We start from the raw sequence: 55,161 nt of genomic DNA on the forward strand, positions 1-55,161 counted from the left end.
GGCGGGCCGGGGCCACCCGGGACCCGCGGCCGCCACCCCCGCCCCACCGCCCGCGGCCCGGACAGGGCCGGGCCGGACGGGTCAGGAGCGACGGCATCGGCGGGTCAGTGGGATTCGCGGGTCTCGACCAGCGCCCAGTTCGGGTCGGTGGCGCGAGTGTTGCGGGCGAAGGTCCAGATGTCGGTGACATCGACCGTCTGGTCCGGGCTACCCTCGATCACCTTGCCGTCGGCGTCGCGCAGCACGGTCTTCTGGCGCGAGGCCAGGCGCACGGTGACGAAGGCGGTGCGGCCGTCCATCCGGGCATCGACGATCTCGGCGCGGTCGACCGACTCCACCGTCTCCTCCAGCGTGTGGCCGGCGGCCAGGCGGTCGCGGATCGCGGCGCTGAACTCGTCATACAGCTCGTCGGACAAGAGCGGGCGCAGCGTCGCGGTGTCGCCGCGGGCGAAGGCCTCGACGATCATCTTGAAGGCGGCGCGGGCGCCGCCGACGAACGTGTTTTCGCTGAAGCTGCGGTCGGCGATCTTGATCTGGGTCAGCCCGCTGGCCGGGCCGGCCTCGCCATTGCCGGCGGCACGCGGCCGCTCCGGCATGGTCACGACATTGTCGGGGGTGCGGGCCTCGGGCCGCGTCGGCTGCTGGGCGATCGGGTTCGGGCGCCGCTGCTCCGTCCCCGTCCGCCGGCCGAGCACGCTGCGCAGCCGCAGAATCAGGAACCCGGCGATCACCGCCAGAACCAGGATATCGAGGAAAGAGCCTTCGCCCATCGCTCCCTTCACTTGTCGCGCGCCCGCGCCGGCGCCGAATGCATCGCTCTGGACCCGGGCGCCGCGCGACACTACCTCTTGGTCGGCCCGTCCGGATGAAGCAAACACTCGGCGGACAGCCGTCCAGGCCAGGATGCGCGGTCAGGAACGACGCCTGCCCCCGACAGATAGGCTGCCGACCCCCAAACGGCAAGGGAAACCGATGCCCCTCCTCGCCCTGCTGCTTCTTGTCCCGCTCCTGGCCGAGATCACGGTGTTCATCGTGGTCGGCCGCTGGATCGGCGTGCTCGCCACCCTGGTGCTGTTCGTCGCCATCGGCGTGATCGGCTCGCTGCTGCTGAAGCGGCAGGGGATGCGGGCGCTGCGCGAGATGCAGGCGGCGCTGGCCCGCGGCGAGCCGCCGGCCGAACCCGTCGCGCATGCCGCCCTGCTGGTGCTGGCGGCGCTGCTGCTGATCTTCCCCGGCTTCCTCAGCGACCTGATGGCGCTGCCGCTGCTGCTGCCGCCGGTGCGGCGCATGCTGATCCGCTGGCTCGGCGTGCAGGCCAAGCGGCGCGGCGGCTTCACCGTCTGGCCCGGCGGGCGCGGCCCCGGTGGACAGGGCCCGGTGATCGACGCCGACTACACCGAGGTGAAGCCCGAAGGCGGCCGCGACCCGTCGCTGCCGCGGATCGAGGAGTCGCGCTGGGGCGGGCCGCGCGACAAGGACGCCGATCGGCCGTCCTAGCCGGGTACCCTCCCCGGTTGTGGCCGCCACGGGTTCCGTGCTAGCGAGACCCCCGTCATTCGCCGGCCAGCCGAGCCAGAGTTTCAGGGAGAGTTTTCATGTCGGACGACAACCAGCAGCCCGACGCGGCGCAGCAGTTGCAGCCCTCGCTGCAGATCTCGGCGCAGTACGTCAAGGACCTGTCCTTCGAGAACCCGAACGCGCCGCGCAGCCTGACCCAGCAGGCGACGCCGCCGCAGGTCACGGTCAATGTCGACGTCCGCACCCAGCAGCTGGCCGAGAACGCCTTCGAGGTGGTGCTTCACATCAAGGCCGAGGCCAAGACCGGCGACACCGCCACCTTCCTGTGCGAGCTGAGCTATGGCGGCGTGGTCGCCCTGGCCAATGTGACCAAGGAGCAGACGGCGCCGCTGCTGCTGATCGAGGCGCCGCGCCTGCTGTTCCCCTTCGCCCGGTCGGTGATCGCCGAGGCGACGCGCAACGGCGGCTTCCCGCCGCTGCTGATCCAGCCGATCGACTTCACCGAGTTGTTCCGCCGCCAGCTGGCCGCCCTGCGCGCCCGCTCGGAGGCCGAGGGCCAGCCCAGCGTCAACTGACGCCGGCCCTTCACGGTAGAGACCAAGCCCCGCTTCGGCGGGGCTTCTTCTTGTTGTCCGCCCTCAGCCTTCCTTCAGCCACAGCGGGTCGGTCAGGCCCTGGATGAAGGCGAGATGGGCGGCCAGCTCCTCCGCCGTCGGCGCGTGCGGACGCGGCGGCCGGGCGACGCGCTCGACCACCACGGTGGTCTCGGTGATCTCGACCGTCGTGGTGATGGCCAGGCCCGGCTCGCGGCCGCCGCACATCTCCAGCCAGACCTCGGCCAGCAGCTGGGCATCGAGCAGCGCGCCGTGCAGCGTGCGGCCGGAATTGTCGATGCCGAAGCGGCGGCACAGCGCGTCGAGCGAGGCCTGGGCGCCGGGCCAGCGCCGCCGGGCCAGCGCCACGGTGTCGATCGACCGCGCCATCGGGATCGGCGGCAGGCCGAGCCGGCCGAGCTCCATGTTCAGGAAGCCCATGTCGAACTCGGCGTTGTGGATCACCAGCTTGGCGTCGCCGATGAAGTCCAGGAAGCCGCCGGCGACCTCGGCGAAGACCGGCTTGTCGGCCAGGAACGCGTCGGTCAGCCCGTGCACCCGCTGGGCCTCCATCGGCACGGTGCGTTCCGGGTTGATGTAGACGTGGTAATGCGCCCCGGTCGGGACGTGGTTGATCATCTCGACCCCGCCGATCTCTACCAGGCGGTCGCCGCCCAGCGCATGCAGGCCGGTGGTCTCGGTGTCCAGGACGATCTCGCGCATCACACCACCTTCAATGAGGGCCGCCAGCGCCGCCCCGGCCGGGCCAGCGCCCGCCGCCGCAGTGCCCGCAGGGCCAGCCGCGTCGGCCGGCGGCCGAGGCCGGTCGGCACCACCCAATCCGCCCGGCGCCGCTTCTCGCGGTCGGGCATCTGCGCCGCCAGGATGGCGGCGAATTTCTCCGGCGTCATCCCCGGCCGGGCCAGCACCCGCTGGCGCTGGATCAGCCGCGGCGCGCTGACCACGGCGACGGCGTCGCAGAAGCGCTCGCCGCCGGTCTCGAACAGCAGCGGGATGTCCAGCACCACCAGCGCGTCGCCGCGCCGCCCGGCCTGCTGCAGGAAGCGGCGCATGCGGCGGCGCACCAGCGGGTGCAGGATCGCCTCCAGCCGCCGCAGCGCCTCCGGCTTGCCGAACACCAGCGCGCCCAGTGCCTTGCGGTCGACCGCGCCGTCGCGCACCGCCTCCGGGAAGGCCTTCGCCACCGCCGGCACTGCGGCACCGCCGCGGCGCAGCAGGCCGTGCACCGCGGCATCGGCGTCGTGCACGGCGATGCCGTCGTGCCGGAACATCGCCGCCGCCGTCGACTTGCCCATGCCGATCGAGCCGGTGAGGCCCAGGATCCTCACGCTCAGGCCCCCAGCACCGCCGCCCGCAGCGCGGCATCGACCATCGGCGCCACCCCGAACCAGGCCTCGAAGCCCGGCCGCGCCTGGTGCAGCAGCATGCCGACGCCGTCGACCACCGGGTTGCCCCGGGCCCGGGCGGCGGCCAGCAGGGGCGTCTCCAGCGGCACATAGACGATGTCGTTGACCAGCGCCTCCGCCGGCAGCGCGTCGAGCGCCAGGTCCAGCGCCGGCCGGCCGACCATGCCCTCGGTCGTGGTGTTGACCAGCAGGGCGGCGCCGTCCAGCGCAGCGCCTCGATCGGCCCAGTCGACCACGGTGATGGGGCCGCCCAGCTCCGCCGCCAGGGTCTCGGCCCGTGCCCGGGTGCGGTTGGCCAGGCGGATCTCCGGCACGCCGGCATCGGCCAGGGCGACGATCACGGCCCGGGCTGCGCCGCCGGCGCCGACCACCACCGCCGGGCCGCGGCCGGCCGACCATCCGGGCGCGCCGGCCTGGAGATTGGCCAGGAAGCCGAAGGCGTCGGTGTTGGTGCCGAACAGGCTGCCATCCTCGCGCACGACGATGGTGTTGACCGCGGCGATGCGCCGGGCCAGCGGGTCGAGCTCGTCGACCAGCGCCATCGCCGCCTCCTTGTGCGGCACGGTGACGTTGCAGCCCCGGAAGCCCAGCGCCGCCACGCCGCGCAGCGCCGCCTCCAGCCGCTCGGGCGGCACCGCCATCGGCACATAGGCGCCGTCGATGTTGTAGCGGGCCAGCCAGTGGCCGTGCAGCTGCGGCGAGCGGGAATGCCCGACCGGCCAGCCGATCACCCCGGCCAGGCGGCCCTTCGCGGTCAAGGTCACGACGGCAGCACCCCGTGGTCGCGCAGGAAGCCGAGCAGCGGCAGCAGCGGCAGGCCGAGCACGGTGAAATGGTCGCCCTCAACCTTGGCGAAGAGCTGCGCCCCGCGGCCCTCCAGCTGATAGCCGCCGACCGATGACAGCACCGCGTCGCCGGCGGCGTCGAGATACCCCTCGAGGAAGACGTGGCTGAACGGCCGCATGGTCAGCTTCGCCCGGTCGGTCGCATGCCACAGCCTTGCGCCGTCACGCACCGCCACCGCGGTCGAGGTCAGGGTGTGGCTGCGGCCGCGCAGCGCCAGCAGCTGGTCGCGGGCCGCGTCCCGGTCGGCCGGCTTGTCGTACCAGACGCCGTCGCAATCCAGCATCTGGTCGGCGCCGATGACGAGCGCGCCGGGATGTCGCCGCGACGCCCGCTGCGCCTTCAGCACCGCCAACGCCTCGGCCACGTCGGCCGGGGACGCACCCTCGGCCCGCATCGACGCCTTGACCTCGCCTTCGTCGATCGCCGCCGGGCTGACGGTGACGGCGACGCCGGCGGCCTCGAGCATCGCCCGCCGCGTGGCGCTCCCGGAGGCCAGGACCACCATGCTCATTCTCCGGGAATCCCCGCGCTGCGCCCCCGCCGGGCCAGCAGCGACAGGATCTCCGCCGCCGTCTCCTCGATGGCACGGCGGGTGACGTCCAGCACCGGCCAGCGATGCTTGGCGAAATAGCGCCGCGCCTCCGCCACCTCCGACCGCACCTGCTCGGGGTCGACATAGTCGGTGGTCTGGGCCTGGTTCAGCATCTGCATGCGGTTGCGGCGCAGCTGGATCAGCCGCTCCGGGTCCTTGGTCAGCCCGACGATCAGCGGCCGGCTGACCCGGTGCAGGTCGTCCGGCAGCGGCAGGCCGGGAACGAAGGGCACGTTCGCCGCCTTCACCCCGCGATTGGCCAGATAGAGGCAGGTCGGCGTCTTCGAGGTGCGCGACACGCCGATCAGGATGACGTCGGCCTGGTGCAGCTCACCCGTCAGGTGCCCGTCGTCATGCGCCAGGGCGTAGTCCATCGCCTCGATGCGGTGGAAATAGGCGGCGTCCATCGCGTGCTGCCGGCCGGGCCGGCCATGCCCCGCCATGCCGAGCTGCTGGGCCAGCGCGGCCATGATCGGGTCGAGCACCGAGATGCAGGGCACGCCGATCGTGCCGCAGACATCCATCAGCCGGTGGCGCAGCCCGTCATCGACCAAAGTGAAGACGACGACGCCGGGATGGTCGCGGATCTCCTCGACCACCATGTCGAGCTGGCGGTTGGTCCGCACCAGGTTCCAGAAGTGCTCGATCGGCTCAGCACCCTCGAACTGCGCGAGACAAGCACGCGCGACACTATGAATGGTGTCGCCGGTCGAGTCTGAAACGAGATGTAGATGGAACGTCTTCGTCTGCGCCATGCCTCCCTTGTATCCCGGAGGCATGGGGATTGTCTGTGGGCAAATTCGGGATGAAAGCCTGATTCACGAGGCTTGACGGGATCTGTGCCCGCTTGCCGGTGAGTCGTCGACTCTTCCGTCCGGCTGGGGACGAGACTCCCGGCCTCCGCGTATCAGCGGCCAGGCCGGGTGATGCGACCCCGAGTCCTCCCGCCCGTTATGGACAGGGGCGATGGCAAGGGTGTAGCGAGTCGGGCGCGTCTTCCCCGCTTTCCACAGGGAGGTGCGGGCCGGCCGGTAAAACCTGTGGATGGATTGTGGAAGAGTCACAATCCCCGTTATCCACAGGGATTCACTACATCCTCTAAACAAGGATTCTCTTTTATGGATAAGGATGGGCAGGGCCGGGAAGGACCGTCCGCGACACCGGCGAAGCCGTTCCTGCGCGCCTTGGCCGGCGAGACCCTGGCCCGGCCGCCGGTCTGGCTGATGCGCCAGGCCGGGCGCTACCTGCCCGAGTACCGTGCCCTCCGGGCCCAGGCCGGCAGCTTCCTGGACCTCTGCTACAACTCGGCGCTGGCCGCGGAGGTGACGCTGCAGCCGATCCGGCGGTACGGGCTGGATGCGGCGATCCTGTTCTCGGACATCCTGGTGGTGCCGCACGCGCTGGGCCAGGCGCTGGACTATGTCGAGGGTGAGGGCCCGAAGCTGGAGCCGGTGACCGACGCGGCCGGCATCGCCCGCCTGTCCGCCGGCCGGCTGCACGAGGTGCTGGGACCGGTCTACGAGACCGTCGGGCGGGTGGCGGCAGCCCTGCCGCCCGAGACCGCGCTGATCGGCTTCGCGGGCGCGCCCTGGACCGTCGCGACCTATATGGTCGAGGGCGGCGGCAGCAAGGAGTACGGCGTGGTCAAGCGGCTGGCCTATGGCGAGTCCGAGACCTTCGGCCGGCTGATCGACCTGCTGGTCGAGGCCACCGCCGCCTATCTGCTGCGCCAGATCGCCGCCGGGGCCGAGGCGGTGCAGCTGTTCGACAGCTGGGCCGGGGTGCTGCCGGAGGCGGAGTTCGAGCGCTGGGTGATCGCGCCGACCAGGCGCATCGTCGCGGCGGTGCGGGCCGGGGCGCCCGGGGTGCCGATCATCGGCTTCCCGCGCGGTGCCGGGCTGCTGTATGAGCGCTACCTCGCCGGCACCGGGGTGGATGCGGTCGGGCTCGACACCACCGTGCCGCCGGGCTGGGCGGCGCGGGTGCTGCAGCCCAAGGCCGCGGTGCAGGGCAATCTCGACCCGGTCCTGTTGCTGACCGGCGGCGAACCGATGATCCGGGCGGCCGATGCGATCACGGAGGCCCTTGGCCACGGCCCCTTCGTGTTCAATCTCGGCCACGGCGTGCTGCAGAAGACGCCGCCGGAGCATGTCGCCGCCCTGGTCCGCCACCTGCGCGGGGACCGGGAATGAGCCGCCGGATCGCCGTCGTCCTGTTCAACCTGGGCGGCCCCGACAATCCGGACGCGATCCGGCCCTTTCTGTTCAACCTGTTCGCCGACCCGGCGATCATCCGCATCCCGAACCCGGCCCGGATCATCCTGGCCTGGGCCATCGCCAGGAAGCGGACCCGCCTGGCCAAGGACATCTATGCCGAGATCGGCGGCGGCTCGCCCCTCCTGCCCAACACCGAGGCGCAGGCCCGGGCGCTGGAGGCGGCGCTGGCGGATCTCGGCGAGGTGAAGACCTTCATCGCCATGCGCTACTGGCACCCGATGAGCCAGGAGACGGCGATGCTGGTGAAGGATTTTTCGCCGGACGAGGTGATCCTGCTGCCGCTGTACCCGCAGTTCTCGACGACCACGACGGCGTCGTCGCTGCGAGTGTGGCGGGACGCCTGCAGGATCGCCCGGCTGGACGCGCCGACCCGCGTGGTGTGCTGCTACCCGACCGAGGACCGCTTCATCGCCGCCATGGCCGCCGGGCTGCGGGCGGCGCATGAGGAGGCGGCGCGTTACGGCCGGCCGCGGGTGCTGTTCTCCGCCCACGGCCTGCCGGAGAAGATCGTCAAGGCCGGCGACCCCTATCAGTGGCAGTGCGAGCGCACCGCTGCGGCGCTGGCCGAAGCCTCCGGCATCCCCGATCTCGACTGGATCTCGACCTATCAGAGCCGGGTCGGCCGGCTGAAATGGATCGAACCGTCGACCGAGGCGGTGATCCACGAGGCCGCGCATGCCAAGCGGCCGATCGTGGTGGTGCCGATCGCCTTCGTCTCCGAGCATTCCGAGACGCTGGTCGAGCTCGACATCGAATACCGCAAGCTGGCTGACGAATCGGGCGCGCCATGCTACCTGCGGGTGGCCACCGTCGGCGCCGAGGAGGGCTTCATCGCCGGCCTGGCGGATCTGGTGCGGGGCGGCCACCGCCGCGGCACGGCCAGCGGGACCGGCGCGGTCTGTGAAGCGGGAGATGGCGGCCGGATCTGCCCGGCGGCGTTCTCCGGATGTCCCAGCAAGGCGGCCTAGAGCCCGAAGACGGGGCCGGCCGGACAGCGAGGATCGAATGGCGGCTCTCTATCCCTGGATCAAGGCGCTCCACGTCTTCTTCGTGATCTCCTGGATGGCGGGGATGCTCTACCTGCCGCGGCTGTTCGTCTACCACTCGCAGACCACACCGGGGACGCCGGAATACGAGCGCTTCGGGGTGATGGAGCGGCGGCTGATGCGCGGCATCATGCTGCCCTCGGCGGTGCTGACCTGGGTGTTCGGCATCGCCATGCTGTGGCTGACCGATTGGGCCTTCTTCGCCGAGGGCTGGCTGCATGTGAAGCTGACGGGGGTTGTCATCCTGACTGTGCTGCACCACATGTGCATCCGCTGGCGCCGGGGTTTCGCCGAGGGCCGCAATCCCCACAGCGAGCGTTTCTACCGCATCGTCAACGAAGTTCCGGCGCTGCTGCTGCTGGTCATCCTGATCATGGTGATCGTCAGGCCGTTCTGACAGAGCAGCCGGTCAGTACAGCTTGCCGAACCAGCTGGTGATGTCGAAGAAGATCGACCGGCGGTGCCCGGCGTCGTTCGCCAGATCCAGCTGGTCGTAGACCCGGCTCCCGGGATTGACCAGCGCCTGGCCGCAAACCGCCCACCCGGGCAGGTGCCGGGCGACATAGACGTATTCGGCACTGACACCGCTCACCTCGGTGAGAGCGCCCTCGATGACAATCGCCGTCTCCAGCCGGTCCCCCGGGCCGCCGGAGTACCGATAGTTGCCCGGCCGATCGCGCGGCGTGCGACATTCCGCGTGTCTCACGCCCGCCACCACGTCCCCGGGCTGTGGCGTGGTCTGCATCGTGATCGTGGGTCCGGCGGGCTTTTGCTGCGACGTGTTGCAGCCGGCCAGCCCCAAGGCCGCCGCGACCGCCAGAACGACGGTGCTCCTCATCGAAGATCCCCCTCCAGAAAATGAATCGACTATGTCCCGTCCCTCGATAAATCCTCCCGCTTCTGCCGCGGCGGCGCAATATGCCGCCGGATGCGGCAGCACGATTGACTTGCGGCAAGTCATTCGATAACCATCTGCTGTTCTCAGCGGTCTTCCGGCGCTCATTCGAAGCGCCGGCGCGGTCGAGCCCTTCGTGCCGTGGACCGAGGCTTCCATCGAGACATCAATCCAAAGACGCCGCGCCGCCGGCGATCTGTCCACGCCCATCAGGGTCCCCATGCATCTGCAAGAACTGAAAGAGAAGTCTCCCAGCGAGCTTCTCGCCTATGCCGAAGAGCTCGAAGTCGAGAACGCGAGCATGCTGCGCAAGCAGGACATGATGTTCGCCATCCTCAAGCAGCTCGCCGAGAACGACGTCGCGATTTTTGGATCGGGTGTGCTCGAAGTCCTGCCCGACGGCTTCGGATTTCTGCGCTCTCCAGAATCGAATTACCTGCCCGGTCCGGACGACATCTATGTGTCGCCGCAGCAGATCCGCCGCTTCGGCGTGCGCACCGGCGACACCATCGAGGGCGAGATCCGCGCCCCGAAGGAAAACGAGCACTATTTCGCGCTCACCAAGGTCAACAAGATCAATTTCGAGGAGCCGGACAACGTCCGGCACCGGGTCACCTTCGACAACCTGACCCCGCTCTATCCCGACGAAGCGCTGCGGATGGAGTTGATCGACCCGACCAAGAAGAACATGACCGGCCGGATCATCGATCTGGTCTCGCCCCTCGGCAAAGGCCAGCGCGCCCTGATCGTGGCGCCGCCGCGCACCGGCAAGACGGTGATGCTGCAGAACATCGCCAATTCGATCGCCGAGAACCACCCGGACGCCTTCCTGATCGTGCTGCTGATCGACGAGCGGCCTGAGGAAGTGACGGACATGGACCGGTCGGTGAAGGGCGAGGTCATCTCCTCGACCTTCGACGAGCCGGCGACGCGCCATGTCCAGGTGGCCGAGATGGTGATCGAGAAGGCCAAGCGCCTGGTCGAGCACAAGAAGGATGTCGTCATCCTGCTCGACAGCATTACCCGCCTGGCGCGCGCCTACAACACGGTGGTGCCGTCCTCGGGCAAGGTGCTGACCGGCGGTGTCGACGCCAACGCCCTGCAGCGGCCGAAGCGCTTCTTCGGCGCCGCCCGCAACATCGAGGAAGGCGGCAGCCTGACCATCATCGCCACCGCGCTGATCGACACCGGCAGCCGGATGGACGAGGTGATCTTCGAAGAGTTCAAGGGCACCGGCAACTCCGAGATCATTCTCGATCGCAAGCTGTCCGACCGCCGCACCTTCCCGTCGATCGACATCGGCAAGTCCGGCACCCGCAAGGAGGAGCTGCTGGTCGACAAGGGCACCATGTCGAAGATGTGGGTGCTGCGCCGCATCCTGATGCCGATGGGCCCGACGGATGCGATGGAGTTCCTGATGGACAAGCTGAAGCACAGCAAGTCGAACGCGGACTTCTTCGAGAGCATGAACCAGTAACGCCCTCGGGCGTGGTCGGGCGAGGGCCGCCGGTCGCAGGATCGGCGGCCCTTTCCGTCTCAGGCCAGCGCTGCGCTGTGCCCCGGTTGACCGGACGTGTCGGCCGTACCATTTCGCTGGCGAAACCAGCTGTAGGGGATCAGCATGGCCAAGCTTCGTCCCAACCTCGCTTTCATCCTGGCGCTGTCGGGCTGCACCGGTCTGGTCCCGCCCTCGGCAACGCCCGATCCGGCGCTGGCCGAAAGGGTCCGCAGCCTGATGGGAGACGACGACGTCTGCTCCGGCCGCGTCGCCGGCGCCCTGGCGCCCTATCGCCTCACGGCCGGCGGCATCTCCCGCATCGACCTGGCGCCGGTGCCGCCCCGCAGACAGGACGACTACAACCTGAGCGATCAGCGCCAGGCCTGGGTCCGGCAGCCGGGCCAGCCCGGCGCGATCGTGGTGCAGTACGATCGGGGCAACTGCCGGATCGCGCAGGTCTATGCCCGGGACGGGGCCACGCTGCCGGCGATCTGACCCTGCCGGGGTCAGTGCCCACTGCCGCCGCCAGGCCCGGCCGGCTTCGGCGCGCGCAAGAGCGGCATCAGCAGCAGCCCGGCGTAGAACAGCAGCGCCATCAGCAGGAAGCAGTCGGCGAAGGTCAGCACCTGCGCCTGCCTCAGCACCATGTTGTCCAGCATCTTCACCGCGGCGAGGTCCGGGTTGCCGAGGCCGGACGCGGTGAACATCTGGCTGAAATTGTCGACCGTCGCCTGCACCTGCGGGTTTGTCAGGGTCATGTGCTCGGCGATGCGCGAGCCGTGCAGCGCCGCCCGGTCGATCATCACCGTGTTGATGCCGGCCAGGCCGAAGGCGCCGCCGAGATTGCGCATCAGGTTGTAGAGGCCGGACGCGTTCTTGATCTTGTCGGGCGGCAGGGTGCCGAGCGCCAGGGTGTTGATCGGCAGGAACAGCAGCATCAGCGACACGCCGCGGACGGCCTGCGGCCAGAACAGCTCCCAGAAGCTCCAATCGGCGGTGATCCAGGTCATCATGTAGACCCCGGTGCCGAAGGCGACGAGGCCGATCCCCAGCATCAGCCGCAGGTCCAGCTTCTTCGACAGCATGCCGGCGAGCGGGGCCGAGATGAACTGGAACACGCCGGTGACGAACATGATCTCGCCGATCTGCAGGCTGTTCAGGCCGCGCACCCGGGCCAGGAACAGGGGCACGATGTAGACCGCGCCGTAGAGGCCGACGCCGATGATCAGGCTGTACAGGCAGCCGAGCGAGAAGTTGCGGTCGGCGAAGGCGCGCAGGTCGACGATCGGGTTCCGCGCGCTCAGCACCCGGGCGAAGAAGCCGATCCCGGCCAGCGTCCCGATCACGGCGAAGGTGAAGATCGACCGGTCCTCGAACCAGTCCCAGCGCGGCCCCTCCTCGAACACGTATTCCAGGCTGCCGAGGAACAGCGCCATCAGCGCCAGCCCGGCGAAATCGAAGCCCTTGAGCAGCTCCAGGTTCGGCTTGTCGAACTTGACCAGGAACCACACGCCGGTGGTCACCAGCACGCCCGGCACGACGTTGATCAGGAACAGCCAGTGCCAGGAGAAGGCCTGGGTCAGATAGCCGCCCAGCGTCGGCCCGATGGTCGGCGCCATGGTCGCGACCAGGCCGATCAGCACCGAGATGCCGGCCCGCCGCTCCGGCGGGAACAGGATGAAGGAGGCGGCGAAGACGGTCGGGATCATCGCCCCGCCGAGGAAGCCCTGCAGCGCCCGGAACACGATCATCGATTCGATGTTCCAGGCCAGCGCGCAGGCCAGGCTGGCGAGGGTGAAGCTGGCCGCCGAGATGACGTAGAGGATCCGGGTCGACAGCAGGCGGGAGAGGAACCCCGACAGCGGGATCATCACCACCTCGGCGATCAGATAGGCGGTCTGCACCCAGCTGATCTCGTCCGGGCTGGCCGCCAGGCCGGCCTGGATCTCGCTGATCGAGCTGGAGACGATCTGGATGTCCAGGATCGCCATGAACATGCCGACGACCATGGTGAAGAACCCGATCGTCTCCCGCGTGCTGGCGCCGGCACGCTTCGGCGCCGCCGGCCCCGCTGAGGCAGCGGCCGGCAGCGCGTCGGCGGTGGTGGAGCTCACCGCCGGAACTCGGCGGCCATGGCGGCGCCGAAGATGCCGCTGGCTAGCAGCGGGCCGGTGCCCTCCTCGCGCGTGTCGACCGCGACGCCGACCGACAGGCCGGGCCGCAGCAGGCCGCTGAGCTGGTTGCCGGCCGGCACCGCGATCCGCACCGGCACGCGCTGCACGATCTTGGTGAAGTTGCCGGTCGCGTTCTCCGGCGGCAGCAGGCTGAACTCGGCGCCGCTGGCCGGAGCGAAGCTCTCGACCTTGCCGGTCAGCGACTTGCCCGGGAAGGCGTCGACCGACAGCGTCACCGTCTGGCCGACCCGCATCTCCGCCAGCTGCGTCTCCTTGAAGTTGGCGACGACATAGACGCTGGGCAGCGGCACGATGGACATCAGCTGCGTGCCGGCCCTGACGTACTGCCCGACCTCGACGCCCTTGTTGCCGACGACGCCGTCGACCGGGGCGTGGATCACGGTGCGGTCGAGGCTGATCTGGGCCAGGTCGACCGATGCGGTCAGCCGCTCGATCTGGGCCTGGGCCTGGCGGCGCGAGGCCTGCAGGATCGCGGTCTGGCCCTGCTGGTTGGTCAGCGCCGCCTGGGCGCTGGCGAGAGCCGCGTCGGCGCGCTTGTGCTCGGTGTCGGCAGTCTCGAAGGCCTGCTGGCTGCCGTTGCGGGTCTCCCACAGCCGGCGCGCCCGCTCCAGGTCGTTGCCGGTCTGGGCCAGGGTCGCGGCCGCCTGGTCGACGCTGGCCTTGGCCTGGGCGATCATCGAATCCTGCAGCGCCAGCTGCTGCTCGATCGAGGCCAGCGTCGCCTGCTGCGCCGACAGCTCCGCCTTCGCCTGCGCCAGCTGGGCGCGATAGTCGCGATCGTCGATCCGGACCAGCGGGTCGCCGGCCTTGACCATCTGGTTGTCGGTGACCAGCACCGCCACCACCGCGCCTTCGACCTGCGGGCTGAGCGTGCTGGTGTCGCTCTGCACATAGGCGTTGTCGGTGGTCTCGAAGAACCGGTCGACGGTCCACCAGCGGTAGCCGAAGGTGCCGGCGGCAGCGATGGCGGCCAGGGCCGCGATGACGATGATGGGCTTGCGCATGGGGGCAACCGGGGGTGAACTGAACCGTTCAGTCTTGTTGCCGGAAGGTGCAATTTGCCCTATCTGCTGTCAAGATGAAACTGAACGGTTCAGTTTAGTTCAAACTTCCCGTATCTGTATGCCAATGACCTGTCCCTTCGCCGAGACGCTTCCGCCGCCAGCCGTCGCCAGCCGGAAGCCCGACCAGATCCTGAAGGCGGCGTATCGCGTTTTCCTGGAGCAGGGCTACGGCACGGCCAGCATGGATGCGATCGCGCGCGAGGCGGGCGTGTCCAAGGCCACGCTCTACGCCCATTTCGCCAGCAAGGAGGAGCTGTTCACGGCGATCGTCGGCACCGCCTGCCGCGCCTTCGAGCGTCTGGCGGCGATGTCGCCGCCGCCGGACGACCTGCGGGCCGCACTGATGGAGGCCGGCGGCACGCTGCTGCGCTTCATCCTGAATCCGGACGTCATCAAGGTGTACCGCAACGTGCTGGCGGAAGCGGGCCGCTTCCCGGAGCTCGGCCGGGCGATGTATGAGGCCGGCCCGGGCCAGGGCAAGGCGCATCTGACGACCTTCTTCACCGCCGCCAACGCCCGCGGCGTGCTGGCGGTGCCGGACCCGGAGCTGGCGGCCGAGCAATTCGGCGCCATGATCCTCGGCCACATGAAGATGCGGATGGAGCTCGGCATCGAGATGCCGAGCGAGGAGCGGATCGAGCGCGGGCTCAGGAGCGGGGTCGACGCCTTCCTCCGCGCCTACGCCGCCCCGGCCGCGCCGGCGCCGTAGGGCACCAAGCCCATCATCGTCATGGCGAGCCCGAAGGGGCGTGGCCATCCAGCGGCACAGACCCCTGGATGGCCACGGCGCTGCGTGCCTCGCCATGACGGCCTCGAGAAGAGCGGGAGCCGATCTTACGGCAGCAGCACCGTCGACCCCGTGGTCTTCCGCGCCTCTAGGTCGCGATGGGCCTGGGCGGCTTCGCGCAGCGGGTAGGTCTGGGCGATCGAGATCTTCACTGCGCCCTTCGCCACCACGTCGAACAGCTCCGCCGCGGCGGCCTCGTATTCCGGCCTTGTGGCGATGTAGCTGCCCAGCGTCGGCCGGGTCAGGAACAGCGAGCCCTTCTGCGACAGCACCAGCGGGCTGATCGGCGCCACTGGGCCGGAGGCGTTGCCGAAGGTCACCATCATGCCGCGCGGCGACAGGCAATCGAGCGAGCCGTCGAAGGTGGTCTTGCCGACACCGTCATAGACCACCGGCACGCCCTTGCCGCCGGTGATGGCGCGGATTCGGGCGACGAAATCCTCGGTCGAATAGTCGATCACATGGTCGCAGCCGGCGGCGGCGCGGGCCAGAGCCACCTTCTCCGGCCCGCCGGCGGTGCCGATCACGGTGGCGCCGAGATGCTTGGCCCATTGGCAGGCGATCTGCCCGACGCCGCCGGCGGCGGCGTGGAACAGGATGGTCTGGCCGGGCTGGACCGGGAAGGTGCGGCGCAGCAGGTACCAGGCGGTCAGCCCCTTCAGCAGGATCGCGGCCGCGGTGCGGTCGGTGACGCCGTCCGGGATCTTCACCACCTTCTCGGCCGGGATCACCCGCTCCTCGGCATAGCTGCCGGTCGGGCCGTTGCCGTAGCCGACGCGGTCGCCGGGCTTGAAGCCGGTGACGTCCGGGCCGACCGCGACGATCTCCCCGGCCGCCTCCTGGCCCAGAACCAGCGGCAGCTGCGCCTTGTAGAGCCCGGCGCGGATATAGGTGTCGATATAGTTCAGCCCGACCGCGGTGTGGCGGATCCGGACCTCGCCCGGACCGGGCGCCGGCACGTCGACCGGCTCCCAGCGCATCGCCTCGGGGCCGCCGGTCTCGTGGATGCGGATGGCGTGGACCATGGGATTCCCTCAGCCGAGATGGGTTTTCAGGAAGGCGGCGGTGCGGTCGTTCGCCAGGGTGGCGCCGGCCGCGTCGTAATGCTCGCCGCCGACGCGGGCGAAGGCGTGGTCGAGGCCGGGATAGGCATGCACCGTGACCGTCGGCAGCGACGCCATGCGGGCGCGGATCTGGTCCTGGGCCTCCGGCGGCACGAAGCGGTCCTTTTCGGCGATGTGCAGCATCAGCGGCCGGGTGATGGCGCTGGCCTCGCCGAGCAACTTGTCGATGCCGACGCCGTAATAGCTGACGGCGCAGTCGGCGTCCGAGCGGGTGGCCATCAGGAAGGCCAGGCGGCCGCCCAGGCAGTAGCCGATGGCCCCGGCGCGGCCGGTGCATTCCGGCAGATCGCGCAGCGCCGCCAGCGAGGCGATCAGGTCCTCGACGCCGGCGGTCTCGTTGAAGCCGTTGAACAAGGCGAAGGCCTTGTCCCACTCCGCCTGCGACTTGTCGGTGATGTCGACGCCCGGCTCCTGCCGCCAGAACAGGTCGGGGCACAGCGCGACATAGCCCTGGGCGGCGAGGTCGTCGCAGATCTGGCGCATCACCGCGTTGACGCCGAAGATCTCCTGGATGACGAGGATGCCCGGCCCGGAGCCCGAGGCCGGCCGCGCGAGATAGGCGTTGAAGCGGCCGCCATCGGCAGCGGTGATGGTGACTGTCGCCATGGAGTCGCTCTCCCTCGAGCGTTGCGGTGGACGAAGCAATCGATCAGACGGGTGGACGATAGCCGGAGCCCGGCGGGCTTGTCACGGTGGCCGAACAACCACCGCGACCTGGGTCTTGGATCGATTCAATTCGACGCGAATTCGCCCGGATATCCCTCGAAGGCGAGCAGCCGGCGTTTGCGTTCCAGGCCGGAGGTGCTGCCGTAGCCGCCGAGGGTGCCGCCGGCGCCGATGACGCGGTGGCAGGGCACCAGCAGCACCAGGTCGTTGCGGCCGCAGGCCTGTCCGACGGCGCGCGGGCCGCTGTTCAGGATATGCGCCACGCCGCCATAGGACGCGGCCTCGCCATAGGGAATGTCGATGATCGCCTGCCGCACCCGCGCCTGGAACGGGCTGGCGGCCGGCGCCATCGGCAGATCGAAGCGGCGGCGCTTGCCGGCGAAGTATTCCTCGATCTGCCGGATCGCCTTGCGCAGCAGCTTGTCCGTCGGCGGCACGTCGTCGGCCGGATCCTGGACATGGTCGACAGCGGCCACCACGCCCCCGGCAACGGTGATCCGCACCGGCCCGACCGGGGTGTCGATCGTGGCGGTGGCCCGGTCGGTGGGCGCTCGGCTGCGCGCGGTCATGGCCCGATCAGCTCCAGCAGCGCCTGCGGCGTGGTGACCGGCGCCTGGCACACCGGCCCGCGGCACAGATAGGCGGTGGGCTTGCCGTCCAGCATCGTCTTGCCGGCGGCGGGATGATCGTCCGGCAGGGCCGCGCCGGGGTCGAGCCGCAGCAGCATCCGGCCCGGCAGCGACCGGCCGTGCACCGCCCGCAGGAGGGCCTGCGTGGCGGCATCGTCCTTGCGCCCGATGACCACGATCTGCAGCGGCTCCATCCGGTCCTCGGCTCGGTTCAGCCAGGTGGCGAGCGGGATGAAGTTGCGCTGCAGCTCGCCGGTGAACGCCGCGATCAGGGAATCGGCGCGCAGCGCGTACAGCCGGTCGCCGGTCAGGTGATGCAGCCGCGTCAGCACTCCCAGCATGGTGCCATTGCCGGACGGGACCGCGGCGTCGTACGCGCTCTTGGTGCGCACGATCAGCGCCTCGCCGTCATCCGCGGTCAGGAAGTACCCGCCGCGGCCACCATCCCAGAAATGAGCGTCGAGCACCGCGGTCCAGAGCTTGGCGTGCTCAAGATAGGCTGTCATCTCCGTCGCCTCGTGCAGCACCAGCGCCGCCGCGGCCATGTCCGCGTAATCCTCCAGCAGCCCGGGCGCCGTCGCCTTGCCGCGGCGCCAGGCATGCGCCAGACGGTCGCCCTGCCCGAGCTGCCGGACCACGGCGGCGAAGGCGGTCTCGGCGAGATCAATCCACTCCGGCCGGTCGAAGGCTAGGGCCGCGCGGGCCAGGGCCGCGATCATCAGCCCGTTCCAGTCGGCCAGCACCTTGTCGTCCCAGCCCGGTCGTACGCGTACGGCCCGGCGGTCGAGGAGTACGGCCCGGTCCGCGGCCAGCGCCGCCTCGGTCTCGGCGTCGCGCAGCGCCGGGTCATGGCGGCGGTTGAGGATGGTCTTGCCTTCCCAGTTGCCGCCCGGCGCGACGTCGTACGCCTGCTTGAACGCGGCCGCGCGTTCCCCGAGTACGGCGTCGATCTCGGCCTCGCTCCAGACATAGAAGCGGCCCTCCTCGCCCTCGCTGTCGGCGTCCAGCGTCGCGGCGAAGGCGCCGCCCTCGGCGATCATCTCGCGTTCGATCCAGGCGACCGTCTCCTCGACCCGGGACGCGTACAGGGGATCGCGCGTCTCCTGCCAGGCCAGGGTCAGCAGGTCGACCAGCTGGGCGTTGTCGTACAGCATCTTCTCGAAATGCGGCGCCAGCCACTCCTCGTCGGTCGAGTAGCGGGCGAAGCCGCCGCCGAGATGGTCGTAGATCCCGCCCTGGCCCATCGCCGTCAGGGTGCGCAGCACGGCGTCGCGCCAGGCCGGCTGCCGGGACCGACGCCAGCCGCGCCACAGCAGCTCGAGGAGTCCCGGCTGCGGGAATTTCGGGGCGCCGCGCAGCCCACCCCAGACCGGGTCGAACTGCCCGGCCAGCTGCTTCGCCACCTGGTCCAGCACCTCCAGGCTCAGCCCGGCGCCGGGCTGGTTCTCGGACTGCTTGGCCAGGGCCTCGGCCAGGGCGGCGACGTTGCTCGTCACCTTCTCCGGCTCGGTGGCATAGGCGGCGGACAGGCCGCGCAGCACGTCGGTGAAGCCGGGCCGGCCCCAGCGGCTGGTCGGCGGGAAATAGGTGCCGCCCCAGAACGGCGCGCCCTCCGGGGTCAGGAACATGGTCAGCGGCCAACCGCCCTGCTGCCCCAGCATCGCCAGCGCCGACTGGTAGATGGTGTCGACATCCGGCCGCTCCTCGCGGTCGACCTTGATCGACACGAAGAGCTGGTTCATCACCGCGGCGATGGCGGGGTCCTCGAAGCTCTCATGCGCCATGACATGGCACCAGTGGCAGGCGGCGTAGCCGACCGACAGCAGCACCGGCTTGTTCTCGGCCCGGGCCCGGGCGAAGGCCTCCGGACCCCAGGGCTGCCAGTCCACCGGATTGTCGGCGTGCTGCAGCAGGTAGGGGCTGGTCTCCTCGGCGAGGCGGTTCGGCATCTCGATATCCCGCTGTGTCTTGGCGCTGGCGCCGGACGCTATACTCTCCTGCCAGGATAACGCCGCCAACTCCGCTGCCAACACCATGGAGGCACCCGATGAAGGTTTCGATCGATATCGATTGTACGCCGGAGGAAGCCCGCGCCTTCTTCGGCCTGCCGGATGTCGGCCCGATGCAGCAGGCGCTGCTCAAGGACCTGGAGGACCGGATGCGTGCCAACCTGGCGGCGATGGAGCCTGAGGCGCTGTTCAAGACCTGGCTGCCGGCCAGCATCGAGGGTTTCGAGACGCTGCAGCGCGCCTTCTGGCAAGGCATGACCGGCGGCAAGGGGGGCAAGTCCTGAGCGTGTGTGTTTCACGTGAAACAGCGGTCGAGGCTGGACCGCCCCCATGACCTCCCGCGACACCATCTTCGCCCCGGCGACCCCTGCCGGGCGAGGCGGGGTGGCGGTGCTGCGGATCTCCGGTCCCGGCGCCGAGCCGGCCTTGCGGGCGCTGACCGGCCGTCCCCTGCCCGCCCCTCGCCTGGCGACGCTGGCGGAACTGCGCGACTCGGCCGACGGCGCGACGTTGGACCGCGGCCTGGTGCTCTGGTTCCCGGGACCGGCCAGCTACACCGGCGAGGATGTCGTCGAGCTGCATCTCCATGGCGGCTGGGCGGTGACTCGTGGCGTGGTCGAGGCGCTGTCCCGGATCGCAGGGTTGCGCCCTGCCGAGCCCGGCGAGTTCACCCGACGCGCCTTCCTGGCCGGCAAGCTCGACCTGACCGAGGCCGAGGCGGTGGCCGACCTCGTCGACGCCGAGACCAAGGCCCAGCGGTTGCAGGCGCTGCGCCAGCTCGGCGGTGCGCTGGGCCAGCTCTATGAAGGCTGGCGGTCGGTGCTGATGCGGGCCCTGGCGATGACCGAGGCGGCGCTTGACTTCCCTGATGAGGGGCTGCCGCCCGACCTGGCAGCGGAGGCGGAGCGGATCGTGGCCGAGGTCTCGGCCGCCATCGCCGCCCATCTCGACGATGCCGGCCGCGGCGAGCGGCTGCGCGAGGGCGTGCACATCGCCATCCTCGGCCCGGTCAATGCCGGCAAGTCCAGCCTGCTGAACGCGCTGGCCCGGCGCGACGCGGCGATCGTCTCCGACCGGCCGGGCACCACCCGGGATGTGGTCGAGGTCGCGCTCGACCTGCGCGGCTTTCCCGTGGTGCTGGCCGACACCGCCGGGCTGCGCGACACCGCCGACGAGATCGAGGCGGAGGGCATTCGCCGGTCGCACAGTCGCGCCGCCGCGGCCGATCTGCGCCTGGTCATCCGCGACGCCGGCGAGCCTGCCCCCGCCGATCCGTCGTTGGGCCCCGGGCCGGACACCATTCGCGTGGTCAACAAGATCGACCGCACGCCCGATGCGCCGCGGGCGGCGGACGAGATTGCCCTCTCCGTCCGCACCGGCGCCGGCCTGGACCAGCTGCTCGACGTCCTGGCCGAGGCGGTGGAGCGGCGGCTGACCGGCGACGGCTCACCCGCCCTCACCCGCGCCCGTCACCGTGCGGCGTTGCAGGATGCGCGCGATGCCCTGGCCCGGGTTCCGTCCGCGCCGCTGCCCGAGCTGGCGGCGGAGGATCTGCGGCTGGCCCTGCGCGCGATCGGCCGCATCACCGGCCGGGTCGATGTGGAGGACATGCTCGACCAGCTGTTCGGCAGCTTCTGCATCGGCAAATGAGATGTTTCACGTGGAACAGCGCCGGTGGCGTCAGAGGCGCTCGAACCGGCCCCTGAGCGAATCCGCCAGCGAACGACTGGATGGTGCCGGCGAGCGGCCGAGCTTGCCGGCGAGATCCATGGCCTCGGCCAGGCTCTGCACGCCGCTGATCTGCAGCCGGCCGTCGGGGATCACGCTCTGGATGACCGGCGCCGTCACCAGTGCACCATCGACTATGATGGCGAGCGTCCTGCCGATATGGGTCGCGGTGAACGCGGCGAGGCGGTCGCGGCCGGCACTGTTCAGCTCCAGCGAAACGACGGGCTGCCCCCAGAGCGGGTCGAAGCTCTGTTCGGCGGAGGCGATGTCGGGTGTGGAGATGATGACCTGCGGCTGGAGATAGAGCGTCCGACCATCCTTCTCGACGGCTGTCAGGCCCGGCCCGGGCTCCGCTTGGGCCAGCCGGAACTCGATCGCCGCCGTGACCGGCGGGACCGCCGGCTGCGGCAGGGGCAGCGGGACGGTCAGGGCGGCGGCCAGCACCATGGCAGCGACAGTCAGGGTCGAGACGATGGACAGCACGGTTGTTCCCTTCCGCCGAGAGCGTACAAAGTCGAGGCTGCTTTCGCCTGTTCGATCACCTTCCGAACTCTGCAACAAGGATCATCCGAGAATGTCCCCGCATCCCGGCTTTCTCGATTTTCCCGCACAGCTGCCGGGCGGCATGCAACCCCGCATCATGCTGTTCGGCGCGCCCCATGGCAGCACCTATCCCGGCGCCGATTCTTCAGGTTTCGCCGGCGCGGCGGCAGCCATCCGCGCTGCCAGCCGGGACGATGCGCAGTTCCTCGACAGCTGGGATTTCGACCTCGGCGGCCCCCTCTTCGAGGGCCGCGAGCCCTGCTGTGTCGATGCCGGCGACCTGCCGACGTCGATCTCCGACAATGCCGGAAATCGGAAGCTGATCGAAGAGAAGACGCGCGCCATCCTTGCCGCCGGCGCCGCACCGCTGATGATCGGGGGCGATGATTCCGTTCCCATCCCCTTCATCGCCGGCTTTGCCGGTCATGGCCCGATCTGGATCCTGCAGATCGATGCCCATATCGACTGGCGCGACGAGCGTTACGGCGAGCCCCTGGGCTATTCCAGCACCATGCGCCGGGCGAGCGAGATGCCTCATGTCGCCGGCATCGTGCAGGCGGGTATCCGGGGCGTCGGCAGTGCCCGGCCCTTGGAGGTCGAGGCCGCCAGGCGCTGGGGTGCGCATCTCGTCACGGCGCGGGAGATCCACGCCGAGGGCATCGAAGCCGCCCTCAGGCACATACCCGCGGGCGCGCGTGTCGTCGTGACCCTCGACTGCGACGGGCTCGATCCCAGCGTGATGCCGGGGGTTGCCGGCCGCACGCCCGGCGGGCTGACCTATCAGCAGGCGATCGGACTGATCGAGGGGGTGAGCCGGCGCGGACGCCTTGCCGGCTTCGACCTCGTTGAATTCCAAACGCCCGCTGACATCGACGGCATCACGGCGCTCACCGCTGCGCGCCTTCTCGTCAATGTGATCGGGCGCATCGTCCGGCAGGTCTGAACCGGCAGTTGCAGATGCTCGCCGCGATGTTTCACGTGAAACACCCGGTTTCGTACGCCTGCATTTGACCCTGCGGCGTCGCCTCCGTAAAGTCCGCCGCCATGGAACAGTATGATGTCATCGTGGTCGGCGGCGGCCATGCCGGATGCGAGGCGGCGGCGGCCGCGGCGCGGTTCGGCGCGCGCACGGCGCTGGTCACCCAGCGGCTCGATTCGATCGGCGAGATGTCCTGCAACCCGGCCATCGGCGGCCTGGGCAAGGGCCATCTGGTGCGCGAGATCGATGCGCTGGACGGCATCATGGGCCGGGTGATCGACCGCGCCGGCATCCAGTTCCGCATCCTCAACCGCAGCAAGGGGCCGGCGGTGCGCGGCCCCCGCGCTCAGGCCGACCGCAAGCTGTACCGCCAGGCGATGCAGGCGGTGCTGGCCGAGCAGTCGGATCTCGATCTCGTTGCCGGCTCGGTCGAGGACCTGGTCTTCGATTCGGCCGGCGGCGTCTCCGGCGTGGTGCTGGCCGACGGCCGCACGCTGGCGGCCGGGGCCGTGGTGCTGACCACCGGCACCTTCCTCAACGGGCTGATCCATATCGGCGAGGAGAAGCGCCCGGCTGGCCGGGTCGGCGACGCGCCGTCGATCGGCCTGGCCGGGACGCTGCACCGGCTCGGCCTCACCCTCGGCCGGCTCAAGACCGGCACGCCGCCGCGGCTCGACGGCCGCACCATCGACTGGGCGGCGCTGGAGGAGCAGAAGGGCGACGACCCGCCGGTGCCGTTCTCCGACCTCACCGACCGGATCACGGTGCCGCAGGTCTCCTGCTTCATCACCTCCACCACACCGGCGGCGCATGCGCTGATCCGCGCCAACCTGCATCGGGCGCCGATGTATTCCGGTCAGATCGACAGCGTCGGCCCGCGCTACTGCCCCTCGATCGAGGACAAGGTGGTGCGCTTCGCCGACAAGGAGCGGCATCAGATCTTCCTCGAGCCGGAGGGGCTGGACGACCCGACGGTCTACCCGAACGGCATCTCCACCTCCCTGCCCCGCGACGTGCAGGAGGGCCTGGTGCGCGGCATCCCGGGGCTGGAGAAGGCCGTGATCCTGCGCCCCGGCTATGCCATCGAATATGATTTCGTCGACCCGCGGCAGCTCGACCGGTCGCTGATGCTGCGGGCGATACCGCGGCTGTTCCTGGCCGGCCAGATCAACGGTACGACGGGCTATGAGGAGGCCGCGGCCCAGGGGCTGATGGCCGGGCTGAACGCCGCCCGCGCCGTGGCCGGCAACGACCCGCTGCTGCTCGACCGGGCCGAGGCCTATACCGGCGTGATGATCGACGATCTGGTGACGCGGGGCGCGCCCGAGCCCTACCGCATGTTCACCTCGCGCGCCGAGTACCGGCTGGTGCTGCGCGCCGACAATGCCGACCAGCGCCTGACCGCCCGCGGCATCGCCGCCGGCTGCGTCGGGGCGGACCGGCAGGACCTGTTCGCCCGCAAATCGGCGGCGCTGGAGGCGGCGCGGCAGCGGATCCGCGCGTTGTCCTTGACCCCGACCGAGGCCCGGCGCCACGGCCTGGCGGTCAACCAGGACGGCGTGCGCCGCGACGGCATGGATCTGCTGCGCTATCCCGGGATCGACCTGCCCGCCCTCGCCCGCATCTGGCCGGAGCTGGCGGAATGGCCGGAGGCGGTGGCGGAGCAGGTCGAGACCGAGGCGAAATACGCGGGCTATCTCGACCGGCAGGAGGCCGATATCCGCGCCTTCCGCCGCGACGAGGGGCTGGCCCTGCCGGCAGAGCTGGATGTCGACGCGATCGGCAGCCTGTCGGCCGAGATCCGGCAGATCCTGAAGCGGTCACGGCCGCCGACCCTGGGCGCCGCGGCCCGGCTGCCGGGCGTGACCCCGGCGGCGCTGGTGGCCCTGCTGAAGCATGTCCGGCGCGACTCGGAGGACCGGCGTGCCATCGCCTGAGGCGGCCTTCCCGCCGCCCGCGGATCTTGCCGACAAGCTCGACTGTTACGAGGCGCTGCTGCGGAAGTGGCAGGGGGCGATCAACCTGGTCGCGCCTTCCACCCTGCCGGAGCTGCGGCGGCGGCATTTCGAGGATTCGCTGCAGCTGGTGCCGCTGATCCCGGCCACCGCCCGGACGCTGGTCGATCTCGGCAGCGGCGCAGGCTTCCCCGGGCTGGTGCTGGCGTTGGCGACCGGGCTCGACACCCACCTGATCGAGAGCGATCAGCGCAAGGCCGAGTTCCTGCGCGCTGTTTCACGTGAAACACGGGCACCGGTGACGGTCCATGCCAAGCGGATCGAGCAGGTGCCGCCCTTCCCCGCCGATGTGGTGACCGCCCGCGCCCTGGCCGCCCTGCCCGTCCTGCTCGGCCACGCCGCCCGATTCGCCGGCCCGAACACTGTCGCGCTCTTTCCCAAGGGCCGCGGCGCCGAGGCCGAATTGACCAGGGTTGATTTGACCACCCTGGCCGCATCACCGAAGATGACCATAGACCTCCATCCGAGCCGGACCGATCCCGACGCCGTGCTCATCCGCATCGAGGGGTTCGCCCGTGGCTGATGACGCCCAGATGACAACCATGAGCCCGGTGGCCGAAATGCCCCGCCTCACCCGCACCATCGCCATCGCCAACCAGAAGGGCGGTGTCGGCAAGACCACCACGGCGATCAACCTGGCGACCGCGCTGGCCGCCGTGCGCAAGCGCGTGCTGGTGATCGACCTTGACCCGCAGGGCAACGCCTCCACCGGCCTGGGCCTGCCGCGGGCCAAGCGCGGCGTCGGCTCCTACGACCTGCTGTTCGGCACCACCAGCGTCGCCGATTCGGCGGTCGCGACCGAGGTGCCGGGGCTGGACCTGATCCCGGCCTCGGTCGACCTCGCCGGCGCCGAGGTGCAGCTGGTCGAGGCGGTGCGGCGCGAATACCGGCTGCGCAGCGCGCTCAGGCCCCATGCCGACGGCTACGACTACATCCTGATCGACTGCCCGCCCTCGCTCGGCCTCCTCACCCTCAACGCGTTGACCGCGGCCGATGCCGTGCTGGTGCCGCTGCAATGCGAGTTCTATGCGCTGGAGGGCCTCAGCCACCTGATGCGGACGATCGAGCGCGTCCGCAAGGCCTTCAACCCGGCGCTCGAGATGCAGGGAATCGTGCTGACCATGTATGACCGGCGCAACAACCTCTCCGACATGGTGGCGCGCGACGTGCGCCAGCATCTCGGGGCCAAGGTGTACGAGACGGTGATCCCGCGGAACGTCCGCGTCTCCGAGGCGCCGTCGCACGGCAAGCCGGTCCTGGTCTACGACCTCGCCTCCTCCGGGGCCCAGGCCTATGTCCATCTCGCGTCGGAAATGCTGAAGCGCGAAGAGCAGAGGAGCGCGGCATGAGCGCGGCCGAGAGCAGCCATCGCCGCCGCCCCAGCCTGGGCCGCGGCCTCGACGCCCTGTTCGGCGAGGCCGAGGAGGCCGACATCGCCGCCGCCAGCGCTGGCGGCGAGCCGCGGGCGCCGCGCAGCCTGCCGGTCGAGTTCCTGAGCCCGGGCCCGTTCCAGCCGCGGCGGAAGTTCGACGAGGCCGAAATGGACCGGCTGGTCGAGTCGATCCGCACCCAGGGCGTGCTGCAGCCGATCCTGGTGCGCCCGGTCGATGGCAAGGCCGACCGCTACCACATCATCGCCGGCGAACGCCGTTGGCGGGCGGCGCAGAAGGCCAAGCTGCACGAGGTGCCGGTGGTGGTCCGGCCGATGTCGGACCGCGACGCGCTGCAGATCGCGATCATCGAGAACGTCCAGCGCCAGGACCTGACGGCGTTGGAGGAGGCCGAGGGCTATCAGCGGCTGATCGCCGATTTCAGCCTGACCCAGGAGGATGTGGCCCAGGCGGTGGGCAAGAGCCGCAGCCACATCGCCAACACGCTGCGCCTGCTCGACCTGCCGGACACGGTGCTGGCGCAGCTGCAGGAGGGGCTGCTGACGGCCGGCCACGCCCGGGCGCTGCTGGGCTGCCCGGACCCGGAGGCGGCGGCGCGGACAGTGATCGCCAAGGGGCTGAACGTCCGCCAGACCGAGCAGCTGGCCCGCGACGCCCGCGAGCAGCCCCCTGCCCCGTCCCGCCCGGCCGTGCGCGACCCCAACATTGTGGCGATGGAACAGGACATCGAGACCCGGCTGGGGTTCAAGGTGAAGATCGACACCCGCGACAACACCAGCGGCACGATCCACATCCAGTACAGCAACCTCGACCAGTTCAGCGCCCTGCTGATGCGGCTGCAGGGCACGAAGGAGAAGTGGTAGGGGCGCTTCGCGGTAACGAATCGGCCCGCGAGCCCAGCGTACTCCCTTAAAAGTTGCTATAATGTTCCTCTACGGTCGAGTCGGATGGACCTTTGAGTGAAGACAAGAATGAGCCCGTGCATCTGCTGGAGGATGCCGAAACGGGAGACAGATTTCTCGTATACGGGACCGACAAGGGGCTGCGTCTGGACATCCGCTACGAAGGGGACACTCTTTGGATGTCGCAGGCGCAGATTGGCCAGCTCTTCGGCCGCGATGTGTCGACCATATCGCGACATATCGCCAACGTGTTCGAAGAAGGCGAGCTGGACGAATCGACTTCTTTGCAAAAAGCGCAAACAACCACCGGCCGGCCGGCGGCCCTCTATAATCTGGATGTCGTGATCTCTGTCGGTTATCGCGTGTCCTCAGCGCAGGCGACGGTTTTCCGGCGATGGGCTACCAGCGTCCTTGTCCAATTTGCCAAGAAGGGCTTTGTTGTAGATGCTCCCCGTCTCAAGCAGCCTGAGAATGCCGATCGGGTAGCCGAGCTACGCGAGATCATTCGCGACATTCGATCGGACGAAGCCAATATTTATCGTGAGCTGCGCCGAATTTGCGCTATGTGTCAGGATTGTGATGGCACAACGGAATCCGCACGCGAATTCTATCAACGGACGCAAGCAAAGCTTGTCTATTCCGTTACCTCGCATACGCCTGCAGAGATAATTGCTGAAAGAGCGAATCGCAATTTGAAGAATATGGGCTTGCAGAGCTGGCCAAACGATCAGATAAGAAAATCAGATGTAACTGTGTCAAAAAACTATCTAACCGAGCCAGAAATCAAAGAACTAAATCGCCTCACTTCCATATTGCTAGACATATTTGAAGATCAGCTCGACATAGGCAGGTTTGTTGTAATGCGAGACGCACAAAACCTTCTCGATCAGCAGTTGCGCCACCTCGGGCGAGTTGTGCTAAGTGCGGCGGAAGCGTGAGCGCTACCGATGCAAAACGAAAGGCCGAGCACCAATACGAGGAGTTTGATCGGTACCGAAAGCTTGAACGTCAGAGGGAGGCCGACGAACGCATCGCATCTCTGGCGAAAGAGGCAAAGAATCTACCAAAGCCGAGACGGCATTGATGATCTCGGGTGCGCAGCGCATCACTTCCCAGACTGTAACGGGAATAGCGCCTCACCCCTTCCGCGCAACTGCCCGCGCGATGCGCAGCAGCGTGGCGGCGCAGACGGTTTCCGGCGGGCGGCCGGTGCGTTTGCATTCGGCCTCGGCCTCGATCAGGCGGCGCAGCGCCTCGCCGATCTGGCCCTGATTCCAGCGCCGGACCTGGCCGCGGATCGCCGCCTTGGCCTTGAAGAACACCGGCGGCCGCAGCGCCGCCATCGCCGCGTCCGGCGCGTCGCCGCTGTCGATCATCACCGCCAGCTGGTGCAGCCGCAGAAAGTGCCGCTGCACCGCGCGCAGGATACCGACCGCCTCGCCGCCCTCCGACAGCAGCCGGTTGAGCGCGCGGTCCAGGCCCGGCAGGTCGCCATCGGCCACCGCCATCGCCAGGTCGTCCAGCGACCGCTCGGTGGCGTCGCCGATGCAGGCGCGCACCGCCTCGACATCGACGCGACCGCCCTCCCCGGCATAGGCGATCAGCTTCTCGACCTCGCGCCGGGCGATCTGGCGGTCGCCCACCAGCGACGCGGCCAGCAGATGCTCGGCCTCGCCATCGGCCGAGACCTTGGCCTCGGACAAGAGGCGGTGGATGAAGCGGCCGATCGCCTCCTCATCCGGCATGTAGCAGGCGATCGCAGCCGCGCCCTCCGCCCCCTCCGCCAGCTTGCGCAGGGCCGAGCGCGGCGTCAGCTCGTCGGCCTCCAGCACCACCAGCGTGTCGGTCTCGCCGCCCGCCAGCACGGCCTCCAGCGCTGGCGCCACCGCATCGCTGGCGTCGCGCACCCGCACCAGGCGGCGGCCGCCGATCAGCGATAGGGCGAACACCTCGTCGACCAGCCGGGCCGGGTCACGGCCGATCTCGGCCGAGGCCAGCTCGGCGACGCGGAACGGGTCGGTCGGCGGATCGATCACGCCGCGGGCCAGCGTGTCGGCATAGTCACGCACGGCGCCGGCATCCGGGCCGTACAGCAAGACCGCGCGGATGCCGGGGTCGGGCCGCCGGACGAAGCTGTCGATCCGGTTCGGCGGCAGCTTCACGGATGCCGGTCGAAATAGAGCGCGAGGCGGGTGCGGATGTCCTCGCCGACCGAACGCAGCGCCCGCTCGCGCGCGTCGCGCTCGCCGACCAGGGTCGTGTACTGGTCGGCCAGGATGTTGAAGCTGGTGATCTCGCTGACCGAATCGGAGAACACCGGCTGGCCGGTCTTGCGGTCGGTCAGCACGAAGCTGGCCGTCATCGTCAGGTTCTTGCGGGTGGTGGTCAGGTCGCTGATCAGGTTCACGTCCTGCTGCGATTCGGCGACCGTGACGGCGAGGTCGTAGGCCGGCTGGGCTGGGCGGCCCTGAGGGTTGAGAGTGCGGATCAGCTCGGTGCGCAGGATCTGGCCCGACCGCTCGCCGATGATGCCGACATTGATCTGCCCCAGCCGGTCGGACATCGCCGCGCCGACCGAGTTGGTGCCGTAGAGCGGCCTTAGCCCGCAGGCCCCAAGCGCGAGGACCAGGAGCAGCGGCGCTGCGCGTTGAGCCCAGGACTTAGCCGACGACATTGACGATCCTGTTCGGGACGACGATGACCTTGCGGACGGTGCGGCCCTCCAGGGCCCGGGCGACATTGGCGTCGGCCAGCGCGGCCTCGCGCGCCGTCGCCTCGTCCACGTCGCGCGGCAGCACGATGGTGGCGCGCAGCTTGCCGTTGACCTGGACCGCGACCTTGGCGGTGTCGTCGATCAGCAGCGCCGGGTCGGCCTTTGGCCACGGCGCGTCGGCCAGGAGCCCGTCATGGCCCAGATGCTGCCACAACGCCTCGCCGACATGGGGCACCATCGGGCCGATCAGCCGGACCACGCCGTCGAAGGCCTCGCGCAGCGCCCAGGCCTCGCCCTGCCCCGACCCGTCGATCTTGGCGACCAGGTTGGTCAGCTCGCGGATGCGGGCCACGGCCTTGTTGAAGTGGAACCGCTCCAGGTCATCGCCGACGCCGGCGATGGTCTTGTGCAGCGCCCGGCGCAGCCCCTCCGCCGCCGGGCTGAAGCCGTTCGGCTGCGGCGCCCCGGCCGCCGGCAGCGCCACCGGGGCCTCGGTCACCAGCCGCCACAGCTGCTGCAGATAGCGCCAGGCGCCTTCGATGCCGGCCTCGGTCCACTCCATGTCGCGGTCCGGCGGGCTGTCGGACAGGATGAACAGCCGCGCCGCATCGGCGCCGTAGGTGTCGATGATCACCTGCGGGTCGACCGTGTTGCGCTTGGACTTCGACATCTTCTCGATGCGGCCGGCGGTGACCGGCGCGCCGGCGGCCAGCGTCGTCCACACGCCCTGGTCGTCGCGGCCGACCTCGGTCGGGTACAGCCAGGCGCCGTGGGCGTCGCGATAGGTCTGGTGCGTGACCATGCCCTGGGTGAACAGCCCGGCGAAGGGCTCGTCGATGCCCAGATAGCCGCAGCGCTTCAAGGCGCGGACGAAGAAGCGCGAATACAGCAGGTGCAGCACCGCATGCTCGATGCCGCCGACATACTGGTCGACCGGCAGCCAGCGGTCGACGGCGGCGCGGTCGAAGGCGCCCTCGGCCCGTGGCGAGCAGAAGCGCGCGAAGTACCAGGAGGATTCGAAGAAGGTGTCGAAGGTGTCGGTCTCGCGCCGCGCAGCGCCGCCGCAGCTCGGGCAGGCGACGTGCTTCCAGGTCGGGTGCCGGTCCAGCGGGTTGCCCGGCTGGTCGAAGGTCACATCCTCCGGCAGCGTCACCGGCAGCTGGTCCTCCGGTACCGGCACGATGCCGCAGCGCTCGCAATGGATGATCGGGATCGGGCAGCCCCAGTAGCGCTGGCGCGATACGCCCCAGTCGCGCAGCCGGTAGCGCACCGTCCCCTCGCCCGCCTTGCACTGCTGCAGGGCGGCGATGGCGATGTCCTTGGCCTCGTCCACCGACACCGGGCGGTCCGGCGTCAGCGGGCCCAGATCGTAGGCGAAGGCCCCGTCGGCATTGACCATCGCCTCGGCCATGGCGGCGCCGTCCGGTCGCGGCTCACCGGCCGGCCACAGCACCGGGATGATCGGCAGGCCGTAGGCGCGGGCGAAGTCGAAATCGCGCTGGTCATGCGCCGGGCAGCCGAAGATGGCGCCGGTGCCGTATTCCATCAGCACGAAATTGGCGACGTAAACCGGCACCGTGACGTTCGGGTCGAGCGGATGGACGGCGCGCAGCCCGGTGTCGATGCCGCGCTTCTCCTGGGTCTCGATCGCGGCCTCGCTGGTGCCGCTGCGGCGGCATTCGGCGACGAACTCGGCCACCGCCGGGCTGGCGCGGCCGATCTCGTCGGCCAGCGGGTGGTCGGGCGAGACGGCGCAGAAGCTGGCGCCGAACAGCGTGTCCGGCCGGGTGGTGAAGATCTCCAGCCCGTCGCCCCTGCCCTGCAGCGGGAAGGTCACCCGGGCGCCGACCGACCGGCCGATCCAGTTCTCCTGCATCAGCCGCACGCGCTCGGGCCAGCGCTCCAGCGTCGGCAGCGCCGCCAGCAGGTCGTCGGCGTATTCGGTGATGCGCAGGAACCACTGGTTCAGCTTGCGCCGCTCGACCGGCGCGCCGGAGCGCCAGCCGCGGCCGTCGATCACCTGCTCATTGGCCAGGACGGTGTTCTCGACCGGGTCCCAGTTGACCCAGGATTCCTTGCGGTAGGCCAGGCCCGCCGCCAGGAAGTCCAGGAACATCTTCTGTTCGTGGCGGTAGTAGTCTGGATGGCAGGTCGCGATCTCGCGGTCCCAGTCCAGCGACAGCCCCATCGACTGCAGCTGGCCGCGCATCGCCGCGATGTTCTCGTAGGTCCAAGCGGCCGGATGGGCGCCGCGCTCGATCGCCGCGTTCTCCGCCGGCAGGCCGAAGGCGTCCCAGCCCATCGGGTGCAGCACGTCGAAGCCCAGCGCCCGGCGGTGCCGCGCCACCACGTCGCCCAGCGTGTAGTTGCGGACATGGCCCATATGGATGCGCCCCGAGGGATAGGGGAACATCTCCAGCACGTAGTATTTCGGCCGGTCGCCGAGCGTCTCGAGCCGGAAGGTGCCGCGCTCCCGCCACACGGCCTGCCAATGCGCTTCGGTCTCACGGTGGTTGTAGCGGGACATTTCGGTCTCTGTGCCTGCGAACCCAGGCATTTACAGGGAAAGGGCGCCGGGGATCAATCCCGCGGCGCCCGGAAGATCCTCGGCCCTGCGGCCGGCGTCACTGAGCGGTCGACTGCTCGAGCCCGGTGATGCGCAGCTGCCGCGCCTTGGTCAGGATGGTGTCCTCGAGCGCGCTCGCCATGGTGGCGGGGGCCGGCGAATCCGCCCAGCCGCCCCTGCCCTGGACCTGTCGGAACACGCTGACCCGGACGCCGTCGGAGCGGAGCTCGCGGCCGAGGATGTAGACGTTCAGCTTGTAGCGCTCGTTCGGGGCGTTGGGCGCCGTGTACCAGTCGGTGACGATGGTGCCGCCGAACGGGTCGGCGCTGGTGATCGGCATGAAGGACACGGTGTCCAGGCTGGCCCGCCAGAGATAGGCGTTGACGCCGAGCACAGCGCCCTCGCCGAGATCCTTGTTCTGGTCGGCGCCGGCGCCGAAGCTCAGTCCACCCTCTCCGAAGACGCTCTGGGTCGGGGTGCGCTCGCGGGATGGACCCAGCTCCGGGCTGGGGCCGACCTTGACGCCGTCGTCGGAGGAGCAGGCGGCGAGCGACAGGGCAACCGTCGCCAGGGCGATCAGGACTCTCGGCGGCATGGGCGGGGCCAGATAGAAAAAGGGAGCGGCATGATAGCCGCTCCCCTCTCGAAGGCTAGCTTTTTATCGGTTCGATCAGAACGCGACCGAGATGCCGGTCTGGAAGACAGCCTGCTCCCAGCTGTTGTCGTCCTGAACGGTCACGCCGCCAATATCCTGCTTGCGGAAGTTCTGGATTTCGTAAATCACCTCGGCGTAGGTGTTCAGGCCCGGCGCCAGGGTATAGTTCACGGTCGCAGCCGCGACGTGGTTGTCCTTCAGGTCGAAGCCGCCCTGGGCACTCGAACCCTCAAGGTCGTTGTTCTTGTCGGCCCAGGTATAGGCATAGCCGAGACCGAAGTTCAGGGCGCCCAGGCTGTAGCCGAGGCCGAAACCGACCGTGTCGAAGTTCTTGTCGGTCGCGCCCGCGCCGAAGCCGCTCGGCGTGCCAACCCAGACGAGGCTGGCGACGATGCCGCCGAAGCCGACCTGACCGCCCGCGCTGTAGGTCTCGAGATCCCAATGGTTGTCGATGCCGTTGGCGTAGCTGGCGGTGCCGCGGACCTTGACGCTGGTGCCGTCGAACTCGCCCTCGTAGCCGAGGCCGCCGCTGATGGCGTTCTCGAAGACCTGACCGCCGTCGAACAGATCGGCCCGGCCCTGGGTACCGTTGCTGAGGTTCTTGGTGTCGGAGATCACCGGGGTGAAGCCGACCGCGAAGATGAAGCCGCCGAGGCTCGGCGAGGAGTACTTGATGCTGGTGCTCTTATCCAGGCCCGAGTGGTAGGTCGGGTCGAGCGAGAAGAAGTCACCGCCGCCGTAGCGGTAGTTGCCGTCCAGGTTGTCGCCGTAGCCGCCCGGCGAGTTCAGGATGTCGTCGGGCGCGAAGAAGTAACCGAAGTCACCGGCCACCTGGGGCGAATCGCCCAGGGTGATGGTGCCCATTTCGGGAGTCTTCAAATAGACGTACTGCCGGTCGACCGTGACGTCCTGGCGACGGTTGACGTTGTTCATACGGATGCGGGCGCCGTACTCCAGGCCGCTGTCCGTCGTGTTGCTGATGTCGAACTGCAGACGGCCGTTCGAGTTGAAATCGTACTCGCGGTCGCGGTCGTCGTCGCTCGAGCCGATGATCAGGCCGGCTTCCCAGGCGACGAAGCCGCTGATCTTCATCTTCAGGCCGGACGTCACCGCATTGTCTTCCGCGAACGCCGGCATCGCCACCAGAGCGGCAGCGGCCAACGCCGTCCCACCCAGCAGAATCTTCTTCATTCCTAACCTCCTAACGCGGCCGAGCGGCCGTGATGTCCCTTAGATGTCCCCTCGAAGACGACACCACAGCCAGGGTGCGAATGGCGTCGATCTGCAGGTTATACGGGGCAGCCATGCCACCCGACAATCCACAAGTTGCACAGAAGTCACAAAAGCTGGGACGTGTGGTTCCATTGCAACATGCGACTGGAGCGACCTTGGCGGGAATCGGAGCGGGCAGTTGCGATCGGCCGGAACGCTGGCAAATCGAGGATTGCTCGGTGGTGAAAAAACGGCGGTCCGGGTCTGTTAAGGCCCTGCGGCGCCAGGCCGCGCTCCGGCCGCCGGCGTTGCAATTGCGCATCGGCGTGCCGGATTGTCGCAGTATGATGGCCATCACACCTGCGGACTCCGCCGCCCGCCGCGACCACCGGCCAACGCCGCCATCGGCGATGCCGCGTTGCGCCCCGCGCCGCGGGCGTTGCAATCCCGCATGGTTGTGCCGGATTCTGGCGACATGACGACCAACACACTCGCAGACTCGATCGCCGCGGTCCGGTCGCGGATCGAGGCCGCCGCCAGGACCGCCGGCCGCGATCCCGCCGCCGTCACCCTCGTCGCCGTCTCCAAGGTCCAGCCGGAGGACCGCATCGAGGCCGCGCTCGCCGCCGGCCAGCGGGTGTTCGGCGAGAACCGTGTGCAGGAGGCGCAAACCCGCTGGGCCGAGCGCCGCGCGGCCTGGCCGGACCTGCAGCTGCGGCTGATCGGGCCGCTGCAGACCAACAAGGCCAAGGATGCGGTGCGGCTGTTTGACGTGATCGAGACGGTCGACCGCCCGAAGCTGGCGCGCAGCCTGGCCGAGGCGATGGCCGCGGCCGGCCGCACGCTCGACTGCCTGATCCAGGTCAACACCGGCGAGGAGCCGCAGAAGGCCGGCGTGCTGCCGCGCGAGACCGAGGACCTCTACCGGCTGTGCACCGGGGAATGCGGCCTCTCGATTCGCGGCTTGATGTGCATCCCGCCGGTGGAGGAGCCGCCGGCGCTGCATTTCGCGCTGCTGGCCGACCTGGCCGCGCGGCTCGGCCTGCCGGTGCTGAGCATGGGCATGAGCGACGATTTCGAGACCGCGGTGCGCTATGGCGCGACCCATGTCCGGGTCGGCACCGCGCTGTTCGGCGCCCGGGTCACTCCGGAGCGGCCGGCGGCCTGATCACCAGCGCATCTCCGGGCGCGGCCGCGGCCAGCAGCTCGAGCAGATCGGCCCGGGCGAGGGCGACGCAGCCCTCGGTCGGGCCCCAGTCGGGCCGGGCCAGATGGACGAAGACGGCGCTGCCGAGGCCGGCGACCGGCGGGTCGTCGTTGTGGCCGATCACGATCACCAGGTCGTAGAGGGAATCGTCGCGCCACATCCGCTCGTGCCGGGCGGGGTGGGGCAGGCGGACCGGGCGGTTATAGGCCGGGTCGGCAGGGTCGTCGCACCAGCCGTCCCCGGGCGCGATCGCGGCGCGGGGCAGGGTGGTCGCGGGGGCGGGGCCGCGGTCGGGCCGGTACAGCACCCGGCGCAGCGGGAACCGTCCGGTCGGCGTCGCCCCGTCGCCCTCGCGCTTGTCCGGCCGCACGCCGCCCTTGCCCAGGGCGCAGCGCCTGCGGCCGGCGCCCCAGTCGATCCATCCCTCCGCCGAGACCACCACCTCCACCGCCTCGCCTCCTCTCGGTCGCCATCGCTGCCGACCGTGCTAGATTGCCCGCCCATGGTCATCGCATCCGACACGGTCGACGCCAGAAAACGGCTTCTTCTCGCCTGCGGCAACAGCGCGCTGCGCGCGCTGCTGGGCGAGCAGTTCGCCGCGTCGGCCGATTTTGCCGCCACGGCGGTGGCAGAGGCGGCGGCGGCCGAGGCGGCGGTCGCCGGCGGCGATTTCGCCGCTGCGATCATCGATGATGCGATCGTCGACGATGGGGCGGCCGGTCCGGCGCCCGAGACGCTGTGCGGCCGGCTGCGCGACTCCGGCCTCGCCGGGCCGATCCTGGCGATCGGCGACCGGGCCGAGCGCTTCGCCGACGCCGATGCGACGCTGCGCCCGCCGATCCGGATCGGCGTGCTGCTGACCAGCCTGCGCGCCGCCCTGGCCCGGCGCGGCCAGGCCCGGCCGGACCCCGATCTCGGCCCCTACCGCTTCGACCCCACCGGCCTGCGCCTGATCCACACCACCGACGGGCGGGAGATCCGGCTCACCGCAAAGGAGGCGGCGATCCTGCGCCATCTGCGCCGGCAGGACGGCGCCACGGTGCCGCGCGACGCCCTGCTCGACGCCGTCTGGGGCTATGCTTCGGGGGTCGCCACCCACACGGTGGAGACCCATATCTATCGTCTGCGGCGCAAGATCGAGGCCGACCCGGCGCGGCCCGCGCTGCTGCTGACCGTCCCCGGCGGCTATGCCCTGGGCGGGCAGGAGCCGGGCGAGGAGAAAGGGCCGTGAGTCCGGCGATGCATCCTGTGACGGGCGACACAGACACGGGGTCCCGGCCGTGTTTCACCATCAATATGTCGAAAAGACCTTTTTTCTCGACTCGTGCGACTCGGTGCGCGAATGTTCCCTCCGCCGGCGTCCTCGGACGTGACGGATGGTTTCCCGCGCGCCGAGAGTCAGACTGACGCGCCGATGGCGAAAACGAGCGACCTTATGCTCCGGTTCTGGGGTGTTCGCGGCAGCATCGCCTGCCCGGCCTCCTGCAACATGCGCTACGGCGGGAACACGAGCTGTATCGAGATCCGGCGCGGCGACGACCTCCTCGTCATCGACGGCGGCACCGGTCTGCGGGACCTGGGCCACCGGCTGATGGAGGAGGGGCGGCCGGATGTCGACGTCTTCTTCACCCACACCCATTGGGACCATGTCTGCGGCGTGCCGTTCTTCAAGCCGGCCTACGCCAAGGGCCGCAAGGTGCGCTTTTGGGCCGGCCACCTGAAACCGCAGAACAAATCGATCTATTCGGTGTTGTGCGAGACGATGATGGCGCCGCTGTTCCCGGTGCCGATCGGCGTCTTCCAGGATTGCGAGTATCACGATTTTGACTGCGGCACCCCGATGGAGCCCTTCCCGGGCATCAAGCTCAACACCTGCTGGCTCAACCACCCGAACCTCGCCTGCGGTTACCGCATCGATGTCGGGGGCAAGAGCATCTGCATCATCACCGACACCGAGCATCGGCCGGAAGGGGTAGACCAGGTCATCGCCGATTTCGTTCGCGGTGCCGACATCATGGTGTATGACGCCATGTTCACGGATGAGGAGTATCCGAGATTTGTCGGCTGGGGCCATTCGACCTGGCAGGAGGCACTCAAGCTCGCGGATGCGGCGGATGTCGGCCGGGTCGTGCTGTTCCACCACGATCCCAATCACGATGACGCGTTCCTGGACCGGATCGCGGATGCCGCAGATCGCCGGCGTCCCGGGACGCTGGTCGCGCATGAAGGCATGACGTTGCACCCTTGAGCTCGCACACAGTTCCTCCCGATTTCGGCCGCCGCCTGCGACGCTGGCGCCTGGGCCTCGCCACGCTGTTCGGCCGCCAGCCGAAGGGCTTCTTCATCCCTTGCAGCTATGCCGACGAGGTGCCGGATACGCTCCTGCCCTATGCCGGGCACGAGGCGCTGTTCCGCTCCTCCGAGCCGGTGTTCCAGGCCGTGCTCGACGTCATCGAAGGCTATCGCGACGGGCTCCTGGCGATCGGCGCGACCGAGCGCGAATCGCCGCCGCCACAGCCGCGCTGGAACCAGGGCTGGTTCGCCCGGCTCGACGCCGCGGCGGCCTATGCCATGGTGCGGGCGCGGCAGCCGGCCCGGATCGTCGAGGTCGGCTCCGGCCATTCCACCCGCTTCATGATCCGGGCGGCGGTCGACGGCGACCTGGCGTTGGAGTTCACCGCCATCGACCCGGCGCCGCGGGCCAGCATCGCCGAGCTCGGCATCACCCATCTCGAGCAGACGGTGCAGGAGGCCGGGACCGAGCCGTATCGCGACCTGGCCGAAGGCGACATCCTGTTCATCGATTCGAGCCACATCGCCATGCCTGGCACCGATGTGGACTTCCTGGTCAACCAGGTGCTGCCCTGCCTGGCGCCGGGCGTGCTGGTGCACATCCACGACATCTGCCTGCCCGACCCGTATCCGGACGAGTGGGGCTGGCGCGGCTACAACGAGCAGCAGGTGGTGGCGGCGCTGTTGACCGGCGGCGGCTTCAAGCCGGTCTTCGCCAGCCACTACGCGGCGACGCGGATGGCCGAGGCGGTGTCGCGCACCGTGGTCGGCCAGCTGCCGCTGCGCGACGGCACGCCCGAGACCAGCCTGTGGCTGGAAAAGGCCGCGCAGCCGCTGGCCTATCTGTAACAGCCCCAGTGGGGCGGTGGAGCGCTCGCGCTCGAGGACCTCTCATCGTCGCGCCTCGGCCAGCGAGGCGGCGATGTCGCTGATCGAGCGGAACAGCACGAGCGGGTCGTCGCGCGATGGCAGGAAGCCCCGTCGCCGCCAGAACTCCGCGGCGTCGGCATCGACGGCGTTGACCATGAGGGCGCGGCCGCCGACGAGCGCCGCCGCCTTTACGCAGCGTTCGAGAGCGTGCTTCACCAGGCCCGTTCCGATGCCGTGCCCTGCCCAGCCGATGTCGGTGGCAAGCTGGCCGAGCAGCAGGCACGGCACTGGATCGGGTGGCTGGCCGGTGCGGATGGATCGAGGCAGAACGTTCGGGACCACCGCGGTCGGCGCGAGGCCGTAATAGCCGACGACGCGGCCCGCCTCGTGGACCACCAGGACGGCGGTGAAGCCCTTCTCCTGATTGGAGAGCGCTCGGGCCCTGAGCCAATGGTCAAGGGCAGGCTTGCCGCAGGTGAATTCGGACAGGTCGTGGGCGGCGGTCAGCGGTTCGGGGGCCGAGAGCGGCAAGGCTCAGCGTTTCTTGGCGGCGCCCGGTTCCCATGGCGCGGGACGCCTCGCCAGCTCCACCATCTCGGGGACCGGCGCCGCGGCACCGGACAGGACCGCCATGAACTCGTCGAAGCCTGTCGGGCTCATGCGGATCAGCCGATTCTCCAACAGCACATCCTCGGCGGCGCGAACGGCCGCATCGCGCACGAAATCCGTGCGCGACCGGCCGCGCAGGCCGGCAGCGCGATCGATCATCGCGATGTCGGCCTCCGGCATGCGCATCGAAATCGGATGTTCCTTGCGTTCGGCGCTTCTGACCATCGGCACCCTCCATCGGGAACTATGGACCGATCGTAGTGCAAATTGCAATACAGCGATTTGAAGCAATGCGGGGCCGGTGGATCTCCGTCCTACCGGTACGGGTCGGCGGCGTCGCGCAGGCCGTCGCCGAAGAACTGGAAGGCCAGCACCACGATGATCACCGGCAGCACCGGCATCAGCAGCCAGGGGTAGAGCGCGACGACGTTGATGTTCTGCGACTCGTTCAGCAGCACGCCCCAGCTGGTGACCGGGGGCCTGAGGCCGAGGTTGAGGAAGCTCAGCGCCGTCTCGCCCAGGATCATCCCCGGGATGGTCAGGGTGGCCGAGGCGATCAGGTGGCTCATGAAGCTCGGCAGCAGGTGGCGGAAGATGATCCGCCGCGGCCGGGCGCCCATCAGCTGGGCGGCGACGCAGAAATCCTCCTCGCGCAGGGCCAGCAGCTTCGACCGCACCGACCGCGCCAGGCCGGTCCATTCGACCAGGCCGAGGATGATGGTGATGCCCATGAACACCACGATCGGGCTCCAGGTCACGGGCAGGGACGCCGACAGCGCCATCCACAGCGGCAGCTGCGGGAAGCTCTGGATCACCTCGATCAGCCGGTTGACGACGTTGTCGATCCAGCCGCCGTAATAGCCGGCCAAGCCGCCGATGACGATGCCGAGCAGGAAGCTGACGGTGATGCCGATCAGTCCGACGGTCAGCGAGATCCGGGCGCCGTAGAGGATGCGGCTCAGCATGTCGCGGCCCAGCCGGTCGGTGCCGAACAGGAAGAAGGTGCCGTGCTCGGGCGGGCAGACCAGGTGCAGGTCGGCCTCGAACATGCCCCAGAACCGGTAGCCGTCGCCGCGGCAGAAGAAGCGCAGCGGCTGCGGCTGCGACCGGTCCTCGGTGTAGACCCGCCGCATCGATTCCATGTCGAGCGAGTACTGATAGCCGTAGACATAGGGGCCGACGAAGCTGCCCTCGTGGAAGAACCGGACCTGCTGCGGCGGCGCGTAGATGTGGCCGGTGTGGCGGCTGTCCAGCCCGTAGGGCGCCAGGAACTCGCTGACCAGGATCGAGAGATAGGCCAGCAGCAGCACCACGCCGGAGATCGCGGCCAGGCGGTGGCGCTTCAGCTTCCACCACATGATCCGCCACTGCGACGCCAGGAAGTAACGCTCCTGCTGCGGCGTCAGCGGCGCCTCGAGATAGGGGTCCCAGGGCGCCGGATTGACGTAGTGCTGGGGCTCGCGGGGGACGTCGCTCATTTCACGGCCCCTCCCGACAGGCGGATGCGGGGATCGAGCACCGCCAGCGCCAGGTCCGAGACCAGCGTGCCGATCACCGTCAGCATCGCCAGCCACAGCACGAAGGAGCCGGCGAGGTACATGTCCTGGCTCTGCAGCGCCGACAGCAGCAGCGGGCCGGCGGTCGGCAGGTTCAGCACCACCGAGACGATGGTGGCGCCGGAGATCAGGTGCGGCAGGATGTTGCCGATATCGGCGATGAACGGGTTCAGCGCCATGCGCAGCGGGTATTTCAGCAGCGCCCGCTGCCGCTTCATGCCCTTGGCCAGGGCGGTGACGTAGTACTGCTTTTGCAGCTCGTCCAGCAGGTTGGCGCGCAGCCGCCGGATCATCGCCGCGGTGCCGGAGGTGCCGATCACGATCACCGGCACCCAGAGATGGCCCAGAACCGAGACGAACTTGGCCCAGCTCATCGGCTGGTCCAGGTATTTCGGGTCCATCAGCCCGCCGATCGAGACGCCAAACCATTGGTTGGCCAGGTACAGCAGCACCAGCGCCAAGAGGAAGTTCGGCGTGGCCAGGCCGAGGAACCCCAGGAAAGTCAGCCCATAGTCGCCGATGCTGTACTGGTGCGTGGCCGAATAGATCCCGATCGGGAACGACACCACCCAGATGAAGATCGTGGTGGCCAAGGTCAGCAGAATGGTCAGGAACATGCGGTCGCCGACCACGGCGGTCACCTGCATGTTGTACTCGAACGACCAGCCGAAATCGCCGCGCAGGCAGTTGCCCAGCCAGGCCAGGTATTGCAGCAGGAAGGGCTGGTCGAGCCCGTAGTTCTCCCGCAGGAACTGCATCTGGTTCGGGTCCAGCGATTCGCCGCGGCTGCGCAACTCGTTGACCATGGTGGTCAGGTAGTCGCCGGGCGGCAGCTGGATGATGGCGAAGCTGATGAAGCTGATCGCGAGCAGGGTCGGGATCATCACCAGGATGCGCCGGGCGATGTAGCTCAGCATGTCATCCTCGCCCGGGCCATGGCCGTCCCCGCCGTCATGGGTCCACCCAGAAGGTGTCGGGGTGGTAGATGCCAAAATGCGCGCCCGGGTCCCAGGACAGGATCCCCTTCTCCGGCACGTTGTGCAGCCGGTTCTTGACCACCACCGGGGCCAGGACGCCCTGCACCGTGCCGATCGAGGTGACCTGGTCCGACTGGATCCGGATCATCTCGCGGATGACCGCGTCGCGGCGGCCCTTGTCGGCGGTGGTGCGCCATTCGTCGTACAGCGCCATCAGCTGCTCGGCGAAGGGCTCGTCCGGCTTCTCCCCGGCGGTGCCGCGGGTCTGCACGTACTGGCCCCATTTCGGGTATTGCAGCCAGTTCTGGTCGACCGGCGCCAGGCCCGACGGCACCGTCGTCGGCGTCACCAGCGCGTTGTCGATGCCGGTCCACACCGACATCACCGCGTCGCCGGAGAAGATCCGCTGTAGGAACACGTCGCGCTGCGACTGGGTGGTGAAGAGTGCGACGCCGATCTTGGCCCAGCTGTCCCGGATCAGTTGCAGGATGTCGGCCTCGAGGCTGCGCTCGCCGTTGCTCTCGACCACGATCTCCAGCCGGCGGCCGTTCGGCATCAGCCGGATGCCGTCGCTGTCGCGCTGGGACAGGCCGGCCTCGTCGAGCAGGGCGTTGGCCTTGGCCAGGTCGAACTGGGTCCACGCCGTCGCCAGCGCCGGGTCGTAGAAGGGCGATTCCGGCAGCACCGTGTTCTGGCTCGGCCGGGCCAGGCCGAAGAACACCACCTGGTTGATCTCGTCCCGGTTGATCGCCAGCGACAGGGCGCGGCGGAAGCGGACGTCGCGGTTCAGCGTCCGCCAGTCGGGGTCGTTGCAGTTCAGGTTCGGATAGAGGGCGACCTCGGAGCCCAGCGCCGTGGTCCACAGCCGGACCTTGTACTGGCCGGCGGCCTGGCCGGCCTTGAGGAAGCTGATGTTGTCGAAGCGCAGGCCGCGCTGCTGCAGGTCGGCGTCGCCGGCGCCGGCCTTGGCCGGGATCAGCGAGCCTTCGACGACATTGACGATGACGCGGTCGAGATAGGGCAGCTGCCGGCCCTGGCTGTCGACGCGGTGGTAGTAGGGGTTGCGGACGAAGACGAAGCGGTCGGCCGGCGCCTTGGTGGTGACGACCCAGGGCTCCAGCACCGGCAGGTCGGGATTGGCCGAGTCGATCAGCTTGCTGCGCAGGTTGAACAGCGCCACCCAGTTGCGCATGCCCGCCTGCTTGGCCAGCGCCTCCAGGGCCTTGGCGTCGGCGTATCTCTTGTGGAACTGCTTCAGGTAATGCGCCGGCGCGTAGAGATAGAGCGGCGCCGGACCGGCCAGGGCCGGCAGGAACTCGGGGTTCGGCCTGGACCAGGAGAAGCGCACGGTCACCGGGTCCGGATACTCGACCTTGGGCAGCTCGCCCTCGACCAGCAGCCGGGTGTCCGGGCCGTAGGGCGACAGCTCCTTGTCTAGCTCCATGTCTTCCCAGGAGAAGCGGAAATCCTCGCTGGTGAAGGGCTGGCCGTCGGACCATCTGTGGCCCGGCCGCAGATGCAAGGTGAACACCTTCTCGCCCTCGACATCGACCGATTCCAGCAGGTCCGGATGCAGCTTGAAGTCCGGGCCGTAGCCGACCAGTCGGGCATAGGCGTAGGTGTTCATGATCCGGATGTCGCGGGCGCGGGCGACCATCCAGGCGATCTCGCCGCCCGGCTTGCCCGGCTCCTTGCCCTCCGCCGCCATGTCGACCACCGACGGCAGCTGCGGCACGCGCTCGGCCACCGGCGGCAGCTTGCCGGCGGCCACGTCCGGCTCATACATCGGCGTCTCGACCAGCGCCGGGCCGGCGGCAGCAGGCAGGGCCTGGGCCAGGCCGAGCAGGATCGCGAGGAGAGCGAGCCAACGGGTCATGACGCCACCAGCTCCAGCGCGGGCGCTTCGGTGGCGCGGACGAAATGGCCCTTGTCGACCTCGACCAGCCGGCCCGGCTTGTCGGGCCCCAGGGTGAACGGCGCCGGCCACGCCCCGGGGTCGGAGGCCCGGCCGCCCATCAGCGCCGCGAAATCCAGCCGCCGCGACGGGTCGGGGGCCGGCACCGCGGCCAGCAGCGCCTTGGTGTAGGGATGCACCGGCCGGGCGAACAGCGAGGCGCGCGGCGCCAGCTCCACCACCCGGCCGCGGCACATCACCATGATCCGGTCGGCGATGTAGTCGACCACCGCCAGATTGTGGCTGATGAACAGATAGGTCAGGCCCAGCCGGGCCTTCAGGTCCTTCAGCAGGTTCAGGATCTGGGCCTGGATCGAGACGTCGAGCGCCGAGACCGGCTCGTCGCAGATCACCAGGTCGGGGCGCAGCGCCAGCGCCCGGGCGATGCCGATGCGCTGCCGCTGGCCGCCGGAGAAGCTGTGCGGATAGCGCTGCAGGTGGCGGATGTCGAGCCCGACCAGCTCCATCAGCTCCTTGGCGATCGCCTTGCGCTTGGCCGGGGTGCCGATGCCGTGGATGGTCAAGGGCTCGGTCAGGATGTCGAACACCGTCATCCGCGGGTTCAGCGAGCTGAACGGGTCCTGGAAGATGAACTGCATGCGCGGGCGGAAGGCCTTGAGGTCCTGGCCCTCCAGCGCCAGCACGTCGACCGGCTTGCCGTGGTCGTTGAAGCGGATGCCGCCGTCATCCGGGCTCAGCGCCCGCATCAGGATCTTCGACAGGGTGGTCTTGCCGCAGCCGGATTCGCCGACCAGCCCCAGGCATTCGCCGCGGCGGATGGCGAAGGAGACGTCGTCGACCGCCTTGATCCGCTCCTCCTGGCCGCCGCCGAACAGGCCGCTGTTGCGGATGGCGAAGGTCTTCGAGATGCCTTCGACCGTCAGCAGCGGGCCGGCCGCCTCCGCCGCCTCGGTCCAGGCCTTCTTGCCGGTCCCCATCATGTGGCCGTCGGCCTGCCGGATCTCGCGGATCGGCATCAGCCGTTCATGCCCCATGTCGAAGCGCGGCACCGCCCGCAGCAGCGCCTTCAGATAAGGGTGGCCGGGATTGGTGAAGATCGGGCCGAGCGGGCCGGATTCCATCACCTCGCCGCGATACATCACCACCACCTCGTCGGCGATGTTGGCGACGATGCCGAGGTCGTGGGTGATGATCATGATCGCCATCCCCAGCTCGGCCTGCAGGTCCTGCATCAGCTTCAGGATCTGGGCCTGGATGGTGACGTCGAGCGCGGTGGTCGGCTCGTCGGCGATCAGGAGGGCAGGGCGGCAGACCAGCGCCATGGCGATCATGGCGCGTTGGCGCAGCCCGCCCGACAGCTCGAACGGGTAGGTCTTGAGCGCGCGGGCGGGGTTGGGGAAGCCGACCAGCCGCAGCATCTCGCGGGCCAGGTCGCGCGCCTCGGCCGGGCCGACCGGCCGGTGCAGCCGCACCGCCTCGACGATCTGGTTGCCGACCGTGTGCAGCGGCGACAGCGAGGTCATCGGCTCCTGGAAGATCATCGAGATCCGGCCGCCGCGGATGTCGCGGTATTCCGCGCTCTCTTGCGGCAGCCTGGCCAGGTCGACGACCGTGCCCGGCTTGTCCGGGTCGCTGAACAGGATCCTGCCGCCGGTGACCCGGCCGTTGCTGGGCAGGATGCCCATCACCGACTGGGCCAGCACCGATTTGCCGGAGCCGCTTTCGCCGACCACGGCGACGGTCTTGCCGGCCGGCACCCGCAGCGACACGCCGCGCACGGCCTCGAGCGTGCCGCCGGGCACGGCGAAGCCGATGCGCAGATCGTGCAGTCGCAGGATGTCGGTCACCGCGGCGAGCCTCTCATTCCTCGGGCCCGTCGGTGGCAGGCTGGTCCGCGGGGCGCACGCCCCAGCGCTCGGCCAACCCGGCCTGGGGCGTGATCACCCCGAGCGACATCAGGTTGGCCTGGCTCGAATCGTCGATCGGCAACGCCTTGGCGACCGCCGCGTCATGCGCCTGCGACACGATTTCGTCGAAGCCGCTGACGGTGGACTCGATCCTGAGGCGCCGGCCGCCGCCGCGCAGGTCCAGCTGCATCCAGCCGCGCTGGCGGTCGCGCCGGACCGAGAAGTAGCGCAGCCGGAAGCCGGACAGGTCGCGCCAGGCGATGCGGGTGCCGAGCGGGCCATGGGCGACGATGCCTTGGCCGTCGACCTCGATCACGCTGCGGTGCCGCAGCCAGGTGCGCAGCAGGAAGGCCAGGAACACCAGCGCCGCGGCGCCGAAAGCCACGGCGACGATCCAGTGCATCGGCAGCAGGATCAGCGGCAGCGCGGTCAGGGCCAGCCCGGCCGCGCCGCGCGCATAGTCGCCCCCCAGCTCGGCCATGTCATAGCGGTGGGCGGTCATGTCCGGTCTCCGAACAGGCTGTCGGGATCCGGCCAGGCCACGGCCGGATGCCATGCCAGCAGCGTCAGCAGGCCGTCGAGAAAGATCCATCCTTCGTCGTCATGCGCCAGATGATGGGTCAGGAGGCCTGTCGGCTCCCCGGGGTCGGCGGTGCCATTCCGGCGGTCGGCGAGGTGGCGCAGGATCGGCGCCAACGCCCGGTCGATGCCGGCGAAGCCGCGGCCGCCGCGCCAGTCGATCGGATCGGCATGGGTGTTGAGCTGCGCCGGGCCGGGCGCCGCCTCGCGGGCGCCGAAGCCGGACAGGATGTCGAGGCCAGCTTCGCCCAGCCGGGCGCGCAGCGTCGGGCCGATGCGGTTCCAGGGCGGCGCCAGCACCGGGCGGAAGCGGTCGCCGAACAGTGCCTGCAGCCGCTCGCGGCCGGCGGTCAGTTCGGCCAGGACGGTCTCGGCGGGCCGATGGTCGCCCAGCTCGGCCGTCTTCTCGCCGGTCGGCGCATGCGACCGGTGCGCCCAGCCGTGCTGGATCACCATGGCGGGCGTGCCGGCCAGGCGGTCGGCCAGCGCCGGCTCGGCCCCAGCGGGGATGACCGCCAGCGCGACCCAACGGCTGTGGCGCGCGGCCAGGGCCAGCAGCCGGTCCAGCGCCGGGGTCGGCGCCTCCGCGTCGTCGTCGCGCCACCAGAAGCTGGCACGGCGGCCAGCCGCGGCCCACCGGTCCAACTCGGCCCGCAGCTCGGTCCGGGAGTCGGGCAGGGGCGGGGCGTGGGGCTCGGTCGGCGCGGGCATGGATCGGGACGGTCCGGACGAAAGCGGCACTATAGCCGCAGCCCGCGGCCGGGCGGCAAGCCCCGCATCCCCGATCTCCTGATCCGTCATCCTCCTCACGCGGCGCTCCGTCTTTCCGCGGCGTCGCGCAGCAGGGCGGCCGCGGTCCGGGCGCCGTCCAGGGCCAGCGCCGCCCGCGGCGGCGGGGGCGCGGCCATGGCGTCGTCCACCGCCCGGGCCAGCCGCTGCGGCGTCAGCCCGGCCTCCGGCACCACGAGACAATGGCCGCGGGCCGCCAAAAGGTCCGCCCGCCGGGTCTGCTCGGTCTCGCCGGCGGCGGCGAAGGGCACGAAGACGGCGCGGCAACCGGCCCGCACCACATCCATGACCGTGTTGTAGCCGGCCTGGCTGACCGACAGGCGGCAGCGGGCCAGCAGGCTCGGGAAATCCGGCCGCGCCGGCTCGACGATGATCTGTCCCGGGGGCACCCCGTCCGCCGCTGCCGCGGTCAGTTCCGCGACGGCGCCGGCGGGCAGGTCCGGCCCGGCCAGCAGACGCCAGCGCGTCCGCTTCTGGCCGGAGAGGGCACGGGCGGCGAGGGCGGTGCGCAGCAGCTCGGCGCCGACCGCGCCGCCGCCGACCGAGACGATCACCTCGTCGACGCCGTCGCCGGGTGGCGCCTCGCGGGTCGAGGGCGCGCCGACATAGCCGGTGTAGCGGATCAGCCCGGCCACCCGCGGGGCCGGCGGGAAGCTGGCCTCGAACGGGATCACCGTCGGGTCGCCATGCACCAGCACCAGGTCGAACAGCGCCAGCGCGGTGTCGGCCATGGCCTCGACCTTGGCAGGGTCCTTCTTGTCCACCAGGATGTCGCGGACCGAGCAGGCGATCAGCGACCGGGGGCTGGCGCGGCGAGCGATCTCCAGCATCGGCACCAGCTCGAAGGCGAAGGCGCGGCGGCCGAAGGGGAAGGTCTCGACCAGCAGGATGTCGGGTTTCGTCCGGGCCAGAAGCGCCAGCGTCTCGGCCGCGCGGCGTTTCTTCCAGCCGGCGTCGATCGGCCGGTCCTCGGCGTCGAGCAGGGTGCGGAAGCCGGTATCGGCCGACCGCACCGGCGGCAATGGCACCACCTCGGCGCCGCCCCAGTCGGTGCCGGGAACATCAAAGCCGCCCTGGGCCACGGTCACGGCGAAGCCGGCCTCGGTCAGCGCGCGGGCGATCGCCGCGGCCCGCCGGACATGGCCGATGCCGAGCAGATGCTGAACGTGGAACAGAACCTTCATGCTGCCAAAGAAATGTTCAGCCGCTCGATCACCGGCGCCCCCGAATCGTCCAGCCGGAACAGGTGTGCGCAGCCCCACTGCAGCCCGTCCGGCGCGTCGCCGATCATGGTCCAATCGGCGGCGCAGGCATAGAGCGCCAGGATGACGCCGCGATGACAGATCGCCACGGTGTCGCGCCCGGCGGCGGCGAGCCGCAGCAAAAGCGGCGCCAACCGGGCCTGCAGCTCGCGGTAGGACTCGCCGCCCGGTGCCCGGAAATCCAGGCCCAGCGCCTCGCGCCGGGCCAGCTCCGCCGGGTCGATCCGGGTCTTGTCGGACAGACGCAAGCCCTCCCAGCCGCCCCAGTCCAGCTCGGTCAGCGCCGGCTCCGGCACCGGGTCGAGGCCGAGCAGCCGCGCCGTCTCCATGGCGCGCGACAGCGGGCTGGTCAGCACCGGCCAGCCGGCGACCCAGTCCGGCAGGCGCCATCGTGCCGCCGCCGCGCGCCCGGCTTCCGACAGCGGAATGTCGGCCCGGCCCTGGATGCGGCGCTCGGCATTCCACCCGGTCGGGGCGTGGCGCAGGACGAGGAGGCGGGTCATGCCGGCGCCAGCCCTGCGGCGACCCGCGCCAGGGTGCGGTCGAGGATGGCGGCGGTGGCGGCGATGTCGTGCCGGGCCAGGACATTGGCGCGGGCGACCTCGCCCATGGCGCGCCGCCGGGCCGGGTCGTCCAGCAGGGCCGCGACCGCGGCGGCGAAGGCGGCCGCGTCGCCGGGCGGGACCAGCAGGCCGGTCTCGCCGTGGCGCAGGATCCCGGCCACGCCGCCGCCTTCGCCCCCGGCGGCGCCGGCCACTGCCGGCAGGCCGGCGGCCTGGGCCTCGAGCAGCGCCATGCCGAAGGCCTCGTTGATCGCCGGCCAGACGAACAGGTCGGCCTCCGACAGCACCTGCGGCAGCGACTCGGGCGGCACGGCACCACGGAACACGGTCCGGGCGGGGTCGTAGAGCGGCTCGATCCGGGGCCGGGCCGGGCCATCGCCGACCACGGTCAAGGTCCAGGGCCGGTCGCCGAGCCGCTGCAGCGCCGCCGCGAGCAGGGCATAGGACCGCTCCTTGTCACCCTCCCGCATCATGCCGATGGCGAGAAGGCGCGGCGGGCCAGCCGGCCGGCGGGTCACGGCGGCGAAGGGCGCGGCGTCGAGGAAGGGCGGCAGGCGGATGATGCGCTCCGCCGGCACCAGGGCGGACAGGCCGGCCGCGTCCCGGTCGCTGAAGGTGATCAGCGCCGCGGCCCGGCGGATCGCCTCCACCGCGGCCCGGTGCCCGGCGGCCCAGGCCCCTTCGGCCCGGCGCGGCGCATGCGAAGCCTCGGCCGCGACATAGGGGATGCCGAGCGCCGCAGCGACCGGCGGCCCGAGCCAGTCCGGCGCCTTGTGGTACAGATGGTAGGTGAACCAGACATCCGGGCGGTCCGGTGCCCCGCGCCAGCGCCGGACCAGCCGGTCGGCGATGCGGGTGCCCAGCGCCTCGATCCGCGCCGGCCGCGCCGGGTCCAGACCCGGATCCCAGCTGCGCAGCCGGCTGGCCAAACGGACCTCGTGCCCGCCGCGCCGCAGCGCCTCGATCAGCAGCCGCGCCATGCGCCGGTCGCCCGATGGCACCGGATGGCCCGGCGGCTTCATCGGCGCGTAGAAGGCGACCTTCATCCCGGTCCCGGCAGACCGAAGCGGCGGGCCAGCTTGGCCAGGCCGACGGCGAAGCCGAAATCGCGCCGTACCCGCGCGGCGCCGGCGGCCCCCAGCCTGGCGCGGCGGGCGGGGTCGGCGATCAGCCCGGACAGGGCGTCGGCGGCCGCGGGCACGTCATCCGGCGGCACCAGCATCCCGGTCTCGCCGTCCAGGATCAGTTCCGGGATCGCCGAGACCGAGGTGGCGAGGCAGCACAGGCCGGTGGCCTGTGCCTCCATCAGCACATTCGGCAGCCCGTCGCGGTCGCCGTCGGCGGCGATGCGGGCGGTCAGCACGAACAGGTCCGAGTCGAGCAGCGCCGCCAGCACGGCATCCTGGGTCAGGGCGCCGCGCCACTCGATCCGGTCGGCAAGGCCGAGCCGCTTCGCCTGGGCCCGCAGCTCGGCCAGCAGCGCGCCGCCGCCGATATGGGTCCAGTGCCAGGCCTGGCCGCGCGGCAGTGCCACGAAGGCGTCGAGCAGCCGGTCGAAGCCCTTCTTCTCGACCGCACGGCCGACCGAGATCAGCCGCACCGGGTCGGCCGCGTCGCGCCCGTCGCGGCGTGGCCGGGCGATCGGGTCGGGGAAGCGGCCGAAATCGAGGCCGTGATGCACCAGCGACACCCGCCCCGGCTGCGGCGCCAGCTTCGCCAGATAGGCGTGGTTGACCGCGGTGCAGGTGGCGGCCCAGCGGGCCTCGGCCAGCTTCTCGCGCAGCTCCCACTCCGGCGTCGTCCAGATGTCCTTGGCGTGGGCCGAGACGCTCCAGGGCAGGCCGCGGATCAGCGCGGCGTAGCGACCGACCGAGGCCGGGGTGTGCAGGTAGTGGACGTAGATCCAGGACGTCTCGGGCGGCAGCTCCTGCGCCAGCACGCAGGCCTGGCCGAAGCGGCGCCAGCGGTTCGGCGTCGGGTCGCGCCGGTAGTCGCGGCGGAAGGCGGCATAAGCGGCGGCGTAGCCGGGCTGGCGCCGGGCCCAGTCGCGCGCCGCCACCACCCGCGGCTGCTCCTGGTACAGGTATTCCGGCAGGTACAGCACCGGCGCGGTGATGCGGCGGTTGAGGTCGTGCACCTTGGTGTCGGTCGGGTGGCGCAGCGAGACGATCAGCTGACGCTGGCCGAGCTGCTGCAGCCCCAGGATCTCCTGGGCGATGAAGGTCTCCGACAGCCGCGGATAGCCCTTGACCACGATGGCGGTCAGGCCGTCGCTCTGAACTCTTTCGGTCATGCTGTGCTCAGGCTGTCGCGCGGATCGAGGAGGGCGGGTCGATCGCGTCCATCGCCAGCCGGTCGACGGCGTCGAGCCCGTCGAGCAGGCCGGGGATGAAGCGGGTCGAGGGCAGCGGCTGGTCGGGCAGGGCCCGCAGCGCCCGCACCATCACCGCCGGGTCGCCCGGCCCGTCCTGGTCGAGCATGCTGACCAGGCCGAGCTCGGCGGCGCGGGAGGCGCGAATATGCTGCTCCAGCCGCGGCCGCACCCGGGGCACCAGCAGCGCCCGCTTGTCGAAGGACAGGATCTCGCAGAAGGTGTTGTAGCCGCCCATGGCGACGACGCCGGCGGCGCGGATCATCAGATGCTCAATCCGGGCGTCGAAGGTGATGACCTCGACATCGTCCAGCTTGGCGGCGCGGGCCATGAACTCGGCCTGGCGCTCGCGCTGCATGAACGGGCCCAGCACGATCAGCGCAGCGCAGGGCATGGTGCGGTCCAGCTCATAGGCCGACAGCACCCAGTCGACCAGGTCCTCGCCGTCGCCGCCGCCGCCGGGCGTGACCAGGATGTAGGGCTCGCGCAGGGACACCGCGTCGGCCGGCACGTTGGTCGGCGCCCGCCGGCGCAGATAGCCGGTATAGGTCATCCGGGCGCGCACCGAATCCGGCAGCTCGATGTCCTCCAGCGGGTCGCAGATCTCCGGCAGGCCGTAGATCCACAGCTGGTCGTACAGGCTCTCCAGCGCCGGCACGACGTTCTTGCGCTCCCATTCCGGGGCCAGGAGCGACGGCTCGTCCATCACGTCGCGCAGGCCCAGCACGGTGCGGGTGCCGCGGTCGCGCAGCATCTCCAGCGTCTGCTTGACCTCGCCGCGCAGGCCCAGCGGCTCCTTGTCGACGATGAACAGGTCGGGGTCGAAGATCGCCGCCGTGTGCTCGATGATCGAGGCGCGCATGGCCAGCGTCTCCTCGATGTCGATGTGCAGCGACAGCGAGGTGTAGTCGCCGTTGCGCAGCTTGATCACGCCGGGGATGCGGACGAAATCGACCCGGCTGCGGAAGTCGAAGCTGCCGATGATCGGCGAGCCGGACAGGATCAGCACCGACAGGTCGCTGTGCCGCGCCACCAGGGCGTGCGCGATGGTGCGGCAGCGGCGCAGATGGCCGAGGCCGAAGCTGTCGTGGCTGTAGATCAGGACTCTGGCCTGAGCGGTACGCTTCGCCATGCAGCCTTGTCACCTGGGACCGGAACGGGCACGCGGACGACCCGTGCCGCCCGGCGCGCTTTTAGCACGAAGGCTTCCAACCCGTCATCCGCACCCTTCGCTCCCGTGGCGGCCCGTGACCGCCGTCACATGCTTTCCGCCATCGAAAGTTCACGCTATCGTCCAGCCCGTGCCCGGCGAGGCTGGACCTGGATCGCGATGGATTCCAACATCTTCAAGTTCATCTTGCGGCACAGCAGCCGCGAGCAGGTTTATATCCTCATCGTCACGCTGATTTCGTTCCCTTTTGTCTATTATTCGCTGGATCTGCCGAAGCAGATCGTCAACGGCGCCATCGACGACGGCTCGGCCAAGGACTTCCCGAAGGCGATCTTCGGCTATCAGTTCGACCGGATCGAATACCTGCTGCTGCTGTCGTTCCTGTTCCTGGCGCTGGTGTTCATCAACGGCGGGTTCAAGCTCTACATCAACATCTACAAGGGCAAGCTGGGCGAGCGGATGCTGCGCCGGCTGCGCTACGAGCTGTACTGCCGCATCCTGCGCTTCCCGCTGCCGCATTTCCGCAAGACCTCGCAGGGCGAGATGATCCCGATGATCACCTCGGAGGTCGAGCCGCTGGGCGGCTTCATCGGCGACGCCTTCGTGGCGCCGATCTGGTCGACCGGCACGCTGCTGGTCTACATCTACTTCATCTTCGTCCAGGACCCGATCCTGGGGGCGGCGGCGGTGTCGCTGTACCCGCTGCAGGGCTGGCTGATCCCGCGGCTGCAGAAGCGGGTGAACCAGCTGGGCAAGGAGCGAGTGCGCACCGTGCGCAAGCTGGCCGACCGCATCGGCGAATCCGTCTCCGGTATCACCGACATGCATGCCAACGACGCCACTGCGGTGCATCTGGCGGATTTCTCCGACCGGCTGGGGACGATCTACGACATCCGGTTCGAGATCTACAACCGCAAGTTCTTCATCAAGTTCCTCAACAACTTCATCAACCAGCTGACACCGTTCTTCTTCTATTCGATCGGCGGCTGGCTGGTGATCCGCGGCGACATCCAGCTCGGCGCGCTGGTGGCGGTGCTGGCCGCCTACAAGGACCTGGCCTCGCCGTGGAAGGACCTGCTCGACTACTACCAGTCGCAGGCCGACACCCGGATCAAGTACGAGCAGGTGGTGGAGCAGTTCCAGCCGCCGGAGCTGCTGCCGGCCGAGCGCATCACCGGCGACGAGGTGATCGAGGGGCCGCTGCCGAAGGAGCTCAGCTTCTCCGCCGTCGCGCTGGTCGACGACAGCGGCATGACGGTGATCGAGGGGCTGACCGCGGCCTTCCCGACCGACGGCCAGGTCGCGGTGGTCGGCGCCGGGGTCGGCAAGGACGAGCTGATGCTGATGATGGCCCGGCTGATCGCGCCGACCAGCGGCAAGATCCGGCTCGGCGAGTACGATTACGAGACGCTGGGCGAGGCGGTGATCGGCCGCCGCTTCGCCTATGTCGGCGCCCACAGCTACATGTTCACCGGCACGCTGCGCCAGAACCTGTATTACGGGCTGTGCCACCGGCCGCTGCGCGAGGCGCAGTACGACGACGATTCGGCGAAGCGCCGCCGGGCGCGGCGGGCGTCGGAGGCGCAGGTGGCCGGCAACACCGATTTCGACATCAACGCCGACTGGATCGACTACCAGGCGGCGGGGGTCGATGGGCCTGAGGCGCTGCAGGACCGGGCGCTGGAGATCCTGCAGGCGGTCGACATGGAGCAGGACGTCTACCGCATCGGGCTGAACGGCACGATCGACGCGGACAAGGCGCCCGAAGTCGCCGACCGGGTGCTGGCGGCGCGGGTGTCGGTGCGCAAGACCCTGGCCGAGACCGATCTCGGCGACCTGGTCGAGCTGTACGATTCCGACCGCTTCAACAGCTCCGCCTCGGTGGCCGAGAACCTGTTGTTCGGCACGCCGGTCGGGCCGGTCTTCGCCTATGACGCGCTGGCCGAGAACGACTATGTGCTGTCGGTGCTGGAGCGCACCGGCCTGATGGAGGAGTTCGTCCAGGTCGGTGCCCAGATGGCCGAGACCATGGTCGAGCTGTTCGCCGACCTGCCGCCCGGCCACGAATTCTTCGAGCAGTTCAGCTTCATCGGCTCGGAGGACCTGCCCGAGTTCCAGCCGATCGTGATGCGGGCGAAGAAGGAGGGCACGGCGGCGCTGCGGCCGGCCGACCGCACCCGCCTCCTGTCGCTGCCGTTCAAGCTGGTGCCGTCCCGCCACCGCCTGGGCGTGTTCGAGGCCGACCTGCAGCAGCGGCTCCTGGAGGCGCGCAAGGTGTTCGCCGCCGAGCTGCCGCAGGATCTGCGGCCGCATATCGAGTTCTTCGACGCCGAGCGGTTCAACGAGGCGGCGTCGCTGCAGGACAATATCCTGTTCGGCAAGATCCGCTACGGCCGGCCGGACGCGGCGGAGCGGGTGCAGAGCCTGATCCAGACCGTGGTCGACGAGGTCGATCTGCGCGACAGCGTGATCGCGGTCGGGCTCGACTTCTCGGTCGGCGTCGCCGGCAGCCGGCTGTCCGCGGTGCAGCGGCAGAAGGTCGGGCTCGGCCGGGCGCTGCTGAAGAACGCCGATCTGCTGCTGCTCAACGAGGCCACCTCAGCGCTCGACGGGGTGGCGCAGAGCCGGGTCCACCGCGCCATCCGCGAGCTGCGGAACGGCCGCGGCTTGATCTGGGGCGTGCATCGGCCCAGCATGGCCCGGGAGTTCGCCGACATCGTCGTGGTGCGGCATGGCCGCATCGTCGAGCGCGGCGACTTCCAGACGCTGAACCGCAACGGCAGCGCGCTGCACGAATTGCTGGAAGCGGAGTAGAATGCGAACAGGGAGCTGGAGGACCGATCGGTGAGCCTTGCGGAAGAAGTCGAATTGCTGAAGCGGATTCCGCTTTTTGCCAATATCGACACATCGAAGCTGAAGCTGCTGGCCTTCACCAGTGAGCGCGTCCGCTTCCCCGCGGGGCAGGTGCTGTGCCGGCAGGGGGAGATCGGCCGTGCCGCCTTCATCATCATCGACGGCGAGGCCGATGTGATCGTCGATGCCGAGACCGGACCCCTGACCGTGGCCTCGGTCGGCCGCAACGATTTCGTCGGCGAGATCGCCATCCTCTGCGACGTGCCGCGCACCGCCACGGTGCAGGCCCGCACCGACCTCACCGCCCTCGTCATCGCCAAGGACCAGTTCTTCCGCATGATCACCGAATTCCCGCAGATGGCGATCGAGAT

At 69.8% G+C, this 55,161-nt stretch carries 55 protein-coding genes (1 of these 55 only partly in view); 22 read left to right on the forward strand and 33 right to left on the reverse strand.

Going from position 1 to position 55,161, the window contains the following annotated elements:
- Positions 1–104 precede the first annotated feature (104 nt).
- Positions 105–770, reverse strand: a complete 666-nt coding sequence (locus tag AAHM41_RS01255; protein WP_342234677.1) for a Tim44/TimA family putative adaptor protein — start codon at positions 768–770, stop codon at positions 105–107.
- A 202-nt stretch (positions 771–972) separates the two neighbouring features.
- On the opposite strand from AAHM41_RS01255, the gene AAHM41_RS01260 reads away from it, so the two are divergent.
- A complete protein-coding gene (locus AAHM41_RS01260) occupies positions 973–1,497 on the forward strand; it encodes an FxsA family protein (RefSeq protein ID WP_342234678.1) in 525 nt (174 codons plus the stop codon).
- A gap of 98 nt (positions 1,498–1,595) precedes the next feature.
- Positions 1,596–2,093 (forward strand): protein-export chaperone SecB, encoded by a 498-nt coding sequence (secB, locus tag AAHM41_RS01265; RefSeq protein ID WP_342234679.1) that lies wholly within the window; start codon positions 1,596–1,598, stop codon positions 2,091–2,093.
- Positions 2,094–2,156: 63 nt separating this feature from the next.
- Here secB and dnaQ read toward each other — a convergent pair whose 3' ends face one another.
- From dnaQ to AAHM41_RS01290, 5 genes are read right to left on the reverse strand one after another with little or no spacing between them, the layout of a single operon-like run.
- A complete protein-coding gene (gene dnaQ / locus AAHM41_RS01270) occupies positions 2,157–2,834 on the reverse strand; it encodes a DNA polymerase III subunit epsilon (RefSeq protein ID WP_342234680.1) in 678 nt (225 codons plus the stop codon).
- A complete protein-coding gene (gene coaE, locus AAHM41_RS01275) occupies positions 2,834–3,460 on the reverse strand; it encodes a dephospho-CoA kinase (protein ID WP_342234681.1) in 627 nt (208 codons plus the stop codon). The genes dnaQ and coaE overlap by 1 nt, the downstream gene beginning before the upstream one ends.
- Before the next feature lie 2 nt (positions 3,461–3,462).
- Positions 3,463–4,302 carry a shikimate dehydrogenase gene (locus AAHM41_RS01280; RefSeq protein ID WP_342234682.1) on the reverse strand — a complete coding sequence of 280 codons (840 nt, stop codon included), beginning with the start codon at positions 4,300–4,302 and terminating at the stop codon, positions 3,463–3,465.
- Positions 4,299–4,889 carry a Maf family protein gene (locus tag AAHM41_RS01285; RefSeq protein ID WP_446719427.1) on the reverse strand — a complete coding sequence of 197 codons (591 nt, stop codon included), beginning with the start codon at positions 4,887–4,889 and terminating at the stop codon, positions 4,299–4,301. The genes AAHM41_RS01280 and AAHM41_RS01285 overlap by 4 nt, the downstream gene beginning before the upstream one ends.
- Before the next feature lie 2 nt (positions 4,890–4,891).
- On the reverse strand, positions 4,892–5,731 hold the full coding sequence (locus AAHM41_RS01290) for a pyruvate, water dikinase regulatory protein (RefSeq protein ID WP_342234684.1): 840 nt from the start codon (positions 5,729–5,731) through the stop codon (positions 4,892–4,894).
- A gap of 363 nt (positions 5,732–6,094) precedes the next feature.
- Between AAHM41_RS01290 and hemE the strand changes: the two genes are divergently transcribed.
- From hemE to hemJ, 3 genes are read left to right on the forward strand one after another with little or no spacing between them, the layout of a single operon-like run.
- On the forward strand, positions 6,095–7,168 hold the full coding sequence (hemE, locus tag AAHM41_RS01295; RefSeq protein WP_342234685.1) for a uroporphyrinogen decarboxylase: 1,074 nt from the start codon (positions 6,095–6,097) through the stop codon (positions 7,166–7,168).
- Positions 7,165–8,220 (forward strand): ferrochelatase, encoded by a 1,056-nt coding sequence (hemH, locus tag AAHM41_RS01300; RefSeq protein WP_342234686.1) that lies wholly within the window; start codon positions 7,165–7,167, stop codon positions 8,218–8,220. Before hemE ends, hemH begins: the two co-directional genes overlap by 4 nt.
- 37 nt (positions 8,221–8,257) lie before the next feature.
- Positions 8,258–8,695, forward strand: a complete 438-nt coding sequence (hemJ, locus tag AAHM41_RS01305) for a protoporphyrinogen oxidase HemJ (RefSeq protein WP_342234687.1) — start codon at positions 8,258–8,260, stop codon at positions 8,693–8,695.
- 12 nt (positions 8,696–8,707) lie between these two features.
- Here hemJ and AAHM41_RS01310 read toward each other — a convergent pair whose 3' ends face one another.
- Positions 8,708–9,136, reverse strand: coding sequence for a hypothetical protein (locus AAHM41_RS01310; RefSeq protein WP_342234688.1), 429 nt, complete (start codon positions 9,134–9,136; stop codon positions 8,708–8,710).
- 277 nt (positions 9,137–9,413) lie between these two features.
- Between AAHM41_RS01310 and rho the strand changes: the two genes are divergently transcribed.
- Positions 9,414–10,670, forward strand: coding sequence for a transcription termination factor Rho (gene rho / locus AAHM41_RS01315; RefSeq protein WP_342234689.1), 1,257 nt, complete (start codon positions 9,414–9,416; stop codon positions 10,668–10,670).
- Between the two features lie 144 nt (positions 10,671–10,814).
- A complete protein-coding gene (locus tag AAHM41_RS01320) occupies positions 10,815–11,186 on the forward strand; it encodes a hypothetical protein (RefSeq protein ID WP_342234690.1) in 372 nt (123 codons plus the stop codon).
- Between the two features lie 11 nt (positions 11,187–11,197).
- On the opposite strand, the gene AAHM41_RS01325 is transcribed toward AAHM41_RS01320, so the two are convergent.
- Positions 11,198–12,805, reverse strand: a complete 1,608-nt coding sequence (locus AAHM41_RS01325) for a DHA2 family efflux MFS transporter permease subunit (RefSeq protein ID WP_342234691.1) — start codon at positions 12,803–12,805, stop codon at positions 11,198–11,200.
- On the reverse strand, positions 12,802–13,890 hold the full coding sequence (locus tag AAHM41_RS01330; RefSeq protein WP_342234692.1) for an HlyD family secretion protein: 1,089 nt from the start codon (positions 13,888–13,890) through the stop codon (positions 12,802–12,804). The genes AAHM41_RS01325 and AAHM41_RS01330 overlap by 4 nt, the downstream gene beginning before the upstream one ends.
- Positions 13,891–14,014: 124 nt before the next feature.
- Here AAHM41_RS01330 and AAHM41_RS01335 point away from each other — a divergent pair, with 124 nt between their 5' ends.
- A complete protein-coding gene (locus AAHM41_RS01335) occupies positions 14,015–14,659 on the forward strand; it encodes a TetR/AcrR family transcriptional regulator (protein WP_342234693.1) in 645 nt (214 codons plus the stop codon).
- 125 nt (positions 14,660–14,784) lie between these two features.
- Here the strand turns inward: AAHM41_RS01335 and AAHM41_RS01340 are convergent, their stop codons facing one another.
- The 4 genes from AAHM41_RS01340 to AAHM41_RS01355 form a co-directional block, all read right to left on the reverse strand.
- A complete protein-coding gene (locus AAHM41_RS01340) occupies positions 14,785–15,762 on the reverse strand; it encodes a quinone oxidoreductase family protein (protein ID WP_342234694.1) in 978 nt (325 codons plus the stop codon).
- 9 nt (positions 15,763–15,771) lie between these two features.
- Positions 15,772–16,467 (reverse strand): dienelactone hydrolase family protein, encoded by a 696-nt coding sequence (locus AAHM41_RS01345; protein WP_342234695.1) that lies wholly within the window; start codon positions 16,465–16,467, stop codon positions 15,772–15,774.
- 125 nt (positions 16,468–16,592) lie between these two features.
- Positions 16,593–17,096: a methylated-DNA--[protein]-cysteine S-methyltransferase gene (locus AAHM41_RS01350; RefSeq protein ID WP_342234696.1), complete on the reverse strand. Its 504-nt coding sequence runs from the start codon at positions 17,094–17,096 to the stop codon at positions 16,593–16,595.
- Positions 17,093–19,105 (reverse strand): thioredoxin domain-containing protein, encoded by a 2,013-nt coding sequence (locus tag AAHM41_RS01355; RefSeq protein WP_342234697.1) that lies wholly within the window; start codon positions 19,103–19,105, stop codon positions 17,093–17,095. The genes AAHM41_RS01350 and AAHM41_RS01355 overlap by 4 nt, the downstream gene beginning before the upstream one ends.
- A gap of 98 nt (positions 19,106–19,203) precedes the next feature.
- On the opposite strand from AAHM41_RS01355, the gene AAHM41_RS01360 reads away from it, so the two are divergent.
- On the forward strand, positions 19,204–19,449 hold the full coding sequence (locus AAHM41_RS01360) for a DUF6489 family protein (protein WP_342234698.1): 246 nt from the start codon (positions 19,204–19,206) through the stop codon (positions 19,447–19,449).
- 46 nt (positions 19,450–19,495) lie between these two features.
- The gene (gene mnmE / locus AAHM41_RS01365; protein WP_342234699.1) at positions 19,496–20,815 is read left to right on the forward strand and encodes a tRNA uridine-5-carboxymethylaminomethyl(34) synthesis GTPase MnmE; all 1,320 of its coding nucleotides are present in this window, start codon (positions 19,496–19,498) and stop codon (positions 20,813–20,815) included.
- 30 nt (positions 20,816–20,845) lie between these two features.
- Here the strand turns inward: mnmE and AAHM41_RS01370 are convergent, their stop codons facing one another.
- On the reverse strand, positions 20,846–21,376 hold the full coding sequence (locus tag AAHM41_RS01370; RefSeq protein ID WP_342234700.1) for a SecDF P1 head subdomain-containing protein: 531 nt from the start codon (positions 21,374–21,376) through the stop codon (positions 20,846–20,848).
- A 91-nt stretch (positions 21,377–21,467) separates the two neighbouring features.
- On the opposite strand from AAHM41_RS01370, the gene AAHM41_RS01375 reads away from it, so the two are divergent.
- From AAHM41_RS01375 to rhuM, 6 genes are all read left to right on the forward strand, one after another.
- Positions 21,468–22,379, forward strand: a complete 912-nt coding sequence (locus AAHM41_RS01375; protein ID WP_342234701.1) for an arginase family protein — start codon at positions 21,468–21,470, stop codon at positions 22,377–22,379.
- Positions 22,380–22,480: 101 nt separating this feature from the next.
- Entirely contained in the window at positions 22,481–24,352 is a 1,872-nt protein-coding gene (mnmG, locus tag AAHM41_RS01380; protein ID WP_342234702.1) for a tRNA uridine-5-carboxymethylaminomethyl(34) synthesis enzyme MnmG, read from the forward strand.
- Positions 24,339–24,953: a 16S rRNA (guanine(527)-N(7))-methyltransferase RsmG gene (rsmG, locus tag AAHM41_RS01385; protein ID WP_342234703.1), complete on the forward strand. Its 615-nt coding sequence runs from the start codon at positions 24,339–24,341 to the stop codon at positions 24,951–24,953. The genes mnmG and rsmG overlap by 14 nt, the downstream gene beginning before the upstream one ends.
- A gap of 37 nt (positions 24,954–24,990) precedes the next feature.
- On the forward strand, positions 24,991–25,779 hold the full coding sequence (locus AAHM41_RS01390; protein WP_342234704.1) for a ParA family protein: 789 nt from the start codon (positions 24,991–24,993) through the stop codon (positions 25,777–25,779).
- On the forward strand, positions 25,776–26,684 hold the full coding sequence (locus AAHM41_RS01395) for a ParB/RepB/Spo0J family partition protein (protein WP_342234705.1): 909 nt from the start codon (positions 25,776–25,778) through the stop codon (positions 26,682–26,684). Before AAHM41_RS01390 ends, AAHM41_RS01395 begins: the two co-directional genes overlap by 4 nt.
- Positions 26,685–26,776: 92 nt before the next feature.
- Positions 26,777–27,661 carry a RhuM family protein gene (rhuM, locus tag AAHM41_RS01400; RefSeq protein ID WP_342234706.1) on the forward strand — a complete coding sequence of 295 codons (885 nt, stop codon included), beginning with the start codon at positions 26,777–26,779 and terminating at the stop codon, positions 27,659–27,661.
- Between the two features lie 198 nt (positions 27,662–27,859).
- On the opposite strand, the gene holA is transcribed toward rhuM, so the two are convergent.
- From holA to AAHM41_RS01425, 5 genes are all read right to left on the reverse strand, one after another.
- Complete coding sequence (gene holA / locus AAHM41_RS01405) at positions 27,860–28,885, reverse strand: DNA polymerase III subunit delta (RefSeq protein WP_342234707.1); 1,026 nt, start codon at positions 28,883–28,885, stop codon at positions 27,860–27,862.
- Positions 28,882–29,397 (reverse strand): LPS assembly lipoprotein LptE, encoded by a 516-nt coding sequence (lptE, locus tag AAHM41_RS01410; RefSeq protein ID WP_342234708.1) that lies wholly within the window; start codon positions 29,395–29,397, stop codon positions 28,882–28,884. The genes holA and lptE overlap by 4 nt, the downstream gene beginning before the upstream one ends.
- The gene (gene leuS / locus AAHM41_RS01415; RefSeq protein WP_342234709.1) at positions 29,384–31,963 is read right to left on the reverse strand and encodes a leucine--tRNA ligase; all 2,580 of its coding nucleotides are present in this window, start codon (positions 31,961–31,963) and stop codon (positions 29,384–29,386) included. The genes lptE and leuS overlap by 14 nt, the downstream gene beginning before the upstream one ends.
- Positions 31,964–32,060: 97 nt before the next feature.
- Positions 32,061–32,597 (reverse strand): DUF3576 domain-containing protein, encoded by a 537-nt coding sequence (locus tag AAHM41_RS01420; protein WP_342234710.1) that lies wholly within the window; start codon positions 32,595–32,597, stop codon positions 32,061–32,063.
- 75 nt (positions 32,598–32,672) lie between these two features.
- The gene (locus AAHM41_RS01425) at positions 32,673–33,848 is read right to left on the reverse strand and encodes a porin (protein ID WP_342234711.1); all 1,176 of its coding nucleotides are present in this window, start codon (positions 33,846–33,848) and stop codon (positions 32,673–32,675) included.
- 496 nt (positions 33,849–34,344) lie between these two features.
- Between AAHM41_RS01425 and AAHM41_RS01430 the strand changes: the two genes are divergently transcribed.
- Positions 34,345–35,037 carry a YggS family pyridoxal phosphate-dependent enzyme gene (locus AAHM41_RS01430; protein WP_342234712.1) on the forward strand — a complete coding sequence of 231 codons (693 nt, stop codon included), beginning with the start codon at positions 34,345–34,347 and terminating at the stop codon, positions 35,035–35,037.
- On the opposite strand, the gene AAHM41_RS01435 is transcribed toward AAHM41_RS01430, so the two are convergent.
- Positions 35,012–35,524: a L,D-transpeptidase family protein gene (locus AAHM41_RS01435; protein ID WP_342234713.1), complete on the reverse strand. Its 513-nt coding sequence runs from the start codon at positions 35,522–35,524 to the stop codon at positions 35,012–35,014. The genes AAHM41_RS01430 and AAHM41_RS01435 overlap by 26 nt on opposite strands.
- 54 nt (positions 35,525–35,578) lie before the next feature.
- Here AAHM41_RS01435 and AAHM41_RS01440 point away from each other — a divergent pair, with 54 nt between their 5' ends.
- The 3 genes from AAHM41_RS01440 (at position 35,579) to AAHM41_RS01450 (ending at position 38,217) form a co-directional block, all read left to right on the forward strand.
- Positions 35,579–36,307, forward strand: a complete 729-nt coding sequence (locus tag AAHM41_RS01440) for a response regulator transcription factor (RefSeq protein WP_342234714.1) — start codon at positions 35,579–35,581, stop codon at positions 36,305–36,307.
- Positions 36,308–36,511: 204 nt separating this feature from the next.
- Positions 36,512–37,324 carry an MBL fold metallo-hydrolase gene (locus tag AAHM41_RS01445; protein WP_342234715.1) on the forward strand — a complete coding sequence of 271 codons (813 nt, stop codon included), beginning with the start codon at positions 36,512–36,514 and terminating at the stop codon, positions 37,322–37,324.
- Positions 37,321–38,217, forward strand: coding sequence for a class I SAM-dependent methyltransferase (locus AAHM41_RS01450; RefSeq protein ID WP_342234716.1), 897 nt, complete (start codon positions 37,321–37,323; stop codon positions 38,215–38,217). Before AAHM41_RS01445 ends, AAHM41_RS01450 begins: the two co-directional genes overlap by 4 nt.
- A 42-nt stretch (positions 38,218–38,259) precedes the next feature.
- On the opposite strand, the gene AAHM41_RS01455 is transcribed toward AAHM41_RS01450, so the two are convergent.
- The 13 genes from AAHM41_RS01455 to AAHM41_RS01515 form a co-directional block, all read right to left on the reverse strand.
- Positions 38,260–38,769: a GNAT family N-acetyltransferase gene (locus AAHM41_RS01455; protein WP_342234717.1), complete on the reverse strand. Its 510-nt coding sequence runs from the start codon at positions 38,767–38,769 to the stop codon at positions 38,260–38,262.
- Between the two features lie 3 nt (positions 38,770–38,772).
- Positions 38,773–39,072, reverse strand: coding sequence for a type II toxin-antitoxin system TacA family antitoxin (locus AAHM41_RS01460; RefSeq protein WP_342234718.1), 300 nt, complete (start codon positions 39,070–39,072; stop codon positions 38,773–38,775).
- An 89-nt stretch (positions 39,073–39,161) separates the two neighbouring features.
- Positions 39,162–40,325, reverse strand: coding sequence for an ABC transporter permease (locus tag AAHM41_RS01465; protein ID WP_342234719.1), 1,164 nt, complete (start codon positions 40,323–40,325; stop codon positions 39,162–39,164).
- A complete protein-coding gene (locus AAHM41_RS01470; protein WP_342234720.1) occupies positions 40,322–41,320 on the reverse strand; it encodes an ABC transporter permease in 999 nt (332 codons plus the stop codon). The genes AAHM41_RS01465 and AAHM41_RS01470 overlap by 4 nt, the downstream gene beginning before the upstream one ends.
- A 34-nt stretch (positions 41,321–41,354) precedes the next feature.
- Positions 41,355–43,256: an ABC transporter substrate-binding protein gene (locus tag AAHM41_RS01475; protein ID WP_342234721.1), complete on the reverse strand. Its 1,902-nt coding sequence runs from the start codon at positions 43,254–43,256 to the stop codon at positions 41,355–41,357.
- Positions 43,253–45,142 (reverse strand): ABC transporter ATP-binding protein, encoded by a 1,890-nt coding sequence (locus AAHM41_RS01480; protein WP_342234722.1) that lies wholly within the window; start codon positions 45,140–45,142, stop codon positions 43,253–43,255. Before AAHM41_RS01480 ends, AAHM41_RS01475 begins: the two co-directional genes overlap by 4 nt.
- A 13-nt stretch (positions 45,143–45,155) precedes the next feature.
- The gene (locus AAHM41_RS01485) at positions 45,156–45,704 is read right to left on the reverse strand and encodes a hypothetical protein (RefSeq protein ID WP_342234723.1); all 549 of its coding nucleotides are present in this window, start codon (positions 45,702–45,704) and stop codon (positions 45,156–45,158) included.
- On the reverse strand, positions 45,701–46,492 hold the full coding sequence (locus AAHM41_RS01490) for a polysaccharide deacetylase family protein (protein WP_342234724.1): 792 nt from the start codon (positions 46,490–46,492) through the stop codon (positions 45,701–45,703). Before AAHM41_RS01490 ends, AAHM41_RS01485 begins: the two co-directional genes overlap by 4 nt.
- Positions 46,493–46,587: 95 nt before the next feature.
- Positions 46,588–47,754, reverse strand: a complete 1,167-nt coding sequence (locus tag AAHM41_RS01495) for a glycosyltransferase family protein (protein WP_342234725.1) — start codon at positions 47,752–47,754, stop codon at positions 46,588–46,590.
- Positions 47,751–48,335, reverse strand: coding sequence for a histidine phosphatase family protein (locus AAHM41_RS01500; RefSeq protein WP_342234726.1), 585 nt, complete (start codon positions 48,333–48,335; stop codon positions 47,751–47,753). The genes AAHM41_RS01495 and AAHM41_RS01500 overlap by 4 nt, the downstream gene beginning before the upstream one ends.
- Positions 48,332–49,441 (reverse strand): glycosyltransferase family 4 protein, encoded by a 1,110-nt coding sequence (locus AAHM41_RS01505; RefSeq protein ID WP_342234727.1) that lies wholly within the window; start codon positions 49,439–49,441, stop codon positions 48,332–48,334. The genes AAHM41_RS01500 and AAHM41_RS01505 overlap by 4 nt, the downstream gene beginning before the upstream one ends.
- Positions 49,438–50,688, reverse strand: coding sequence for a glycosyltransferase family 4 protein (locus tag AAHM41_RS01510; protein ID WP_342234728.1), 1,251 nt, complete (start codon positions 50,686–50,688; stop codon positions 49,438–49,440). Before AAHM41_RS01510 ends, AAHM41_RS01505 begins: the two co-directional genes overlap by 4 nt.
- Before the next feature lie 7 nt (positions 50,689–50,695).
- Positions 50,696–51,898, reverse strand: coding sequence for a glycosyltransferase family protein (locus AAHM41_RS01515; protein ID WP_342234729.1), 1,203 nt, complete (start codon positions 51,896–51,898; stop codon positions 50,696–50,698).
- Positions 51,899–52,096: 198 nt separating this feature from the next.
- Here AAHM41_RS01515 and AAHM41_RS01520 point away from each other — a divergent pair, with 198 nt between their 5' ends.
- Both AAHM41_RS01520 and AAHM41_RS01525 read left to right on the forward strand, forming a co-directional pair.
- The gene (locus tag AAHM41_RS01520; RefSeq protein ID WP_342234730.1) at positions 52,097–54,751 is read left to right on the forward strand and encodes an ABC transporter ATP-binding protein; all 2,655 of its coding nucleotides are present in this window, start codon (positions 52,097–52,099) and stop codon (positions 54,749–54,751) included.
- A 30-nt stretch (positions 54,752–54,781) separates the two neighbouring features.
- Positions 54,782–55,161, forward strand: partial view of a cyclic nucleotide-binding domain-containing protein gene (locus AAHM41_RS01525; protein WP_342234731.1) — the 5' portion only. 70 nt of this gene lie beyond the right edge of the window; the window shows 380 of its 450 coding nt (coding positions 1–380); it begins with the start codon at positions 54,782–54,784; its stop codon lies off the right edge, out of view.

It is taken from the genome of Inquilinus sp. OTU3971, from assembly GCF_038440215.1.

Excerpts from the sequence above, each read along its gene's own strand:
- AAHM41_RS01515 (WP_342234729.1), bottom strand. The coding sequence starts at position 51,898 with ATGGCGAAGCGTACCGCTCAGGCCAGAGTCCTGATCTACAGCCACGAC.
- AAHM41_RS01390 (WP_342234704.1), top strand. The coding sequence starts at position 24,991 with ATGCCCCGCCTCACCCGCACCATCGCCATCGCCAACCAGAAGGGCGGT.
- AAHM41_RS01505 (WP_342234727.1), bottom strand. The coding sequence starts at position 49,441 with ATGAAGGTCGCCTTCTACGCGCCGATGAAGCCGCCGGGCCATCCGGTG.
- AAHM41_RS01520 (WP_342234730.1), top strand. The coding sequence starts at position 52,097 with ATGGATTCCAACATCTTCAAGTTCATCTTGCGGCACAGCAGCCGCGAG.
- AAHM41_RS01445 (WP_342234715.1), top strand. The coding sequence starts at position 36,512 with ATGCTCCGGTTCTGGGGTGTTCGCGGCAGCATCGCCTGCCCGGCCTCC.
- AAHM41_RS01395 (WP_342234705.1), top strand. The coding sequence starts at position 25,776 with ATGAGCGCGGCCGAGAGCAGCCATCGCCGCCGCCCCAGCCTGGGCCGC.
- AAHM41_RS01460 (WP_342234718.1), bottom strand. The coding sequence starts at position 39,072 with ATGGTCAGAAGCGCCGAACGCAAGGAACATCCGATTTCGATGCGCATG.
- AAHM41_RS01355 (WP_342234697.1), bottom strand. The coding sequence starts at position 19,105 with ATGCCGAACCGCCTCGCCGAGGAGACCAGCCCCTACCTGCTGCAGCAC.
- AAHM41_RS01290 (WP_342234684.1), bottom strand. The coding sequence starts at position 5,731 with ATGGCGCAGACGAAGACGTTCCATCTACATCTCGTTTCAGACTCGACC.
- AAHM41_RS01425 (WP_342234711.1), bottom strand. The coding sequence starts at position 33,848 with ATGAAGAAGATTCTGCTGGGTGGGACGGCGTTGGCCGCTGCCGCTCTG.
- AAHM41_RS01375 (WP_342234701.1), top strand. The coding sequence starts at position 21,468 with ATGTCCCCGCATCCCGGCTTTCTCGATTTTCCCGCACAGCTGCCGGGC.
- AAHM41_RS01500 (WP_342234726.1), bottom strand. The coding sequence starts at position 48,335 with ATGACCCGCCTCCTCGTCCTGCGCCACGCCCCGACCGGGTGGAATGCC.
- leuS (WP_342234709.1), bottom strand. The coding sequence starts at position 31,963 with ATGTCCCGCTACAACCACCGTGAGACCGAAGCGCATTGGCAGGCCGTG.
- dnaQ (WP_342234680.1), bottom strand. The coding sequence starts at position 2,834 with ATGCGCGAGATCGTCCTGGACACCGAGACCACCGGCCTGCATGCGCTG.
- AAHM41_RS01350 (WP_342234696.1), bottom strand. The coding sequence starts at position 17,096 with ATGACCGCGCGCAGCCGAGCGCCCACCGACCGGGCCACCGCCACGATC.
- AAHM41_RS01310 (WP_342234688.1), bottom strand. The coding sequence starts at position 9,136 with ATGAGGAGCACCGTCGTTCTGGCGGTCGCGGCGGCCTTGGGGCTGGCC.
- AAHM41_RS01430 (WP_342234712.1), top strand. The coding sequence starts at position 34,345 with ATGACGACCAACACACTCGCAGACTCGATCGCCGCGGTCCGGTCGCGG.
- AAHM41_RS01285 (WP_446719427.1), bottom strand. The coding sequence starts at position 4,889 with ATGGTGGTCCTGGCCTCCGGGAGCGCCACGCGGCGGGCGATGCTCGAG.
- AAHM41_RS01320 (WP_342234690.1), top strand. The coding sequence starts at position 10,815 with ATGGCCAAGCTTCGTCCCAACCTCGCTTTCATCCTGGCGCTGTCGGGC.
- lptE (WP_342234708.1), bottom strand. The coding sequence starts at position 29,397 with ATGTCGTCGGCTAAGTCCTGGGCTCAACGCGCAGCGCCGCTGCTCCTG.
- AAHM41_RS01510 (WP_342234728.1), bottom strand. The coding sequence starts at position 50,688 with ATGACCGAAAGAGTTCAGAGCGACGGCCTGACCGCCATCGTGGTCAAG.
- hemH (WP_342234686.1), top strand. The coding sequence starts at position 7,165 with ATGAGCCGCCGGATCGCCGTCGTCCTGTTCAACCTGGGCGGCCCCGAC.
- AAHM41_RS01495 (WP_342234725.1), bottom strand. The coding sequence starts at position 47,754 with ATGAAGGTTCTGTTCCACGTTCAGCATCTGCTCGGCATCGGCCATGTC.
- AAHM41_RS01440 (WP_342234714.1), top strand. The coding sequence starts at position 35,579 with ATGGTCATCGCATCCGACACGGTCGACGCCAGAAAACGGCTTCTTCTC.
- AAHM41_RS01255 (WP_342234677.1), bottom strand. The coding sequence starts at position 770 with ATGGGCGAAGGCTCTTTCCTCGATATCCTGGTTCTGGCGGTGATCGCC.
- secB (WP_342234679.1), top strand. The coding sequence starts at position 1,596 with ATGTCGGACGACAACCAGCAGCCCGACGCGGCGCAGCAGTTGCAGCCC.
- mnmE (WP_342234699.1), top strand. The coding sequence starts at position 19,496 with ATGACCTCCCGCGACACCATCTTCGCCCCGGCGACCCCTGCCGGGCGA.
- AAHM41_RS01335 (WP_342234693.1), top strand. The coding sequence starts at position 14,015 with ATGACCTGTCCCTTCGCCGAGACGCTTCCGCCGCCAGCCGTCGCCAGC.
- rho (WP_342234689.1), top strand. The coding sequence starts at position 9,414 with ATGCATCTGCAAGAACTGAAAGAGAAGTCTCCCAGCGAGCTTCTCGCC.
- AAHM41_RS01470 (WP_342234720.1), bottom strand. The coding sequence starts at position 41,320 with ATGCTGAGCTACATCGCCCGGCGCATCCTGGTGATGATCCCGACCCTG.
- AAHM41_RS01330 (WP_342234692.1), bottom strand. The coding sequence starts at position 13,890 with ATGCGCAAGCCCATCATCGTCATCGCGGCCCTGGCCGCCATCGCTGCC.
- AAHM41_RS01345 (WP_342234695.1), bottom strand. The coding sequence starts at position 16,467 with ATGGCGACAGTCACCATCACCGCTGCCGATGGCGGCCGCTTCAACGCC.
- AAHM41_RS01490 (WP_342234724.1), bottom strand. The coding sequence starts at position 46,492 with ATGCCCGCGCCGACCGAGCCCCACGCCCCGCCCCTGCCCGACTCCCGG.
- mnmG (WP_342234702.1), top strand. The coding sequence starts at position 22,481 with ATGGAACAGTATGATGTCATCGTGGTCGGCGGCGGCCATGCCGGATGC.
- AAHM41_RS01485 (WP_342234723.1), bottom strand. The coding sequence starts at position 45,704 with ATGACCGCCCACCGCTATGACATGGCCGAGCTGGGGGGCGACTATGCG.
- AAHM41_RS01420 (WP_342234710.1), bottom strand. The coding sequence starts at position 32,597 with ATGCCGCCGAGAGTCCTGATCGCCCTGGCGACGGTTGCCCTGTCGCTC.
- AAHM41_RS01360 (WP_342234698.1), top strand. The coding sequence starts at position 19,204 with ATGAAGGTTTCGATCGATATCGATTGTACGCCGGAGGAAGCCCGCGCC.
- hemJ (WP_342234687.1), top strand. The coding sequence starts at position 8,258 with ATGGCGGCTCTCTATCCCTGGATCAAGGCGCTCCACGTCTTCTTCGTG.
- hemE (WP_342234685.1), top strand. The coding sequence starts at position 6,095 with ATGGATAAGGATGGGCAGGGCCGGGAAGGACCGTCCGCGACACCGGCG.
- AAHM41_RS01465 (WP_342234719.1), bottom strand. The coding sequence starts at position 40,325 with ATGAGCGACGTCCCCCGCGAGCCCCAGCACTACGTCAATCCGGCGCCC.
- AAHM41_RS01475 (WP_342234721.1), bottom strand. The coding sequence starts at position 43,256 with ATGACCCGTTGGCTCGCTCTCCTCGCGATCCTGCTCGGCCTGGCCCAG.
- AAHM41_RS01340 (WP_342234694.1), bottom strand. The coding sequence starts at position 15,762 with ATGGTCCACGCCATCCGCATCCACGAGACCGGCGGCCCCGAGGCGATG.
- AAHM41_RS01260 (WP_342234678.1), top strand. The coding sequence starts at position 973 with ATGCCCCTCCTCGCCCTGCTGCTTCTTGTCCCGCTCCTGGCCGAGATC.